Genomic DNA, 56,445 nt, shown 5'->3' on the forward strand with positions numbered 1-56,445 from the left:
CGGAGCGGTTGGCGACTGAAGACATCCTGTCCAACGGTCGAGTGGAACTCGGGGTCGGGCGGGGGAACACGACACTTGCGTTGCGGGCCTTCGAGGTCGACCCAACCGAGAACAAGGCGCAGCTCATCGAAGGCTTGGAGGTGATCCGCCGCGCGCTTCACAATGACGTGTTCTCATACGTCGGCGAGCACTACAAGATTCCGCCACGCAGCCTGGTCCCCAGGGGGATTCAACTGCCGTATCCACCCATCTCTATGGCCGCCGGCAGCCCAGACTCCGTTCGGAAGGCGGCAGAGTTGGGCATCGGAGCCATCGTCGGTGGCTTCTATCTCGGCTTTGACTTCCTAGAGAGCATGTTGCGCATCTATGACGACGCCCTCGATGGCGCGACGCACTCCTATCCGCTACAAGCGGAGAAGCTCGTCGCGGTTGGCGGCGGAATGCACTGTGCCGAGACCCGCGACGAAGCCTTCAAGTGGGCGCGGCATCTCAAGGAGACCGTCGGGCTCTCGACAGACGCGTACGACCGCTTATCCAAGCTGTCTGCCGACTACCAGTACATGGGCGCAGTCAAGAACATCGACTTCGACGATGAGCGATACATGTTCGAGGACTCCTCGGGATTCATCGTCGGAGATCCCGACGACTGTGTGGCGCAGGTGCAGCGGTTCGTAGATCTGGGCGCGGATGCCATCGTCATGCGAATCGATGGGCTTCCCCACAGGGAACTGATGAAATCCATCGAGCTGTTCGGCAAGTACGTCATCCCGAAGTTCAAGAACCCGCGGGCCGTGGTCCGCCCCGCCGATGCTGTCCTGACCGACATCCGTGCTGCGCGACCTGCCCACTACGCGGAACTTGAATCGTTTGAAAAGACGATTACACAAGGGAATTCAGCCATGCAGGTCGCCACAGTAGGAGATGCGCGATGAGCAGGCTGGCCGAGAATGACCTTTTCAGTCGTTACCCGGAGGAAGTGTTGGTCGAACGCAGGCCAAACGGGGTTCTGCTCATCACCATCAACCAACCCGACCGGCTCAACGCCTTGACGATGCCGATGTTCGAGTATCTGTCGGACATCTGGGTGGACGTCGACCGAGACCCCCAAACGCGGGTCGCCGTCATCACGGGTGCCGGTCGTGGCTTCTGCACGGGTATGGACGTGCGCCAGCCGGAACCGACGCTGGACGAAGCGGTGGCACTCATGGAGTGGGAGCGCCGACGGATCGCGGCCATCCTCAACATGGACAAACCCCTCATCTCGGCAATCAACGGTCCCGCCGTGGGCTGGGGGTTGTCGATGGCCCTGCTGGCGGACATCAGCGTGGCCGCGGAGGATGCCCTGCTTCGCGACGGTCATACCCGCGTCGGTGTGGTCGCCGGTGACCACTCCTCCCTCATCTGGCCACTGCTCGTCGGAATGGCCAAGACGAAGTACTACCAGTTGACTTCGGCGAGCTTGACGGGCTTGGAGGCTGAACGAATCGGCTTGGTGAGTCTCACCGAGCCCAGGGAAAGGGTGCTAGATCGCGCTCTGTCCATCGCCGACGACCTAGCTCAAGGTTCTCAACAGGCGATTCGCTGGACGAAGCGTTCCCTGAACACCGGGTGGCTCACCAATGCTCTACCCCAGCACGAGTTGTCTGCCGCGCTGGAGGTCATCGGTTTCGCGAGCGCCGACTATTTTGAGGCCCGGCAGGCCTTCCGCGAAGGCCGACCGCCCGAGTATCCATCTGCTCGGGGCGAAGCCCACTCCGTCCTAGGGCCTCGGCCGGCGAACGCAGCCGGGTGACACATGACAGAACTGCAGCCCGGCCAGTCAGCCACCCTCAGCGCCGCCGACCGCGATGGCGTGCTGGTCGTCACGTTAGACAGGCCGCCCGCAAATGCGCTGAACCGCCAAATCATCCACGACCTAGCCGTGCTGTTCGCCGAACTCACGGAGAGGCGAGACGCACCGCCGATCGTGCTCACCGGCCGGGGCGAGCGGTTCTTCAGCGCTGGTGGCGACATCAAGGAACTCGAAGGGGTACCGGCGGACGCCATTGACGCCCGCATGCGGGAGTTCCATGCGCTGCTGGTCGCCATCGACGGCTACCCTCGACCGGTGGTCAGTGCGATCAACGGCCACTGTGTCGGTGGCGGCATGGAGATAGCGCTCTTCTCGGACGCGGTACTGGCCGTTGGTTCGGCACGGTTCGGCTTTCCGGAGATCAATCATGGGTTGTTACCCGCCGACAAGGGCCTTCAGCGCGCATCCCGGATGCTCGGTATCCGCGCCACCCGGCGGATCGTGTTGTCGGGTGAACTCTTTGATGCGCAGCACGCCTTGGATATTGGCCTCGTCGACGAACTTGCCACAGACCACGAAGCGTTGATCGAATCGGCGGTCGCTACCGCGCGCAGCGCCGGCGCGAAGGCGCCTGTGCTGTACGGCGCTTTGAAGCGCAGCATCAACGATCAAGACGATGCGCGCGACGACATCTCCCTGCAACGCACGCTGATGGCAGCCGCTGAGTACTTCGATGATCCCACTGCCCGCGAATTACGTGAACAGTGGAGTGGTAGAAGAGCGTCCGCGACCAAGGAGAATTCGTGTCCAGCATAGTCGTAGCCCGTGGGTAACTCGAAAGCGTCAACTTCTCCGCCCGGCAGGGACGCCACGGTGCCCGTGCTGACAAGCACGTCGGGATTCGAAGCGGTGAATCGGACCTTCGCCCAGATGTTGTGCGACCGAGCCGAGCGTGAAGGGGGCACCGTCGCGTTTTGTAGCTGGGTCGACGGCGCCGCGCGCCCGACCACCTGGAGTGAATACCTCGAGGAGGTACGGCAGGCAACGCTGGGCCTCTACGCGCTCGGCGCCGAACCCGGCGATCGGGTGGCCATTGTGTCCTCGACCCGCAGGGAATGGGTGGTGGCGGCCCTGTCGATCCTGAGTGTGGGCGGCGTCCCAGTGGGCGTGTATCCCACGAGTTCGGCCTCAGAGATCAAGCACGCACTCGAAACTTCTGAGGCAACGGTCGTCTTCGCAGAGACCGCGGCCGACGTGGCCAAGGTGGTCTCCGTGGCGGCCGACCTCCCGCGGCTGCGTGCGGCGGTCTGCGTCGATGCCGAACCCGAGAACTTTCCGCCAACCGTCCGAGCCGTGAGCTGGGACAAACTGCGCCATATCGGTCGAGCTAGGGCTCTGATTGAACCTGCGCTGTTTGCAAATCTCGTCGAGGCCGGCGACGTCGACCAGCCGGCGGCGCTGTTCTACACCTCGGGATCCACCGGTGCGCCGAAAGGTGTGATTCACACGCACCGCACTCTCCAGTACTCGGTGCTTGCGTTCGCCATGTCCTACCCGGACATCGGCAGGGTCAGGCACGACCTGGTGGCCTTCCTCGGTCTGTCGCATGTGGCCCCGGCTCTGATCGGTGTCTTCGCTCCGATCATGACGAGGCTTGTCGTCACGTATTGCACCATGGATCAACGCCTCGAAGCGCTTGTCGGAGTGCGGCCGACAGCCGCTCTTTGGCCGCCGAGAATGCATGAGAAGCTCGCCAGTGAGCTGCTGCAGCTGTTGTCCGAATCTGGCCTCGTCTTCCGTCTCGAATACTCGATGGCGATGAAGGTCGCCCGCAGGGTCGGCGAAAGGCATTGGCGGGGGCATGAGATCCCTTGGTTACTTGACCGTCTCCACGGCATCTGCGTCAAGCATGTGTTCCTCCCATTTCGTGCACGAGTGGGCATGGACCGCATCAGGGTCACCTGGACTGCCTCGGGCAGCATGTCTGCCGACGTGGCCGCCCTCTGGCAGATGTGGGGACTGGACCTTCGAGAACTGTACGGAACGACGGAGACCTGCGGCTCCGTGATTGCCCAATGGGACCGGGCTTTTCCAGCGCCCGGAACGATCGGCAAGAGCATGCCCGACCCTCGATGGGCCATACGGATTTCTCACGAAGGCGAGCTACAACTCAGCGCCCCTTCTGTGTTCGACGGCTACGTGAACGATCTCGACGCGACTGCGGCGGCGACGGAAGACGGCTGGTATCGCACTGGCGATCTGGTCGAGATTGCCGCTGACGGAGAAGTGAAGATCGTTGGCCGGCTCAAGGACGTTCTGAAGACCAGCGGAGGCAAGACCGTCAGCCCGCAGCCGATCGAGACCCAGCTCATGGCAAGTTCGCTCATCGAGGAGGCCATCGTCGTCGGAGAGGGCCGGAAGTACCTGACCGTGCTCATCGGTCCCAGCGAGAAGGCACGGGGCATGTCTGAGCGGGACCGCGATGCCGCTCTCGCCGCCTGGATCAACGAGGTCAACTCCGGTCTAGCCCGGCCCCTGCAGTTGAAGAAGTTTCGTGTCCTGCCGCGTGCGCTATCAGTCGCGGAAGGAGAGTTGACGCTCAAGGGCACCATCCGGCGCTCCGCTGTCCTTGCCTCATTCAGCGACCTCGCCAACGAAATGTACGACGCGGGCGAACAGGGTGAAATCGCCCGGCAGGCGCGCTTTGACGGCATCTGAGGTAGCTGACGCGATGAACGAGGTCCGGCTCGAGGTCATGACCAGTGCCTGACATTCACTAGAACGGAGAATCGACATGCCGAGTCCTCCAGCGATTTCGCGCCACGTCAGCACTGGCCCGGTGACCAGGCCACTGCCGCAAGGTCCGCGCACGCAAGGCCATATCGAGCTGCGGTGCGCGCCATGACCAAGCTCGATCCGGTGCACTCCGGCGACCCGGACCGGGATTCATCGACGCTGCGCAAACTGTACGGACGTTATCCGACCGGCGTCGCAGCGATATGCGCACTGCGGGAAAGGCATCCAGTCGGAATCGTTGCCACCTCGTTCACACCGGTATCCATGGACCCCCCACTGGTGTCGATCTGTGTGCAGCACACGTCGACGACCTGGCCATCGCTGTCGAGTGGCCGGCACCTCGGAGTCTCGATCCTGGCGTCGACGCACGAGGCCACCTGCCGCCAGATTGCAGCCAAGAATGCCGACCGGTTCGCCGGGGTCTCCTGGTTCGCCACGGAATCCGACGCAGTATTGCTCGCCGACGCCTCGGCCTGGCTCGACTGCGAGATCTCTACGTCCATCCCCGCCGGAGATCACGATGTCGTCCTCCTGGAGGTCAAGGCCGCGGCGGTCAATGGTGAGTCGTCACCGCTTGTATTCCACAACAGTCGCTTTCGCGTGCTTGCGCAGGGTGGTGAATCATGATGGACCAGGGATGCGCGGCTAGAAAAGTGGTCGAACGAGCGGCTGGTGCGCTCGCCAGCGGCAACCCGGTGCTCGTTGTCAGCGGAACTGGCGATCAGGTCGTGGCCGATGCGCTGATCGCGGCTGCTCATGCCACACCGCATTGGACGGCGTGGTTGGTCAGGGTCACTTCTGGACTGCTGTGCGCGGCCCTGCCCGGACGTCGAGCAGACCAACTAGATCTGCCAGCCATGGTACGTAACGATGAGGATGACGATGTATCAGCGTCATTCGCGGTCGCGGTGGACGCGGCGCGCGGAGTCGGTACCGGCATCAGTGCGACCGACCGAGCCCGCACGGCGCGCGTCTTGGCAAGTGCGAGTTCGCGGCCAGAGGATCTGGTGCGGCCTGGTCACCTACTCCCAGTTCGGACAGCTCGATGGGGGGTACTGGAACACCCGGGTAGCGCCGAAGCGGGGGTCGACCTCTGCGGCATTGCCGGGCTCCCGCCGGTGGGGTTGACCGCTGCAGTGCTTGCCGATGACGGCGACCTCCTTCGAGGGCACGAGGTCGATGCCTTCGCTCATGCCAATGGACTGCCGGTGGTGCACGTAGATGACGTCGTTCACTACTGCCTGTACCACGGTGGCGTACGGGGCGACAGGATAAGGCAGACACTGTCGAGAGTGGTCGAAGCCCCCGCACGCGCTATCCGAGCAGTCGACTTCGAAGACCGGCTGACCGGTGGACGGCATACGGTCTACATCGGCATCGCTACCCCCGACGCGAGCCCCAAGGTGTACGTCTTGAACGAATGTCCGCACCGGGACCCACTTCTCGCGTTCGACTGCCAATGCCAACTGACGTTCGACAAGTGCCGTGAGTGCATCACGACCGACGGCGGAGTCATCGTCTATCTGCGGGCCGAACCGCCGTCGGCGACGAAGGTCGCCGTGCGGGAGGCAGAACTCGTGCAGGGACGCATTGTCTCGATGCTCGCTCAGCTTGGTTTTGCAGCGGAGACTCTGCCCAAGTGGACCAGCGGCGACGATCTTGCCGCAACGTGCGATCTGATGGTCGCGTCGCCCTGCGTTACACGCGAACTACGACAACTTGTGACGGCCCTGCTGTGACCCCGCTTACGAGACACTCAGACGCGAGAAAGAGACCATGAGCACCACGTCAAACGGATCGACCTTCGATCTGTTCCAATTGCCGAAGGAACATCAGGACCTGCGTTCAGCAATTCGCGCTCTGGCGGAGAGGCACATCGCACCACACGCTTTCGACGTCGATGAGAACGCGCGCTTCCCGCAGGAGGCCCTCGACGCGCTGAACACCTCGGGCTTCAACGCAGTGCACGTGCCCGAGGAGTACGGCGGTCAGGGCGCAGACTCGGTGGCTGTCTGCATCGTCATCGAAGAGGTGGCGCGCGTCGACGCCTCGGCTTCGCTGATTCCAATAGTCAACAAGCTGGGCACCATGGGCTTGATCCTGCGTGGATCCGAGGAGCTCAAAAAGAGGATATTGGCCGACCTCGTCGATGGGGCGATGGCTTCGTACGCGCTGTCCGAGCGTGAGGCCGGAAGCGACGCCGCCAGCATGAAGACCCGGGCAAAGTCGCACGGCGATGACTGGATCCTCACCGGCTCTAAGGCGTGGATCACCCACGGTGGCAGGTCCTCCTGGTACACGGTGATGGCGGTGACCGACCCCGACGAGGGTGCCAACGGTATTTCGGCGTTCGCCGTTCACATCGACGACGAGGGATTCACCGTTGGGCCCGAGGAGCGCAAGATGGGAATCAAGGGATCGCCGACCACTGAGCTGTACTTCGAGAACTGCCGCATCCCGGGAGACCGGATCATCGGTGCGCGGGGAACGGGATTCAAGACCGCGCTGGCCACGCTGGACCACACCAGGGCCACCATCGGCGCCCAAGCTGTCGGTATCGCCCAGGGAGCGCTTGACGCTGCGATCGCCTACACCAAGGGCCGTCGGCAATTCGGCAGGGCGATCAGCGACTTCCAGGGTGTGCAATTCATGCTCGCGGACATGGCGATGAAGGTCGAGGCAGCGCGGTTGATGGTCTACAGCGCTGCCGCTCGGGCCGAGCGAGGGGAGGGCGATCTGGGGTTCATCTCGTCGGCGAGCAAGTGTTTCGCCTCCGATGTCGCCATGGAGGTCACCACCGATGCCGTGCAGCTGTTCGGCGGTGCCGGCTACACCACTGACTTCCCCGTCGAACGCATGATGCGCGACGCCAAGATCACTCAGATATACGAGGGCACCAACCAGATCCAACGCGTGGTGATGGGTCGTGCGCTCCTTCGCTGACGTCACTCGCGACGACGTCGAGCCTCGGGGCGAGAAACAGTCGACAGTCGAATTTCCAGTGCGCCATCGATTTGTGTCCGGTGAAGCTCGTCGCCGTCCCGTCGGCGCCGCCGACCTGATCACCAACACCCCAAATCGCAAGCGGGTCTATCAGGGTTATCAGGCTCTGCGTGACGACGGCCGTGCTGGAGGTCATAACCTGCTGTAGGAGAGAGGGTTTCAAAGAGTCCGAAGCCCCTCGATCCGCCCCGGGAGTCGACTCTGAGGGCGAAGTGACAGGCGACAAGCGTTCAGGTTGACCGCGTCGCTACTCCTCATCTGGCCCGGACGTGGTGTTCTGCGAAGCAAACGCAACACCGCTGTCCGGATATTCGAGCGGGTGGATGCGCACTACGTATTGGAGGCGCGTCGGGGGCTCGAGCGCGAGGCCGCGCGGGTTGCGCGTGCACGTCGACCTTGCTGAGGCCATTCGGGTCGGCAGCCCGCAGGCCGCTGCCGAGGCAGCAGAGACGCTGCTGGATTGGATAACGCATGCATTGGAAGGCAGTTTCGGTCAGTAGGCTGGCGCCTTAGCGGTGTGGGGTGACACTCGGCCGGTGGGTCACTGGGTGCGGATCGCAGTACCTGGTGGTGTCGGGGTCGACTGCGTCGCAATGTTGCGCAGGTGGCCCTGGTGGTGGGCGAAATCGTCGAGCAGTACGCGCAAGGCCTTGCGTCCGCGGTGTATTCGGGACATGACGGTGCCTATCGGTGTCCCGGTGATGCTGGCGATCTCCTTGTAGGGCAATCCTTCGACGTCGGCGAGATAGACGACGACTCGTTGGTGATCGTGGAGCTGCTGCAAAGCGGCCGTAACTTCGTCGTCGGGCAGTTCCTCGAGGGCGGCGTCCTCCGCCGAACGCGTCCGCGATGAACCGCACCGGGGCTCACGCGCCATCTGGGCGTCGGTGATCATGTCGGTCGGCCATTCGTCGGGGCGACGGGTGCGGATCCGGTAGAGGTTAATCCACGTGTTGATCTGGATGCGGTATAGCCAGGCGCGTATGTTGCTGCCGCTCTGGAAGTTGGCGAAGCCGGCGTATGCCCTGAGCAGCGTCTCCTGCATTAGATCCTCGGCATCGGCGTTGTTGTGGGTCAAGGATCGGGCTTTGCGGCTTAGTTCGTCGGCGAACGGCATGGCCTCGTGCACGAAACGTGCGGATAGCTTTGCAACGTTGGGAGTCTCGTGTTCGCCGTCCAAGCGATGGACGCTCGGATCGGCGTTGGTGATAGTCATGGCCGACTCCTTGGGTGTGCGATGGGGGAGGAAGGCGCGGATCGAGCTGTTCGGCGACAAGGCGGGGGCCGCCTCAGATGGTGTAGGTCCGTGTGGCTCGGGCGGCGAGCACGACTGAGCTGCCTGGCGCGACGAGATACCGCCAAGGAATGCAGGTCGGTCGTGGAGGCTCATGAGGACATACTGCCAAACATGGGATGATTGGGTGATGGGCACATAGTGTGGCGTTCATTACCCTGCGGTGTTCGGCGCGACGCTGGTCGATGCGGACGGGAACCTCGCCACCGCACACGGTTTCGGCGATGTCGCTACGACGCCGGTGGCCTATCTCATCCGGCTCGACGGCTATGTGTCCGACCGGGAGGCGGCGCTAGACGAAGGCAGGCTGCTCGCGACGATCACGATCCGCATCGGCTCCAGACGTCGAAACGGCCCCCGGCGCTGTTGCCGGGGGCCGCTTCTCGTCGGTTCGATCAGGCAGCAGCAGACTTCTCGGAGTCCTTGTCCTTGCTGCCGTCCTTCTTGGCGGTGTCGTGCTTGGCGGTGTCCTTCTTGGCCGTGTCGTGCTTGGCGGTGTCCTTGTCGTCCGCCTTCTTGGCCGTGTCCTTCTTGTCGTCGGCCTTCTTGTCGCCGCTGGAATCCTTGCCGTCCTTGGCCGCCTGATCTTTATCGGCGTCCTTGGCGGGGGTGTCCTTGGTCGTCTCGCCCTTGTTGGGGTCCTTCGCCTCGGTGTCCTTGGCCGGGGCATCCTTGACGGGAGTCCCCTCGGCCGGGGCGTCCTTGGCGGGAGCGTCCTCTGCGGGGGTCTGGACTGCCGCCGGCAGGGTCCCGTCGAACGCGGCGACCTCCGATGCGAAGGCCGAGCGCACCGCATTCTGCAAGGACTCCCAGCTGTGCTTCTCCTTGCCCGCGGCGGCGGCATCGTCGGCAGCGACGCCGTCGGCGGCACCGGACGGCGGCGCCTCGAGCGTGGTCGTCGTCCGCAGTGTCTGCACGGCCGACCTCGCCGTCACCTGTGCCGGCGGGTTGAAGATGCCGCCGATGGTGTCGATGTCGTGCTTGATGATCGTGGCCGGCAGGTTGACGATGTTGCGGACCGCGGTCACCGTGACGTCGATCGCGGCCCGCACCTGGGCGCCGATGGCGTCGACATTCCAGTTGCCGGTGGTCAGCCCGGTGGCGACCAGAGCCATGGCCTTGTTGAGCGGTGTGACGAAGTTGGTCAGCTGTCCGAAGGTCGTCACGACCGTCCACGCGTTCTGCGCGGGCAGGCTCGCCACCTTGAGGAAGTCGTTGATGGGGTTGCTCGCCTGGACGGCCATGACGTTCGGTGCAGCCGCAACCGCCGCGAACGGGGCGAGCCCCGCCTGCGCCGTCGGGTTGAGGACGTCCCTGATGGCCTGGATGTCAGTGTTGATGATCGTGGCCGGCAGGTTGATGATGTTGCGGATGGCCGTGATGGTGACGTCGATGGCGGCCTGCACCTGGGCGGTGATCGCGTCGACGTTCCAGTTGCCGGTGGTCAGACCGGTGGCGACCAGTGCCATGGCCTTGTTGAGCGGCGTGACGAAGTTGGTCAGCTGCCCGAGGGTGGTCAGGACGGTCCACAGGTTCTGCACCGGCAGGCTGGCCAGCGCGAGGACTTCGTTGACGGTGGCGGCGGGTGCCGCAAACGACTGAACCGAGGGTGCGGCGGCACGTCCCAGCGCCATGACGGGTGGAGCGCCCGCCGAACCCAGCGAGAGGCTGGCGAGCAGAAGCGGGCTCGGCAGAGCGGTCAGCTCGTAGCTGCGGGACACCGTCGGTGTGACGGCCGACCCCACGGGCGTCGCGGCGATCGCCTGTGGCGCCATGGTGCCCGACGCGGCGACGATGCACAGCGTGCAGGCCGCGGCAGTCAGCGAAGTGGATGTGCGGAGTTTCAACGTGGCCCCCGGGGCTCGGCAGGAAAGAATGACAGGCAGAAGATAGCTGAGGCGTACCCCCTCGACTAGCCACCAAAGTCCCGGTGGCAGAGGCACTTTAGGGCCGTGGGATCGGCGAGCAGGCAATTGGTGGAGTCGAGAGTCCATTGGTCTCCAAGAATTCACCGGCTGGATGCCGAACGCCCTGCCCGGAGGTGCGACTCGCCGGATGAACCAGGCATTGCCGGTAGCCCAACGGCATCTGTCGGCTGCGGGACTCCGCAAAGTCGGCACACTCTTGACACACGTCAAGTCGACCTAGTTAGACTTCTCGGGCCGCGCCAAGGGCGCTGCGGCAGATCGGAGGATCCCTGGTGAGGCATCTGCTGCCGTACGCCCCGGTGGACGCGTTGCCGAAGGGCAGACCCGTGCTGGTCCGCTCGGCGGACGGCACCCGACTGCACGCCGAGGTCTTCGGACCCGAGGACGGTTATCCGATCGTGCTGGCCCACGGCATCACGTGCGCTATCCGGGTATGGGCCAATCAGATCACCGACCTGTCCCGGGACTACCGCGTCATCGCCTATGACCACCGCGGCCACGGTCGCAGCGGCGTGCCGCCACGCCGGGGTGATCGCAGCAACTACAGCCTGGACTTCCTGGCCGCCGATCTCGACGCGGTCCTGGACGCGACGCTCGCGCCGGGGGAGCGCGCCGTCATCGCGGGCCACTCGATGGGAGGTATCGCGATCACGTCGTGGTCGCAGCGATACCCGGCGCGTGTCCGACACTGCGCCGACGCGGTCGCCCTCATCAACACGACGACCGGTGACCTGCTCCGCGACGTGCAGTTCATTCCGGTGCCGCGGCCGCTGGCGACGAGTCGCGTGGCCGCGGGCGGTCTACTGCTCAAGCGACTCGGTTCCGCACCGCTGCTGCCCGGGTCGGTGCAGCAGAGCCGGCGGTTCGTTGCCGCGCTGGCGGTCGGGCGTGACGCCGACCCGTCGGTCACCGACTTCATCTTTCAGTTGTTCGCCGAGACGCCGCCCGCGGGGCGGGGCGGCTGGGCCCGAGTACTCGTCGATGGGCTTGGCAGCAAGCACATCTCGTTGGCCAACCTCGTCGTGCCGACACTGGTGATCGGCAGCCGCAGGGATCGGCTGCTGCCCATCGGCGCGTCGCGCCGCATCGCCGCCGACGCGCCGAACCTGGCGGCGTTCGTCGAGATGCCCGGCGGGCACTGCTCAATCCTCGAGTGCCCCGACGAGGTCAACGCGCACCTGCGCGGCCTGGTCGACTCGGTGCGCCAGACCCGGCTCAGCTCGTAGTCGACAGATAGCCCTCGACCTCGGAGGCCGCGCGGTGTCCGGAGCGCACCGCGCCGTCGAGGAATCCGGTCCAGGTGTCGGCCGTCTCGGTACCAGCCCAGAAGATGCCGTCGACCGGTGCGCGCAGCCAGCGCCCGTACCGCGTCCAGGAACCCGGGGGCACTGCCGCGGTCGGCCCGCCGGGTGAGAACTCCTCGGTTCCCCACCGGTGATCGACGTAGTCGATGGGGTGGCGGGCCTGCTCGCCGAACAGCGTTGCGAAGCACGCCAGCGCCTGCTCGCGGCGTTGATCGGCGGGCAGCGGGTCGAACGTGCGCGCGTCGGTGAAGCCGAGCAGGATGCCGGGACCGTCACGGCCGGGGCTGACGTCGAATGTGATGAACACCGGCCCCTCGTCGGAGAGGGCCTCCCCAGACCGTCCGTCATTGCGCCAGAACGGTTTATCGTATGCGGCGTACGCCTTGCTCAGATTGCCCTGCGGCCAGTTCTTCGCCAGCAGGGCGTACTCGTCGGGCAGCGCCGGATCGAAGTCGATCGCACCGCGGTGCTGCGGCGGGATTGCGACCACGACGGCCCGCGCCGTCGTCACGCCGCCGTCGTAGTGCACGACGACGCCGTCGGGGGTGCGCTCGATACGCCGCACAGGTGTGCCCAGATGCACACGCTCACCAAGGGCCTCGGCCATGCGTGTGGCGATCTGCTGCGTGCCCTCGGGAAACCGGTCCTGCTGTGCGCCGCTCTCGACGTCGAGCATCGGGCCGATGCCCCCGGCGGCCTTGACGTAGCGCACGGCGTGCAGCATCGACACCTGATCGGGCTCGCACCCCCATGTCACCCTGGACATGACCGCCATCAGGTCGCGGGTCGCGGCGCTGGCGTGCACCGAGCGCAGCCAATCCTCCAGCGTCCCGTCGTCCAGTCGGCTCGCGATCGGCGACGTCCATGGATCCGCCAACGGCACCTGTCGGCTGAGCCGCTCGAACCGCCATTGGATGCGTGAGACATCAAGCAGCTCAAGGATGGACAGTTTCGGGATGGTGCTGCGGTAGGAGCGCACCCGGCCTCGCCAGCGGATCAGGTTCTTGCCCTGGCTGTAGGTGGGCACCGTCTGGCATCCCAGCTCGGCGGCCAGTGTCGTGACGGCGTCCTGCGTCGGTCCGACGAAAGTGGCGCCCAGGTCAACCGGAACACCGGCGACGGTCGTCGTGTGTGCCCTGCCGCCAACCCGGTCGCGGCCCTCGAGCACCAGCACGTCGTGACCTCGCCGGTCCAGTGCGCGCGCCGCCGACAATCCGGCGAAACCCGCGCCCACCACGACCACCTCTGCCCTGGCTGGGATGTTCACCTCACTAGGCTCTCATGGTGTGAAGGTGATGACAGCGTTGTTCGGCCCGACCGATGCCATCGAGAGGGCCCGGGTGCTGCGCGACGCGGGTGCGAGCGGGGTGTTCACCTTCGAGGGGCCGCACGACGTGTTCGCGCCGTTGACCCTGGCGTCGACGGTCGGCGGGCTGGACCTGATGACCAATGTGGCGATCGCCTTTCCCCGCAACCCGATTCATCTCGCCCATCAGGCCATCGACCACCAGCTGCTCTCCGGGGGCCGCTTCACCTTGGGGCTGGGCACCCAGATCCGCACGCAGATCGAGAAGCGCTTCGGCGCCGAGTTCGACCGACCGGTGCACCGCATGACCGAACTCGTCGGTGCCCTGCGGGCCATCTTCGCGGCGTGGAGTACCGGCGAGCCGCTGAACTTCCAGGGCGAGTACTACCGCCACACCCTGATGACACCCACGTTCGCGCCACGGACCATGCCCGAGAAGCTGCCGCCGATCTACCTGGGCGCGCTGGGGCCCCGGCTGACGCGGGCCACCGCCGCGGTGGCCGACGGGCTGCTGGTCATGCCGTTCGGGTCGAAGCGATTCCTGCACGAGGTGACGATGCTCGGTGTGGACGACGGGCTGAGTGCGGCGGGGCGGTCTCGCGAGGATCTGGCCATCGTTCCCGAGGTCATCGTGTCGGTCGTCAGCGACGAGAACCCGGACCACGCCTCGACCCGCCAGCTGCTGGCCTTCTACGGCTCGACGCCGGCCTACAAGCCAGTCCTGGACGTGCACGGCTGGGGTGACCTGCAGCCCGAACTGCGTGCGCTGTCGAAGCAGGGCCGCTGGCAGGAGATGGGCACCCTGATCGACGACGACGTGCTGCACACCATCGCCGCCTGCGGCACGCCCAAGGAGGTGGCGGCGCACATCGTCGATCGCATCGACGGTGTCGCCGATCAGGTGTGCATCTACCAGCCAGGGCCCATCGAGGCCGACTCGTTGGCGCAGATCGTTGACGCCCTCGCGGGCTGACGCCCTATCGTGGGGTGGTACGGCGCGGGACCACGATGAGGAGGTTCGCCATGGACGCCACTGAGCGACGGGATGCCGAGGCCACTGAGGCAGCGGAGACGGTGGACGTGTTGATCATCGGTGCCGGTATCTCGGGTATCGGGGCTGCGTACCGAATTCACGAGAAGAACCCGAGGCTGCGCTACGCCATCCTGGAGCGCCGCGCGCGCGTCGGCGGCACGTGGGACCTGTTCCGCTACCCGGGCATCCGGTCGGACAGCGACATCTTCACGCTGAGCTATGCGTATGAGCCGTGGAAGCGGCGCGAGAACATGGCCGACGGTGCCGATATCCGCGAGTACCTGGCCGGTACGGCGCGCAAGTACGGCATCGACGATCACATCCGGTTCGAGACCCACGTCAAGTCCGCGGACTGGGACTCAACCACCGACACCTGGACCGTTCGCACCATCCAGGGTGGCCCAGACGGTTCAACCGAGAAGGTCTACCGCGGCCGCTTCCTGTTCTTCGGCACCGGCTACTACAACTACGACGAGCCCTACGCGCCCGAGTTCCCCGGTATCGAGCAGTTCCGCGGCGACGTCGTGCATCCGCAGTTCTGGCCCGAGTCACTGGATTACACCGACAAGAGCATCGTCGTCATCGGCAGTGGGGCCACGGCGATCAGCATGATCCCCTCGCTTGCCGAGAAGGCCGCACACGTCACGATGCTGCAGCGCTCACCCACCTACATGTTGTCCATGTCGCGGATCAATCCGGTCCTCGATTTCATCCGAAGGGTGCTGCCGCGCAGCGTCTCTCACGCGATTGCCCGTTTCCTGTTCTCAGTGATCACCGTGCTGAACTTCGTCGTCGCGCGCAAGGCGCCGGAGACCTTCACCGACCTGGTTCGGCGCACCGCGTTGCGCTACCTGCCCGCGGGCTATGACATCGATACCCACTTCAAGCCGCGTTACAAGCCGTGGGACCAGCGCTTGTGCGTCATCCTCGACGGCGATCTGTACAAGGGGATTGCCGAGGGCCGCGTCGAGGTGGTGACCGACCACGTGGACCACATCGACGCCTCGGGCATAGTCCTGAAGTCGGGGAACCGCATCGATGCCGATGTGATCGTCACCGCGACGGGCCTGCAGCTTCAGGCGCTCGGCGGCATCTCACTGAGCATGGACGGTGCCGAGATCAAGCCGACCGATCGCTTCGTCTACAAGGAGTACCTGCTCGAGGACGTGCCGAACATGGCATGGTGCATCGGCTACACCAATGCGTCCTGGACGCTGCGCGCCGACATGACCGCCCGCGCGGTCGCCAAGCTGTTGGCCTATATGGGCGAACACGGCTACACCCACGCCTATCCGCACCTCGGCAATGTGCCGATGAAGGAGAAGCCGACGTTCGACCTCGACGCCGGCTACATCAAGCGTGCCCCGCACGCGCTTCCCAGGTCGGGCACCAAGCGGCCGTGGCACGTCCGGCACAACTACGTGCTCGACCTCATCGATCACCGGTTCGACCGGATCGAGGAGTCGATGGTGTTCGGTCGCGTGGCGGCCAGGGTCGCCCCGCCCGCTGCGGTGGAGAGCGAGATTCAGACCGCGTAGGTGCGGACGGTCACCCCGGTGCCCAGCAGCTGTGTGGCGGTCAGGCCGAACGTGGACTTGAAGCGGTCGGAGAGATGCGACGGGCTGGCGAAGCCCGCGCTCGCGGCGGCGGCGGTCAGGTTGTCGCCCCGTGCGATCGCCGAGCCGGCGTGTACCAGGCGAACCCACATCCGATACGCCGCACGCTGGTTCCGACCTCCTGCCGAAACAGGTGCAGGAACCGGGATTCGGACAGCGCCGCGTGGGCTGCCAGCTCCAGGGTGCTCACCGCCGCGGCGGGATCCTCGCGAATCAGCTTGCACGCAGCGGCGATTCGTGGATCCACGGTGCCGCCGCCCGCCGGTGCGGCGAGTTCACGCCACCGCTGCGCCGAGGCGTCGTCGGTCGGCGGCACGACGAGGCCGGTCTCCTCGATGTGGTCGACCGCGAGCGGCCCCACACCGTCGGTGAACGAGTCTCGCGCGCACCGCGATCCGTGCTCGAAGTAGAGCGACACGATGCGGCCGTCGGAGGCGAGGTGATGGGTGAGTCGGGGCGGGATCAGCACGCTGCGCGAGACCGCACGTGCGCCGTCGTCGAGGGTCACTGTCAGCGGAGCGTCGACCCCGACCGCGAGGCACCACACCGAGCCCGAGTGGGCCGACAGATTCAGTCCCGGCCCGGCGTACAGCGCCTCCCCGGGGCGTAACCACACCGTGGGGCAGCAGGTTTGTGGAAGCGTCGCGCCTGATTCGCTTGGCATGCTGGCCTCCTGCCATTTCTCAAGGAGGCTATCGTGACCGGCACCATCGTCGTAGTGGTCGTCGCTGTGTTGTTCCTCGGCATGGGTCTGTACGGATTGGCCGCGCCGGCGGCGTTGGTGCGGCCGTTCGGCACGGTACTGCCCGGACCCGCGTCACGGGCTGAGGTCCGCGCCGTCTACGGCGGCTTCGGGCTCGCCATCGCGGCGATCCTGACGCTGGCCGCGACACTCACGGGTGACGTGCGCGTGGGCATCGTGATCACCGTCGCCGCCGCGCTGGCCGGGATGGCGTTCGGGCGCATCGTGTCCGTGCTTCTCGGCGACCGGACGTCGTTCTATCCCAACTGGTTCTACTTCCTCGTCGAGGCGGTCGGCGCAGCGGTACTGGCGCTGACCGTGGCGTGAGGATTACCCCCGGCGCGGTTGATTCCTGCCAGCCGTCGGTCAATTGCTGCCAACGGAAATGGATCCCTTGACCTGCTAGTTCTACGTGTCAGACAACCGCAGAAGCAGTCAAGGAAGAGGGATCATCATGAAGAAGTTCGGATTCGCCAGCATCATTGCCACCGGTTTCGCCGCCGCTCTGTTGGGCTTGGCCGGCCCCGCCGCCGCCGACTCGACCCACCACGGCTGGATCCAGGACATCCAGCAGCAGGCCACCGTCGGTGCCGTCACCTCGACCGTCGGCAACGGACGCTGACCCACACGACAGAAGGGGCACCCGCGCCGCGCGGGTGCCCCTTCTGTCGTGTGAGCTACTCCGCGACGGTGAGCCAGTCGGCGAAGCCGGAGGGATCGTGACGGCCCAATGCGCCGTGCTCGAACAGACCCCATCCCTCGACGGGTGCCGCGGTGCCCTCGGTGCAGACGGCACGGCCGACGTGGTCGATCACGCCGAACGCGGTCCTGCCGATGACTGCCGGATCGGTCATGTCGTAGGTGAGCCGTTCGGTGAACTTCTCGCCCTTCCATACGCCGTGGATCCAGTCGGCGTCGCCGCCATAACCGCCGCCGACGTGGATCGGCACGGGCAGTTTGGATTCCACGTCGAACCGGACGGGGGTGCCGTCGAGGGCGGTGGCGTCGATGGTGGCGCCGGTCGGGATGCGAGTGCCGGATCGGTAGTGGATCTTGATCCTGGGCCAGCCGAGCTGCTCGACGCGGCCGTCCTTCCAGATCCGCGAGCAGTCGTTCAGTGAGCGGAAGCCGTTGGGCTCCTCCTGGATGATGAGGACCAGCGCGAAGTCGTCGAATGCCATCGGCACGTACAGCCACCACATGCCTTCGAACGGCGGGTCGGCGGGCCGGCCTGCCGGTTCGGCCTCACCGATCGGCCGGATGCCCCAGGACCGGTCGCGGGAGCCGACCCAGGTGGCAGGATCGACGTCGATACGCTCGCCGTCGATCTCCAGATAGCCACTCCAGGAACCCAATTGAGCGAACCGCTGGGCGTCTAGGGTCACCCGGGTGCCCTGACGCATCAGGTGTGGCTGCTCCTGCACCACGTCGAACAGTCCGTCCCAGGTGAGATCCGCTGCGACGCCCTCGGTTTCGTCGAGCACGATGCGCAGCTTCTTGAGCGGCTCGGTGACCTCGACCCGATAACCACCGACGTGCTGGTTGAGCCGGTCCTGATCGATCGCGTCGGACAGATGCACGGCCGTCTGCTCATTCCCGCGTCGTACCAGGAAGTACGCGTCCTTTACCCCGAGGTTGGGGTAGTAGCCGAGGCCGGTGATGACGAAGATGTCGCCGGTGCGGTCATGGGCGTTGAAATACGAGCGGTCGTAGAAGTTGCGGTCCGAGGATCCCGGCCAGGCGATCGGCTGCGGAAGCTGGTGGACGGGGAATTCGTCCATGGGGCCGAGCATCAGCTGTCCTCCTCGATCAGTCGCTTAAGCAGCGACACGTGATAGAACGCCGACTCCACATCCTCGGGTTTGTCCATCTCGCCGAACCGCACCCGGCGGGCGGTGGTGCGCATGAACACGCAACACCAGATCACGCCGGAGTAGATGTAGAACCAGCGCAGGTCGCCCAGCGTGGCGCCGGTCAACTTCTCATATGTCGCCCGGACGTCCTCCTCGCGCATGACATCAGGCAGGCCCGGCAGGCCGGCCAGCCCCGCGAGTTCCTGGAACACCATGTGCGCGAAGATGATCCATGAGACGTCAAGCTCGCGCGGTCCGACGGTCGCCATCTCCCAGTCGAGCACGGCGACGGGCCGGAAGTCTTCGTAGAGCACGTTGCCGATCCGTGAGTCGCCCCAGACCAGGACCGACGGCGAGGCAGCCACATCGGTGGGGAAGTTGTCCTCCAGCCAGGCCAGGGCGCGTTCCACGGTCGGTGAGCTGCCGATATCGGGCACCGCGAACTCGTACCAGTCCTTGAGCCAGCCGAAGTGCCGACGCAGCGCGGTGTCACCGGGCGGATCGACCTCGGACAGGAAGGCGAACGTCTGCTCGGCATTGGGGATCGAGTGGAGTTTGGCCAGCACCTCGACGGTCGAGTCCTGCAGCTCGCGGCGCTTCTCGGCGGGAGCGTCGGCGAACCAGTTGTCGCCGAATGTGTAGGGCATGACATCGGGCGGCACGACACCCGAGACCTTGTCCATGAGGAAGAACGGGGTGCCCAGGACCGCACCCTCGTCGTCGATCCAGCGGACGCGGGGGACCGGCACGTCGGTGAGCTCGCCGACGAGCCTGATCACCTCGAACTGATGGTCCATCCGGTAACTCGGGAAGACGGGGACGTCCTCGGTGGTGGGCGCGACTCGCGCCACCCAGTGCTCCTCAACTGGTTTGCCGTCCGCCTCCCACCGTCCGGTCAGGAGAATTGTCTCCGACGACATCCCGTTGGACTCGACGCCGCTCTCGATGGTCACGTCAGGTGTCACCTCGCCGGGAATGCAGGTGGACAGCCATTGCGACAGCACCGACGGGAGCACGCTGACGTCCCGGGATGAGCGATGCAAGCGGCTGACGTCTTCGACGGCCGGTTCATTGACCACAGTGTCGCCCTCTCAGAAATTACGATACGGTGAGTAGCGTTATGAAAGCAGACGCACCTGCGGATGACAAGACCCGCGGCCGCGATGAGCAGAGGCAAATCCCGACTGCGGGCCGCCCACGCGACCCTCGGATCGACGCTGCCATAGTTGCCGCCACGACGGACCTTCTCGTCGAAATCGGTTATGCCAACCTCACGATGGCCGCGGTCGCCGAGCGGGCCGGAACCACCAAGACCGCGCTCTACCGTCGGTGGTCGAGCAAGGCCGAACTGGTGCACGAGGCGGCCTTCCCGATCGCGCCGTCGGCACTGGCAATGCCCGAGGGTGACATCGCCGGCGATGTGCGAGCCATGATCTCCGCCGCCCGCGACGTGTTCATCAGCCCCGTGGTGCGCGCGGCGCTACCGGGTCTGATCGCCGACATGGCGGCCGACTCCGATCTCAACGCCCGTGTCATGAGCCGCTTCGTCGGCCTGTTCGAGGTCGTGCGGGATCGCCTGCGCCACGCCGTGGAGCGCGGGGAGGTGCACGCCGACGTCGACCCCGAGCGGCTCATCGAGATCATTGGCGGCGCGACGATGCTGCGGCTTCTGTTGCAGCCCGACCGTGCACTCGACGAGGCTTGGGTCGATCAGACCACGGCCATCGTCATCCATGGAGTACTCGCATGAGCCTGCAGCCATTTCCCTCCGACTGGCACTCCGCGTTGGTCCTCGTTCCGCACCCCGACGATCCCGAGTACGGCACCGGTGCCGCCGTCGCGAAGTGGACCGCGCAGGGCCGCACGGTCACCTACGCCCTGGCCACCAGGGGTGAGCGGGGTATCGAGGGCATGCCGCCCGAGCAGGCGGGCCCGTTGCGTGAGGGTGAGCAGATCCGATCGGCCGCCGTCGTCGGCGTCGACGACGTGCGGTTCTGGGACTTCCCCGACAGCGACGTCCGCAATACCGCCGCACTGCGTGCCCGCATCACCGAGACCATCACCGAGTGCGTGCCCGACGTCGTGATCACCATCTACAGCGGGCCGCAGTGGGCGCCGGGATTACCGAATCAGCGCGATCACATCGAGTTCGCCAACGCCGTCGTCGACGCGTACGACGCCATCGGCGCCGAGCAGCCGGCCAAGCCGCGGTGGCTGTTCGAGCACGGTCCGGATGGCACCCACGGTGAGACGGTCGACGGCTTCGTCGAGGTCGCGGTCGCATCGCTGACCGCGCATGAGACCTACCTGACGGTGCTGGACCCCGACACGCCGGTCGTCGAGCAGGCACGCGTCCAGGTCGATATGTCCACGGCGCCGCACCCGGACTTCGGTGGCCGACCGACGGTGGAGTTCATCCTGCGGCGCCAGGCCTAAGTCGCGTCGTCGCTTGACGCCGTATCGAGCTGCGAGCTCGACGCCGCGGTGAGCTGCGACTTGTTGCGTGCCGAGACCTCGCCGAAGCGATCACCCAGACCTGCGAGGTCGTGTTCCTGGGACCCTGCGATATCGCGCTCGGCGGCGAGTGCCGGATCGACAGCCGCCGACGTGCCACGTACGTAGATCTCCTTGAGGCCCAACATGATCGGGCCGGGAACCTCCGCGACGTGACCCGCTAGTTCGATGGCCCGCGTTATCAGGTCAGCGTGGGCGACCACCTCGGTGACCAGCCCGATGCGCTCGGCGTGCGCGGCGCTGACCACCTCGCCGGTCATCGACAGGCGACGTGCCATCGCCGCGCCGACGACCTGCGGCAGCCGCGCGGTCATCCCGCCACCGGGCAGGATTCCGACCCGGGCGTGGGTGTCGGCGAATACCGCACGCTCCGAGGCGATCAGGAAGTCACAACCCAGCGCCAGCTCCAGACCTCCCGTGAACGTCGCCCCATTGATGGCGCCGATGATGGGCGTGCGCATCTCGGCGACGGCGGTAATGCAGCTGCGCGACTTGAACTCCTCGAAGTACTTCATCCCGTCGCGGGCCGCCTCCTTGAGGTCGACACCCGCACAGAACGCGGGGTCGGTACCCGTGAGCACGACGGCGCACACCGATTCGTCGGCGTCGGCCTCCTTGAGCGCGGCATACAGGGCGCGGATCAGGTCGCGGTTGAGCGCATTTCGCGCGTCCGGCCGGTTCAGGGTCAGCGTGCGCACCGGTCCGTGGTCGGTGCGGATAACCGAATCGCTCATGTCCGGACGCTAGCGGACGAACTCGGCGGCGCTGTTGGCCAGGTCCAGCAGCGGCTGGGGCAGCGCGCCGAGGGCCAGCGTGATGGCCGCGGACAACGTCACCGTCGCCATACTCAACGCACTCGGCACCACCACGGTGGGCGGATCCTCGGGCGGCTCGGTGAAGAACATCAGCACGATGACGCGCACGTAGAAGTAGGCGGCCACCGCGCTGGCACAGACACCGACGATCACCAGCGGCACCGCACCGCCCTCGGCGGCGGCCTTGAACACCGCGAACTTGCTGACGAAACCACTTGTCAGTGGGATGCCGGCGAAGGCCAGCAGGAACAGCGAGAACACCACGCCCACCAGCGGATGACGCCGCCCGAGACCGGCCCAGCGCAACATGTCGGTCTCCTCCTCGTCGTGGGAGTTGCGCACGAGGCTGACGACCGCGAACGCGCCGAGCGTGCTGAAGCCGTAGGCCGCGAGGTAGAAGAGGGTGGCCGACAATCCGCTGTCGTTCAAGGCGATGACGCCGGTCAAGACGAATCCGGCATGCGACACCGATGAGTACGCCAGCATCCGCTTGACGTTGTTCTGGGACACGGCGGCCACGGTGCCCACCACCATGGTGAGGATCGCGATGGCCCACATCAGGGGCCGCCAGTCGTCCTCCAGCCCGGGCAGCGCGACGTAGAAGATCCGCAGCATCGCACCGAATGCGGCAATCTTCGTGGCGGCGGCCATGAACGCGGTGACGGGTGTGGGCGCACCCTGATAGACATCGGGAATCCACGAATGGAACGGGACGGCACCGACTTTGAACAGCACACCGACCGAGAGCAAGCCCACGCCGACCAGCGCGAGGGCGGTGTTGTCGGGGTTCGTCGCGACCGCGTCGTTGATACCGCGCAGGCTCAACCCACCGGAGTAGCCGTACAGCAGCGCTATGCCGTAGAGGAAGAACGCCGAGGAGAACGCACCCAGCAGGAAGTACTTGAGTGCGGCCTCCTGAGACAGGAGTCGGCGTCGTCGCGCCATCCCGCACAGCAGGTACAGCGGCAACGAGAAGACCTCAAGCGCGATGAACATCGTGAGGAGGTCCTCGCAGGCGCCGAACAGCATCATGCCGCTCAGCGCGAACATCGTCAGCGGGAAGACCTCAGTCTGTGCCACACCGGCTTTGGTGGCGAGCTTCTCGGCGACGCTGCCCGGCACGGTCGATGCCTGCGGGGTGAACGCGTCCAGGCCCGTCGCCCCGTCATCCGCATCGACCTCGGAGGCGATCCTGCGTTCGGCGATCAGCAGCGTGCCGAGGATGCCAACCGCCAGCAGGGTGCCCTGCAGGAACAGTGTCGGCTTGTCGATGGCGACGGCGCCCATGACCGTTGTCTGGCCGGCAGAGGCGCCGAGGTCGATCCACTCCTTGCCCACGGCGATCAGCGCGGCAATCTGTGCGCCGACGGCGACCACGAGTTGCACCGGGTAGCGCATGCGGCGGGGCAGGAACGCCTCGACCAGCACGCCGACGATGGCCGCGCCGAGCACGATGAGCATCGGCGAGACCAGACCGTACTCGACCGTCGGTGGGGTCAGGGTCATTCCGCTGCTCCTTCCCTGAGTCCGCCATCCGCCACGCGTGGCACGGGGTCCTGCTGATCGATCGTGGTCAACGTGTGGTTCACCGCCGGGTTGATCACGTCAAGCGCGAGCTTCGGATAGATCCCGAGCACCAGCAGAATCGCGATCAGCGGGGTGACCACCAGCAGCTCGCGGGGGACCAGGTCATGCAGCTTCTCGTTGCCGTCGGTGACGGGCCCGGTCATCATCCGCTGATACGCCCACAGGATGTAGATGGCCGACAGCACCAGCGCCAATGCCGCGAACACCGCGAAGGCGGGATAGGCGGTGAATGTGCCGATCAGCACCAGGAACTCGCTGATGAACGGCGCCAGGCCCGGTAGTGACAGCGTGGCCAGGCCGGCGACGAGGAACGTGCCAGCCAGCACTGGCGCCACTCTCTGGACGCCGCCGTAGGCGGCGATGGCTCGGGTTCCCCTGCGCGACACCAGGAATCCCGCGATGAGGAACAGCGCGGCGGTCGATATGCCGTGGTTGACCATGTACAACGTCGAGCCGGACTGGCCCTGGCTGTTCATCACGAAGATGCCGAGGATGATGAACCCGAAGTGCGATATCGACGTGTAGGCGATCAGTCGCATCACATCGGTCTGGCCGATCGCGACGACGGCACCGTAGATGATGCCGATCACCGCGAGCGTGATGATCAGGGGCCGGAACGTCATCGATGCGTCGGGGAACAGCTGCAGGCAGTACCGCAGCATGCCGAACGTGCCGACCTTGTCGACCACCGCCATCATCAGCACGGCGGTCGCGGGTGTGGACTCCACCGCCGCGTCGGGCAACCAGCGGTGGAACGGCCACAGCGGTGCCTTGACGGCGAAGGCGAACATGAAGCCGAGGAAGAGCGCGTTGAGCACGGTGGGGCTGATGCCGAGTTCACCACTGGAGACGGCGGCCACGATGGCGCGGAAGTCGAACGTGCCCGCGTCGAACGCACCGCTGGTCGCGGTCGCCACGTACAACCCGATGACCGCGGCCAGCATGATCAGGCCGCCGAAGAGGTTGTACAGCAGGAACTTCACCGCTGCCCTCGATCGGCCCTGTGCGGCCCCGGCGCCGAATCCGCCGATGAGGAAGTACAGCGGGATGAGCATCGCCTCGAAGAACACGTAGAACAGCAGCACGTCCAACGCTGTCAGCGAGATCAGCACCATGCCCTCGACGGCCAGCGTCAACGCCATGTACGTGTGCGCCGAACGGGGCTGATCACCGCTGTCGTTCCAGCCCGCGATGATGAGCAGCGGCACCAGCACCGCGGTCAACACGACCAGTGCCAGAGCGATCCCGTCCAGGCCCAGGATGTAACCCGTGCCGAACGAGGGGATCCACTCGTGGTCCTCGACGAACTGGTACTGCGCGCCCGCGGGGTCGAACTCGACCGCCAGCAGCGCGGCGACGACGAGGACCACCAGCGAGAAGCCCAGCGCCGCGTACTTCGCGAGATGCCGTGCGGCCGAGGGCAACAGCATCACCACGGCCGCGCCGATCATCGGCACAGCCCACAACACGGTCAGCCACGGCATGCCGGTCACCAGACCCTCACCGCCAGAATCGCGGCCACCACGACGGCGGCGCCGGCGAACATCGACAGGGCGTAGGAGCGGGCGTAACCGGTCTGCAGCAGACCCAACCGGCGCGAGGCGCCGCCCACCACCGCGCCGAGGCCCCGCGAGACACCGTCGATGGCGTCATCGTCGATCTCGACGAGCCCCGCGGTGACGTGCTGGCCAGGGCGCATCAACACGTCCTCGTTGAACGCGTCACCGTAGAGATCGTTGCGCGCGGCGACGGTGAGCGCGGAGACGTCCTCGGGCGCGGTCTCGGGGATCGGGCGGGTGGCGTACATGCGGTAGGCGATGCCGACGCCGATCGCGACCACCGACAGCGTGATGATCGTCATCACCCACACCGGGACCGCGTGGTGTACCTCCTGGCTGCCCACGACGGGTTCCAGCCAGTGCTCGAGGGTTCCGCCGATGGCCAGCAGTGCACCCGCCCCCACCGAGCCGATGGCCAAGACCACCATGGGGCCCGTCATCACGCCCGGTGACTCGTGCGGATGCACGGTGGGGTCCTTCCAGCGCCTCTCCCCGAAGAACGTCATCAGCATCACCCGCGTCATGTAGAAGGCCGTGATGCCCGCGCCCAGCAGGGCGGCGCCACCGAGCAGCAGGCCCCGGACTCCGCCTGCGGCGAAGGCGGTTTCGATGATGGCGTCCTTGGAGAAGAACCCGGCGAACGGCGGCACACCGATGATGGCGAGGTAGCCGAGCCCGAATGTCACGAACGTTATCGGCATGAACGTGCGCAGCCCGCCGTACCGGCGCATGTCGGTCTCGTCGTTCGTACCGTGCATCACCGAACCCGCACCGAGGAACAATCCGGCCTTGAAGAAGCCGTGGGTCAGCAGGTGCATGATCGCGATCGCGTAGCCCGCGGGCCCGAGGCCTGCCGCCATCACCATGTAGCCGATCTGGCTCATGGTCGAGGCGGCAAGCGCCTTCTTGATGTCGTCCTTGGCGCACCCGATGATCGCGCCGAACAGCAGCGTCACCGCGCCCACGATCACCACGCCCGTGCGTGCGTCGGGCGCCAGGTCGTAGATCGGTCCCGACCGCACGATCAGATACACACCGGCGGTGACCATCGTGGCCGCGTGGATCAGCGCCGACACCGGGGTCGGGCCCTCCATGGCGTCGCCGAGCCACGACTGCAGCGGCACCTGCGCCGACTTCCCGCACGCCGCCAACAGCAGGAGCAGGCCGATCGCGGTGAGCGTGCCCTGGCTCATCTCATTCGCGGCGCCGAACACGCCCTCGTACGAGACACTTCCGACCTCGGTGAACATCACCATAAGCGCCAACGCGAGGCCGATGTCTCCGACGCGGTTGACGACGAACGCCTTCTTCGCGGCCGCCGCGGCCGACGGCTTGAACGACCAGAACCCGATCAGCAGATACGACGCCAGGCCGACGCCCTCCCAGCCGACGTAGAGGCCGAGGAAGTTGTCGGCGAGCACCAGCAGCAGCATCGCGGCCACGAACAGGTTGAGGTAGCCGAAGAACCGCCGGCGTTCGGCGTCCTCCTTCATGTAGCCGACCGAGTACACGTGGATCAGCGAGCCGACACCGGTGATCAGCAGCACGAAGCACACCGAGAGTTGATCGAGTTGCAGGCCGAAGTCCACTTGTAGTTGCGCGACCGGAACCCAGGAGAACAGCGTCTCGTGCAGCACCCGGTCGTCTGCGCCGCGGTTGAGCAGATCGATGAACAGCACGACACCCACGGCGAACGACGCGATCACGGTGAGGCAGCCGAGTATGTGTCCCCACGCGTTGGTGGCCCGCCCACCGAGTAACAGGACCGCCGCACCGGCCAGTGGGAGCGCGATCAGAAGCCACACGGGAAGTGTCATGCCCTAGTTCCTCAGGAGGTTCGCCGCGTCGACCGAGGCTGACCGCCTCGCCCGGAAGATGGACATGATGATCGCCAGACCCACCACCACCTCGCACGCGGCAACCACCATCGTGAAGAACGCCACCACCTGCCCGTCGAGGTGACCGTGCATGCGGGAGAACGTGACGAACGCCAGGTTGCACGCATTCAGCATCAGCTCGACGCACATGAACATGACGATCGCATTGCGCCGCAACAGCACTCCCGCGCCGCCGATGGTGAACAACAGCGCCGAGAGATACAGGTAGTTCGCTGGATTCATTCTGCTCCTCGCGTCCGCGGATTCACCGCGTCCCGCTCCTCGGCTCCAGGATCGCGCTCACCGACAACTCAGAGTCCGACCCGTCGGGCAGTCGGGCGGCGACGTCGACGGCGTTGTGTCGGGCGTAGACACCGGGATTGGGCATGGGTGTGGGGTGGCCGCCCTCGGCGAAGCGCTCGATGGACATCTCGCGTTGCGTCTTGCGGCGCTCGATCCGCTCGCGGTGGGCCAGGACCATCGCGCCGAGTGCAGCGGTGATCAGCAGTGCGCTGGTCAACTCGAACGCCCACAGGTACCGCACGAAGATCAGCGCGGCCAGGCCCTCCACGTTGCCGCCCGCATTCGCCTGGGCCAGGCCCGTGAATCCAGCGGTGCTGACGTTGCCGATGCCGGCGATCAGCAGCAGGCCGAACGCGATCCCCACCGCGATGCCGGCAAGACGTTGGCCGCGAATGGTTTCCACCAGCGAGTCAGACGAGTCGACGCCGATCAGCATGAGCACGAAGAGAAACAGCATCATCACCGCACCGGTGTAGACGACGATCTGGACGACGCCGAGGAACACCGCATCCTGCGCGATATAGAGCACGGCCAGGATGATCATCGTCGACGCCAGGAAGATCGCTGAGTACACGGCCTTCGGCGCGGCAACCATGGCGATCGCACCGACCACGGCGAGCGTACCCAGCGTCCAGAACAGCACGGCCTCGCCGGTGGAGGTGCGGTAGGCCGCATCGGCGGCCATGGCGACGAGTTCGGTTGTCACCGAATCGGTTCCTTCGGTGCGATCTTCAGACCATCCGATGTGACGTTTCCGCGGTAATAGTCCTCATCGGTGCTGCCCTCGGCCATCGCGTGGGGCGGTGGCGTCATCTCGGGTTGCAGCGGGGCGAGCAGTTTGTCCTTGCCGTAGATCAGGTCGGCCCGGTTGTCGTCGGCCATTTCGTAGTCGTTGGTCATGGTGAGCGCCCGTGTCGGGCACGCCTCGATGCACAACCCGCAGCCGATACAGCGCAGGTAGTTGATCTGGTACACCCGGCCGTAACGCTCACCCGGCGAGAACCGTTGCTCATCGGTGTTGTCGGCGCCCTCGACGAATATCGCGTCGGCCGGACACGCCCAGGCGCACAGTTCACAGCCGATGCACTTCTCCAGGCCGTCCTCATACCGGTTCAGCTGGTGGCGTCCGTGATAGTTCGCCGCGGTCGCGCCCGGTTTCTCCGGATACTGCTCGGTGATCGGTTTGTGGAACATCGTCTTGAAGGTGACGCCGAAACCGGCGAGCGCATCGACGAAGTTGGGCTTGTCAACCGGCATGGGTGACCTCCTTGGTGGGGAGCGGGGGTGTCGGGAACGCGCCGGTGTCAGCCGCCGGGCCCGGGTCATGGTGGGTCTGTCTGCGGCGCAGGACCTTCGACAGGTAGGCCAACAGGCCAACACCAACCACCGCGCTGGCGATGACGAGGGCGACCGCCCACCCGTCGTAGCCCTCGACGCGCAGCGTCCGGACGATCGCCACTGTCATGATCCACGCCAGCGAGATGGGAATCAGGACCTTCCATCCCATGTTCATGAACTGGTCGTAGCGCATGCGTGGCAGCGTCGCGCGCAGCCACATGAAGATGAACATGAACACCCACACCTTGCCGACGAACCACAGCAGTGGCCACCAGCCACTGTTGGCGCCGTCGATCATGCTCAGCGGCCACGGTGCCTGCCAGCCGCCGAGGAACAGCGTGGCGGCCAGCGCCGAGACGGTGGTCATGTTGACGTACTCGGCGAGCATGAACATCGCGAACTTCAGTGACGAGTACTCGGTGTGGAAGCCGCCGACGAGTTCGCCCTCGGCCTCGGGAAGGTCGAACGGCGCCCGGTTCGTCTCGCCGACCATCGACGTGACGTAGATGAGGAACGAGGGCAGCAGCAGGAACACGTACCAGAGGCCCTGCTGGCTGGCGACGATCTCCGAGGTGGACATGGTGCCGGAGTAGAGGAACACCGCGGCGAAGGACAGCGCCATCGCGATCTCATAGGAGATCACCTGCGCCGTCGAGCGCAGGCCGCCCAACAGCGGATACGTCGACCCTGATGCCCAGCCCGCCAGAATGATTCCGTAGACGCCGATCGAGGTCACCGCCAACACGTAGAGGACGGCGACTGGAAGGTCGGTCAACTGCAGCGGGGTCTGGTGGCCGAAAACGCTGACCATGCCGCCCATCGGAATGACGGCGAAGGCCATGATCGCGGGGATCACCGCGATCACCGGTGCCATCAGATAGATCGGCTTGTCGACACCCGCGGGGATCAGACCCTCTTTGAGGGCCAGCTTGACGCCGTCGGCCAGGCTCTGCAGCAACCCGAACGGGCCGACGCGGTTGGGGCCGTACCGCATCTGCATGCGGCCCAGCACCTTCCGTTCGACGAGGATCGCCACCAGGACTGTCAGCAGGCAGAACACGAAGATGCCAAGAGCCTTCGCCAGCACCAACCACCAGGGGTCGTGGCCGAACGAACTCAGGTCGGGATACGTCACGCCGATCCACCTCCGCGTGCGATCCCCACGACGGAACCGGTGGGCGAGTCCAACGCACCCAGCGGAAGCCAGACAACTCGGTCGGGCATATCAGGGGTGATGGCCAGCGGCAGTGTTGCCGCTTCGCCGACGGTCACCAGATCACCGTCGACAGCGCCGACCTCGGCTGCGGTGGCCGAGGACAGGTGCACCAGCGCCGGCCGTGCGGTTCCGGCGAGATGAGGCTCGCCGTCCTGCAGCCTGCCCCGACGGGGGCCGGGGTCCAACAACATCCGCCAGCCCGCCAGTACCGCGGTGCCCGCGGCGGGGCGCGCAGGCTCGGGTGCGGGCACCTGCGGTGCCGTGGCGGGTGCGCCCTGCCACGGTCCGAGGCGCGCGAGCTCGTCGCGCACCGCGGCGGCGTCGCGCAGGCCGAGGTCGACTCCCACCTCGTCGGCGAGTGCGGCCAGCACCCGCATGTCCGCGGTGGCGTTCGGGGGCAGCGCGGGCTCGAACGTGCGGGGCCGGCCCTCCCAGTTGACGAACGCGCCCGCCTTCTCCGTCACGGGGGCGACGGGGAACACGACGTCGGCGCGATCGGTGACCGCACTCCTGCGCAGTTCGAGACTGACCACGAACGGCGCGGCGTCGACTGCCGCGACGGCGGCATCCCGATCGGGGAGGTCGTCGAGGTCGACACCCCCAACCAGCAGTGCCTGCAACGTCCCGGCAGAGGCGGCAGCGAGGATGCCCGCGGTGTCGCGTCCGTCCGCGTCGGGCAGGCTCGCCACGTTCCAGCCAGTGGCCGTCTCGGCGCGTGCGAGGGGGTCGGCCAGGGGCCTGCCGCCCGGTAGAAGGTTGGGCGCGGCACCGGCTTCCAGCGCACCGCGGTCACCGGCGCGCCTCGGCACCCAGCCCAGCCGGGCACCCGTCGCGTCGGCGAGACGAAGGGCCGCCGAGTATGCGCCGGGCGCGGATGCCAGTCGCTCGCCGACCAGGATTATCGTGCCCGGTACGAGTTCCTCGCCGAGTGCGTCCAGGGCGTCCGCCTCACCGCCGGGCGGCGTCGCGATCAGACGACCGCCCATCTTCTCCAGGCCGCGCGTGCGGAACGGCGCGATCGCCGACACCGGCAGTCCGCGCTTGCGGTGCGCCTTGCGCAACCGCAGGAAGACGATCGGCGACTCCTCCTCCGGCTCGAGGCCAGCCAGCAGGACGGCGGGCGCGGACTCGAGGTCGGCGTAGGTGACCGCCATCGGCCGGCCCGCGACCGCGGCGGCCAGGAACTGCGCCTCCTCCTCGGAGTGCGCGCGGATGCGGAAGTCGATGTCGTTGGTGCCGAGCACGATACGGGCGAACTTGGCGTAGGCGTAGGCGTCCTCGACGGTGCTGCGCCCACCAACCAGGACACCGGTTCTCGCGCCGGCCGCCATCAGACCGCGGACCGCGACCGCGACGGCCTCCGACCACGAGGCCGGACGCTGGCTGCCGTCGGCGTCGCGGATCAGGGGAGTGGCGATCCGGTCACCCTGCGTGGCATAGGTGAACGCCCAGCGGCCCTTGTCGCAGTTCCACTCCTCGTTCACCTCGGGGTCGTCACCGGCGAGCCGGCGCAACACCTTTCCGCGGCGATGGTCGGTGCGCTGTGCACAGCCGGACGCGCAGTGCTCGCACACACTCGGCGAGGACACCAGGTCGAACGGCCGGGCGCGGAATCGGTAGGCGGTACCGGTCAGCGCGCCGACCGGACAGATCTGCACCGTGTTGCCGGAGAAGTACGAGTCGAACGGGGTGTCTGAGGCGATGCCGACCTGTTGTAGCGCACCACGTTCCAGAAGTTCGATGAACGGGTCGCCGGCGATTTGGTTCGAGAATCGGGTACACCGCGCGCAGAGCACACAGCGCTCGCGGTCCAGCAGCACCTGCGCCGAGAGATTGATGGGCTTGGGGAACGTGCGTTTGACGTCGGTGAACCTCGAGTCGGCCTGCCCGTTGGACATGGCCTGGTTCTGCAGTGGGCACTCGCCGCCCTTGTCGCAGACCGGGCAGTCCAGCGGATGGTTGATGAGCAGCAGTTCCATCACACCGTGTTGAGCCTTGTCCGCCGCCTCCGACGTCAGCTGCGTGCGCACCACCATGTCGGGGGTGACGGTGATGGTGCACGACGCCATGGGCTTGCGCTGACCCTCCACCTCCACCAGACACTGGCGGCAGGCTCCGACGGGGTCGAGCAGGGGGTGGTCACAGAAGCGCGGGATCTGGATGCCCATCAACTCGGCGGCCCGAATCACCAACGTGCCCTTGGGCACGCTGATCGGATGGTCATCGATGGTGAGCGACACCATCTCCTCGCTGACCTTGCCGGTCGTCGCCTCGGCCTTGTTCTCCGCGGTTGTCACACCCCAGCTCCTTCCGGCACTTCGAGCATCGACGCGTATGGGTCGAACGGGCACCCACCGTCGAGATGGGCGAGGTACTCGTCGCGGAAGTGCTTGACCGACGACAGGATCGGGCTGGCCGCACCGTCACCGAGCGCGCAGAACGACTTGCCGTTGATCGCGTCGGAGATGTCGAGGAGCTTGTCGATATCGGCCTGCCCGCCGGACCCCTCCTCAAGCCGCGCATAGATCTGAGCCAGCCAGTAGGTGCCCTCGCGGCACGGTGTGCACTTACCGCACGACTCGTGGGCGTAGAACTGGGTCCAGCGCCGGACAGCACGCACCACGCAGGTGGTCTCGTCGAAGATCTGCAGCGCCTTGGTGCCCAGCATCGACCCGGCCTTGGCCACGTTCTCGTAATCGAGTGGCACGTCGAGATGTTCGGCGGTCAGCAGCGGTGTGGACGACCCCCCGGGGGTCCAGAACTTCAGTTCGTGCCCGGCCCGGATACCGCCCGCACAGTCCAGCAGCTCGCGCAGTGTGACACCCAGCGGCGCCTCGTACTGGCCGGGCCGGGTGACGTGGCCCGACAGCGAGTACAGCGTGAACCCCGGCGACTTCTCCGACCCCATCGACTTGAACCAGTCGACGCCGCCGCGCACGACGGCGGGCACGCTGGCGATGGACTCGACGTTGTTGACCACCGTCGGGCAGGCGTAGAGGCCCGCGACGGCGGGAAATGGTGGCCGCAGCCGTGGCTGGCCCCGCCTGCCCTCCAGTGAGTCGAGCAGTGCGGTCTCCTCACCGCAGATGTAGGCGCCCGCACCGGCGTGCACGATGAGGTCGACGTCGAAGCCCGACCCGCCTACGTTCTTGCCGAGGTACCCGGCGTCGTATGCCTCGGCGACGGCGACCTGCAACCGTCGCAGCACCGGAACCACCTCGCCGCGAACGTAGATGAACGCGTGCCGTGCCCGGATCGCGTAGGCGGCGATGATCGCGCCCTCGATCAGCACGTGCGGTGTCGCCATCATCAGTGGCATGTCCTTGCACGTCCCGGGCTCGGACTCATCGGCATTGATCACCAGGTAGTGCGGCTTGGCCCCGGCGCCCTCATCACCCTGTGCCTTCTGGTCGCTCCGCGGGCTCCGCTCCTGCGGGATGAAGGACCACTTCTGCCCGGTCGGAAAGCCTGCGCCGCCGCGGCCGCGCAGACCGGAGTCCTTCACCAGGACGATGACGTCATCGGGTGCCATCGACAGTGCCTTGTCGAGCGCCTGGTAACCATCGTGGCGCCGGTAGGTGTCCAGCGTCCAAGACGATGGCTGATCCCAGTAACTGCTGAGGACGGGGGTCAGGGTCACTACGACTGTCCGTTCGTCGGGGGCACGTTGGCCGACGGCGCGGGTGCCGGCTCATTGCGAAGCGTCTCCCGTGTGATCCGCTCGTCATCGGGACCGGCTGCGACGGCGCCGGTTTCGCCGATGGCCGGGGCCGACATGTCGCGCTGCCGTGCCACCTCAAGGCCCGCCAACGTGGCCGCACCCGGCGCACCGTCATTGGCGCCCGGCCGCTCGTCGGGGAACCCGGCCAGAATCCTTGCCGTCTGACGGAACGTGCACAGTGGCGCACCCCGGGTCGGCCGCACCGGGGTGTCCGAGCGCAGATCGTCGACGAGATCCCGTGCCGACGAAGGTGTCTGGTTGTCGAAGAACTCCCAGTTGACCATCACCACCGGGGCGTAGTCGCACGCGGCGTTGCACTCGATGTGCTCCAGGGTGACCTTGCCGTCCGCGGTGGTCTGGCCGGCATGTACGCCCAGGTGATACTCGAGGACCTCCAGTATCGCGTCACCGCCCATCACGGCGCACAGCGTGTTGGTGCACACTCCGACCAGATACTCGCCGGTGGGGGTACGCCGGTACATCGAGTAGAACGTCGCGACGGCGGTGACCTCCGCGGCGCTGAGATCCAATTGTGCAGCACAGAAGGTGATTCCGGCGGGGGTGAGGTAGCCGTCCTCGGACTGGACCAGGTGCAGTAGCGGTAGCAGGGCTGATCGGTCCTCGGGGTAGCGGGCGATGATCTGCGCCGCGTCCGCAGCCAGCCGCGCCGCGACGTCGGCCGGATAGGCCTGCGTGCCACCACCGATCGGCGGTCCGGCCTCGTCGGGTCGTTGCCCAAGCCGAAGTTCCACTGCGGTCATGGCCGTCTCCTCTTCGCGCAAGCGCTCATCAGCGGTCCACCCCGCCCATCACCGGGTCTATCGACGCCACGGCCGCGATGGCGTCGGCGACCATGCCGCCCTCGCACATCGCCGCCACCGCCTGCAGATTCGTGAACGAGGGATCGCGGTAGTGCACCCGGTAGGGACGGGTGCCGCCATCGCTGACCATGTGCACTCCGAGCTCGCCGCGCGGGGACTCGACGGCGACGTACACCTGGCCTGCCGGTACGCGAATGCCCTCGGTGACGAGTTTGAAGTGGTGTATCAGTGCCTCCATCGAGGAGCCCATGATCTTGGCGATGTGATCGGGGGAGTTGCCCAATCCGTCGGGGCCCAGTTTCAGATCGGCGGGCCAGGCCAGCTTCTTGTCGGTGATCATCACTGGCCCCGGCGTGAGCCGGTCCATGCACTGCTCGACAATCTTGATCGACTCGCGCATCTCGCGGACCCGGATCATGTACCGGCCGTAGGAGTCGCACTCGTCGGTGGTGATGACGTCGAACTCGTAGTTCTCGTAGCCGCAGTAGGGCTGGGCGCGGCGCAGATCGTGCGGCAACCCCGTGGAGCGCAGCACGGGTCCGGTGATGCCCAGCGCCATGCACCCCGTCAGGTCGAGGTAGCCGATGCCGACGGTGCGGGCCTTCCAGATGTAGTTCTCGTTGAGCAGGTTCTCCATGTCCCGCAGACGTTTCGGCAACAACACCATCAGTTCCCGCAGCTGCGGGATCGCCTCGTCGGGTAGGTCCGAGGCCAGGCCGCCGGGCCTGATGTAGGCGTGGTTCATCCGCAGTCCGGTGATGGTCTCGAAGACCGATAGCACCAACTCGCGTTCACGGAACCCGAAGAACATCGCCGACATCGAGCCGAGTTCCATACCACCGGTGGCCAGTGCCACCAGGTGACTGGATATCCGATTGAGTTCCATGAGTAGGACGCGGATGACGTTGGCACGCTCGGGGATGTCGTCGGTCACGCCCAGCAGCTTCTCGACGCCGAGGCAGTAGGCCGTCTCGTTGAAGAACGGCGACAGATAGTCCATCCGCGTCACGAACGTCACGCCCTGGGTCCAGTTCCGGTATTCGAGGTTCTTTTCGATCCCGGTGTGTAGGTAACCGATTCCGCACCGGGCCTCGGTGATGGTCTCGCCCTCGATCTCCAGGATCAGTCGCAGCACGCCATGGGTGGACGGGTGCTGCGGACCCATGTTGACCACGATGCGCTCACCGGCCACCGAGGCTTCCCGGGCTGCGGCGACAACGTCCTGCCAGTCCTCTCCGCCGACCGTGACGACTGTCTCGCCGCGGTCTGTGTCGTGTGTGGTCATCAGTTGTAGGCCCTCCGCTCGTCGGGCGGGGGTATCTCGGCGCCGTGGTACTCCACCGGGATTCCGCCCAACGGATAGTCCTTGCGTTGCGGGTGTCCGACCCAGTCGTCGGGCATCTCGATTCGGGTCAGCGCCGGGTGGCCGTCGAAGACGATGCCGAAGAAGTCGTAGGTCTCTCGTTCGTGCCAATCGGTGGTGGGGTACACCGAGTACAGCGACGGAATGTGCGGGTCCGAGTCGGGCGCGGCCACCTCGATGCGGATCCGGCGGTTGTGCGTGATGGACATCAACGGGTACACCGCGTGGAGTTCGCGATCGGTGTCACTCGGGTAGTGCACGCCCGAAACGCCGAGGCATAGTTCGAATCTCAGTGCGGGATCGTTGCGCAGTGTGCGCGCGACGGCGACGAGGTGCTCGCGCCGCACCTCGAGGGTGAGTTCGTCGCGGAACACGACAACCCGCTCGACGGCAGCCGCGAAGGTGTCGCCACCGAGCGCTGCAGCGAGCCCGTCAACCACCTCGTCGAAGTAGCCGCCGTAGGGCCGAGGGGAACTGCCGGGCAGTGAGATCTCCCTGACGAGCCTGCCGTAGCCCGACGTGTCACCGCTGCCGCTCACGCCGAACATGCCTCGGCGCGTGTCGATCACCTCGCGCCCCGCGGCGTCGCGGCTGCCGGTGCCAGTGCCGTTGGTAGTGCCGTTCGACTCGGTCATGGCCGCAGCAACCCCGTGAACTCGATGGTCGGCCGGGAGGCGAGCGCGGCCTGCTCTGCGGCCGCGATGGCCTCGGCCCGGTTGACGCCCAGCGGCATCTCGGCGATCTTGGCGTGCAGCATGAGGATGGCGTTCATCAGCATCTCCGGGCGTGGTGGGCAGCCCGGCAGGTAGATGTCGACCGGCACCACGTGGTCGACGCCCTGCACGACGGCGTAGTTGTTGAACATGCCGCCTGATGATGCGCAGACACCCATCGCGAGAACCCATTTGGGCTCGGCCATCTGGTCGTACACCTGCCGCAGCACCGGCGCCATCTTCTGGCTGACACGGCCCGCGACGATCATGAGGTCGGCTTGGCGGGGGGTGGCGGAGAAGCGCTCCATACCGAACCGTGCGATGTCGAATCTGGGCCCCGCGGTGGCCATCATCTCGATGGCGCAGCACGCCAGGCCGAAGGTGGCGGGCCATAGTGACCCCTTGCGTACGTAGCCGGCGACCTTCTCGACGGTCGACAGCAGGATCCCGCCCGGCAGGCGTTCTTCGAGTCCCATCCAGATCAATCCCAGCTCAGTCCGCCGCGGCGCCAGACGTAGGCGTACGCGACGAAGACGGTCAGCATGAACAGCAGCATCTCGATGACGGCGAACAGTCCGAGGGAGTCGAAGGACACCGCCCACGGGTAGAGGAAGACGATCTCGATATCGAAGACGATGAACAACATCGCGGTCAGGTAGTACTTCACCGGGAACCGTTGACCGGTGGCCTCGCTGTTGGGCGAACCCGGTTCGATGGGTTCGATACCGCACTCGTAGGCCTCGAGTTTGGCGCGGTTGTAGCGCCTCGGGCCGATGAGGACCGCGATGCCGACCGAGCCGACCGCGAACGCGGCCGCGATGGCACCGAGTACCAGGATGGGTATGTATGAGTTCATACCGCCGTGTCGCTCCCTCGTTGGGCTGTCGATGTGAGCTACGACACAGCTTAGTCTCGTTAACGGATGGCCCGACGCATTTTGGATAGGATCGGAAGTGTCACTGCGGGGCTGGATCCCTCAACGCGACGAACGCGAAGAGTGAACGGCCGCAGAGTGTTTCGTGCTGGTTAATTGACCAGTGTGCGGAGCAGTGCGGCGACCGCCTCACCGAGTCGGATCGGGTCGATCGGATGCGAGACCGCAGCCTCCGCCCGGGACCAGGAAGCCAGCCACGCGTCGTCGGGTCGGCCCGTCAGCAGCAGGATCGGCGGGCAGTCGGCTACCTCGTCCTTGAGCTGTTTGGCCAGTCCCATACCGCCCGCCGGAGCGGCCTCACCGTCGAGGATCGCCAGGTCGATGCCGCCCTCGCCGATCGTGGACACGACCACGGGCGCGGTCGCCACGTCGAGGTACGTCAATTCCGGTAGGTCCGGGTGTACCCGCTTGCCCAGGGCGGAGCGCACCTGGTCACGGGTCCGGGCGTTGTCGCTGTAGACAAGAATCCGGATGCTGCCTGCAGGGTCTGCGGCTGGGTCCACTCCGGAGGGCACGACAACGATGCTACGGCTGCTTGACGAACACCGCGGCCGCTTCGACCTTCGTGATGTCGCCCATCATGCCGATCAGATTCCCGTTCACGCCGAACTCGCTGCGGTCGAGCTCCGCCCGCGCCACCACGCGCAACGCACCGTCGGGGAGTTCCTCGATGTCGACCTGCAGGTCGACTGGCCGCTCGATACCCCTGATGGTCATCCCGGCGTGCAGTTCGACGGTGTTCGTTCTGGTCGCGCCGTCGGCGTGAACCACCACGTCGATGGTCGGGTGTTCGGCCACGTCGAAGAAGTCGGCCGACCGCAGATGCTCGTCGCGCTTGCGAATGCCGGTGCGCACAGATGCCGCGTGTATGCGGAGGCGTCCGTCGACCGCACCGGGTGCCGTTACCCTCCCGGTGCCGTCGACCTCGGTGAACGTGCCCTTGACCTTGGACAGGCCCCACATCGTGGGGCTGCGGAAGGTGACCTCCGACCTCTGCGGGTCCAGCTGCCAGCTACCCGCCCAGTCGCTCATCGCCATGATCCGCTCCTCACCGATTCATCAGGGGGGCCATATCGGCCGGGTCGAAGTACTCGTCGATACGGGTGATCAGGCCGTCGGCTCCCACCTTGATCACGATGCATACCCGCAAATCGATCGATTCACCGTTGGTCCCGTCCGCGTGGAGCAGGTGCTGCTGCACGAATCCGCCGTCAAAGTGCTGGCGGTCGAGAATCTCGTAGCGCCGCGCTGTCGTCACGTTGATGAACCAGCGGATCACCTTGAGCGCCCTGACGCGGTCGTTGTCGGCGGTGCCGCCGCTGTGCCAGACCAGGACGTCGTCGGCCCACATGCCCGCGACCGTCTCGTAGTCGCCGGCCTCGATCGCGCTGAAGAGCTTGACCGCCATGCTCATGTGTTCCCCTCGTTGGTTGACCTCAAGTTTGGTTGAGGAAGCAGACTGGCGTCATGACCACACCAGCAAAGGACAGGTTCAGCGAGGCCTACGAGACACGGACGGCACCCTGGGTCATTGGCGAGCCCCAACCCGCGATCGTCGCGCTCGAACACACCGGCCGGATCAGCGGGAGGATCCTCGACGCCGGCTGTGGCCTCGGCGAGCACACGATCCTGCTGACCGGACTGGGCTACGACGTGCTCGGCATCGACTACGTCGCCAGCGCAGTCGAGCAGGCGCGTGCGAACGCCGCGGCCAAGAACGTCGAGGCGCGTTTCGACGTGGGTGACGCGATGAACCTCCCCGCCGACGGCGGTTACGACACGATCCTGGACAGCGCACTGTTTCACATCTTCGGCGACGACGACCGGGCTCGCTACGTCGCGAGCCTGCACGGCGCGCTCAAGCCGGGCGGTCACGCTCACGTGCTCGCGCTGTCGGATGCGGGACGCGGCTTTGGACCTCGGGTCAGCGAGGCGCAGATTCGCACTGCGTTCGCACACGGCTGGGACTTGGAGGCGCTCGACACCACGACCTATCGCGGTGTCGTCGGCCAGGCCCACACCGAGGCGATAGGGCTTCCCGTCGGCGCACTCGTTGACGAGCCCGCCTGGTTGGCGCGGGCCCGGCGTCTGTGAGTCGTTACTCGTTCTCATATCCGGGGTGAGACACCGCGAGCCGATAGAGCACCAGTTCGCGCAGTGCGGGTGCGACCTCCGCGCTGCGCTCGTCGAGGTCACCACGTCGGATCGCGGCGGCCAGCGCGGCCTCGTCGGGGAAGCCGAGTAGGTCCGGCGTCGCACTGTCGTCGAGCAGTTCGCGCTCGACCGTGCGCAGCACATTGGCGGCGACCCGGGCATGGAAGTTGACGGCTCCGGCGTCGGCGAGCGGACCATCGGGCCCAGTGGCCTGACGGACCTCGCCCTCCAGGAAGTCGGCGACTGCGGCGACCAGCTCGGCGGCGGTGGGCCGGTTGTGCAGTCCCGTCATGACACCTCCAGCAGGGTCAGCAGATCGAACTCGGTCTCGCACACCCGGCGGCCTATCGCGGCGAGTTCGACCGACGGTGTCTGGCCCAAGAGGTGGCGCTGCGCCTGATATCGGCAGATGACGCCCCATCGCAATGTGGACAGCACCATCCACCAGTGCATGGCCGCGCGGTCCAGTGTGCTGCCCGACGCCGCCTCGTAGGCGCGTAGCAGGTTCTCGATGCTGCCGAGACCACCCGCGCCGAGGCTGCGCGGGGCGCCGAATCGCCAGGCCCTGATGCAGAACCACGCGAGATCCTCGTAGACCTCGCCGGAGTGTGTGAGTTCCCAGTCCAGCACCGCCGCGAGCCGGGCGGGTCGGGCATCGGTGTCGATGATGAGGTTGCCCATCCGGAAGTCGCCGTGCACCAGTACCTTCGGGGACGCCGGCGGACGGTTGGCGGCGAGCCAGCGGAAGGCCCATTCGAATGTGGCCGTGGTGTCGCCCATCTCGTCGAGTTGAGCGTGCCACTCCTGGAGCGGGTCGGCGGCAGTCAGGCCGATCCCGTTGGGGTCCGCCCGGTGGATGGCTGCCAGTGCGTCGGCGCACTGCGTGAGCAGGCTGTCGCGGGATGCGTCGTCGATCGCTCGCTGGATCCGTCTGACGATTGTCTCGCCGCCGATGAAGTCGCAGACCAGGAATGGATTACCCAGCGCGGCATCGGAATTGGATGCGACCAGCACGGTCGGTACCGGTGCACCTTCGGCGCCTGCCCTGGTCAGCGCCGCGGCTTCGAGTTCCATACCCGCGTGGAGCTCGTCGGGTGGCCCGATGCGCAGGATCAGCGGACGCGAACCGGAACCCGTCGCTGCGTCGAACGCCCACGTCGCCCGGCTGGCGCCACCCGTGAGCACCCTCAGATTGTCCACCCGGGCCTCACCGAGGGAGGGAGCCAGCACCGCGGCCAGCGTGCGAGCGAGTTCCTCGGGACTCACTTGCGCGAGCCGAACTTGAACATCCGCTGCGCGACACGTCGGATCTGGATCTCCTCGGCTCCCTCGGTGATCCGGTAGCGGCGGTGGTGGCGGTAGATGTGCTCGAACGGCTCATGCCGGCTGTAGCCGAGGCCGCCGTGCACCTGCATGGCCCGGTCGGCGGCCTCGCACACCAGACGGTTGGCGCGGTAATTGGCCATCGACACCTTGTCCGACACCTCCATGTGGTGGTCGCGGTCCAGGTGCCATGCGGCATAGCGGACCAGAAGGCGCACCATCTGCGCCTCGGTCTGCAGTTCCACCAGCGGCCACTGCACGGCCTGGTTCACGGCGAGGGGTTTGCCGAACACCACGCGTTCGGAGGCGTACTGGGCGGCCCGGTCGATGCAGTACTGGGCGGCACCCAGGCTGCTGGCCGCCTGCCGAATCCTGTTCTCATGCAGGAAGGTCTGGCCGACTTCGAGACCGTGATCCACCTCGCCGAGCACGGCGTCAGCCGGCACCCGGACGTCGGAGAGCACGACCTCGGCATGGTCGGTGGGCATGTTGAACGTCCACCAGTAGAACGGCACGGTGAAACCCGGTGAGTCGCAGGGCACCAGGAACGCCGTGATGCCGGTGGCCTGCCCCGCCTCACCCGATGTGCGGGCGAAGACCAGGTCATGGGTGGCGCGGTGCACACCGGTGTTCCAGCGCTTGGTCCCGTTGATCACCCAGCCGTCGCCATCGGCGACGGCGGTGGTCTCCAGCCACGTCGCATCCGAACCGTGGGCGGGTTCGGAGAGCCCGAACGCCATCGATCGTTCGCCGGTGAGCAGCGCTTCGCCCCACTCACGCTTCTGCTCGTCGGTGCCGAACCGGTCCATCATGATGACCTGCGGGAAGTTACCGACGATCGACGACTCGTCCTGCAGGTCGTTGTGCAGGCCGAGCCCCTTGTGCGCCAGGTGCTCCCGGATCACGGCCATGTCGAGGTTGGTGCCATCGCGTCCGCCGAAGCGCGACGGCAGGCCATAGCGCAGCCAGCCCGCCGCGTCGGCGCGACGGCGCATCTCGTCGAGCAGATCCTCCCACGCCCGCTGCGGAATGCCGCCGTTCTCCCAGTCGGTTCGCGCGTACTCCCGGCGCTGGTCGAAGTACTGCATGTGCTCGGCTTCTAGAGGTTTGATCTCCGCCTCGATGAAGGCGTCCATCTCGGCGAGCAGAGCAGGGAGATGTTCGGGCAGAGCGAAATCCACAGTGATTCTCCTTAGAAGCCGTAGAGGGTTTTCTTCCAGATGGTGGAGAGCGTCTTGATGGCGTCGGCGTCGGTGGTCTGAACCCCCAACGTCGGCGCGTCTGACCGGAGGTAGACGGTGGTGAACCGCTCGAAGAGCAACGAGATCGCCAGCGCGGTGTGCTCGGGGTCGAGGTCGGTGCCGTAACCCTGCTCCTGTGCCCGCAGGACAGAGGCGCGCACGATGTCGATGCCGAACCTGCGGAACTCGTTCTGCAGGGCGGAGAACCGCTCCTGAGCGGAGGCGAGCTGATCGACGGCGACCATGATGCCGATGTTCTGCTTGAACATGTTCCAGTAACCCGTCACCACCGAGACGAAGAAGTCGGTGTCCTCGGGGGAGTCCGGCAGATGCACCTGCGAGCCGAGGGGCGCAACGACGTCACGCAGGAAGGACTCGGCCAGCACCGCCAACAGGTCCTCCTTGTCGTCGTAGTACCGGTAGAACGCCGCTGGTGACCTGCCCGCCGCCGACGTGATGTCTGCCAGGGTCGTGCCATGGAAACCGCGTTCGGCGAACAGTTTTCGCGCCGCGAGTTCAATGGCATCACGGGTCTGGCGGCCCTTCGGGGTGAGCGTGTCCGGCGCCACGGTCGGTCAGCCCCTGATACGATCGCCGGCGCGCAGCAGCGCGCTGGGAAGGTCGTGCCCGACGACGCGCTGGGCGACGGCGGCGGCATCGATCGCGGCCACGAGGTCGACGTCGACACCGATCCCGCTGTCACGCAACATGTAGACGAGGTCCTCGGTGGCGATGTTGCCGCTGGCCCCGGGGGCGAACGGACAGCCGCCCAGGCCGCCGACCGAGGAGTCCAGCCGGGTGATCCCGGCCGTGACGGCGGCGTACGCGCTGGCGAGGCCCGCTCCGCGGGTGTTGTGGAAGTGCGCCCCCAGTGGCAGGTCGCCGACGATGGGGCGGATGGTCTCGATCAGCGTGCTCACCCGCCGCGGTGTCGTCGTTCCGATGGTGTCGGCGATGGCGATCCGGTCGGCGCCGATCTCAACCGCGGCGGTGACGATGTCGAGCACGCGCTGCGGATCGGTGGGGCCGTCGAACGGGCAGTCCCATGCCGTCGCGATGATCACCTCGATGGTGGCGTCGTTCTCGTGGGCGATGCGGGTGATGTCGGCGATGAGGTGAGTGGAGTCCGATGTCGACCGTCCGACATTGGCCTGACTGTGGCCGTCGGCGGCCGACACGACGTATTCGATCGATGCGATGCCCGCCGCCACGGCGCGTCCGGCGCCCCCGGGACCGGCGACCAACGCGGAGAACTCGACGTCGTGGGACTGCCGGAAGCGGTCGAGTTCGGCGGCCAGCGCCGCAGCGTCCGCCAGCGCAGGCACCTTCGACGGCGACACGAAGGCCGTCGCCTCGATCTCGCGGACACCGGTGGCGACCACGGCCTCGAGCAGCTCGATCTTGGCCGACAACGGGATCGGGTCCTCGATCTGCAGCCCGTCCCGCAGGCAGACCTCGCGGATCGTCACGTGATCGGGCAGCGGCGGGCCGCTCATTGAACCCAGCGTATTCACAGCACTCCCTCCGCCCGCAACGCATCGAGTTCCTCGGCCGACCTCCCGAGTAGATCGCCGTAGACCTCGTCGTTGTGCTGGCCCGGCCGTGCCGACCCGGCGCGGCGGATGGTGCCCGGTGTCTGCGACAGAACGGGAATCACACCGGGACCCTTCACATTTCGTCCGATGCGTTCGTCCCAGTGATCGGCAATCATGCCGCGGGCCTGCATCTGTGGATCGGTGACGACCTCGGCGACGGTGTTGATGGGTCCACTGATCACACCGGCCTCCGACAGCGTCGAGATGACGTCGGCAGGCTGCCGCTGCGCCGCCCAGTCGCCGATGATCTTGTCCAGCTCGTCCTGGTTGCGGCCGCGCGCGACGTGGTTGGCGAAACGATCGTCGGTGGCGAGTTCGGGCTGGCCCATGGCGCCGCAGAGCCTGCGGAACACGGTGTCCTGGTTGGCGGCGATGACCACCCAGCTGCCGTCGGCGGTTGGGTAGATGTTGGACGGGGCGATGCCCTCGAGCCGGGTGCCGGACGGCCCCCGCACCACGCCGCCGATGTCGTAGTCGGGGATGGTCGACTCCTGCACCGCCAGACAGGCCTCGGTCAGCGCGGCATCGACGATCTGCCCTTCGCCGGTGACGGTGCGCCGGTACAGCGCCGCCAGTGCGCCCTGCGCGGCGAACATGCCAGCCAGGCTGTCGCCCAGGGACAGCGCCAGGCGTGGGGGAGGCCCACCGGGGAAGCCGTTCATGTGGCGCAGCCCGCTGGCTGCCTCGGCCACCGATGCGTAACCCGCCTTGTGCGCGTCCGGCCCGGTCTGCCCGTAACCGGAGACGCGCACCAGGATGATGCCGCGGTTGCGCTCGCGCAGAACGTCATAGCCGAGATTCCACTTCTCCAGGGTGCCCGGCCGGAAGTTCTCCACGATGATGTCGCTGCGCTCAACGAGGTCGAGGAAGAGTTCACGACCCCTGGCCTCACGCAGGTTGAGCGTGACGGCCTTCTTGTTACGGGCGTGCACGGTCCAGAAGAAGTGGTGCCCATCGAGTTCGGCCTGTCCCCACGTCCGCAGCGGGTCGGGCGCACCGGGCGGCTCGATCTTGACCACCTCGGCGCCCATGTCACCCAGGAGCCGGCCGGCGAACGGTCCCGAGATCAGCGTGCCGACCTCGATGACGCGGATGCCGTCCAGCGGACCGGTCACATTCCCACTCATCGGCTCAACCCGTGCCGGTGCAGCCAATCAGTGACGACGCCGACGGCCTGGCGCAGCGTGTCCCGTTGGTCGGGGCCCGCGTAGTAGTGATTCGCGCCGGGGATCTCGTGCATCTCCTTGTCAGGATGCCCTATCGCCTCGAACAGCCGCCGGGTGTGGCTGGGAGTACAGGCGTCATCGGCCAGGTTGCCGATGACCAGTGTGGGCACGGCGATATCGGGGCCCGCCTTGACGGCGTCCCCGTTGGCGTCGTCGTAGCTCCACTGCGACAGCCAGCTGCGCAGCGTGCAGAACCGGGCCAGCCCGACGGGGCTGTTGTTCACCACCTGCGGGTCACCCAGGTAGCAGGTGCCCGGGGCGCGGTCGTTGGGATCCACGGTCGGGTCGAGCCAACGGGGATCGGCCATGGTGCCGTGCACGACGAACGCGAACTCGTCATCGGGCCGCCCCGAGTTCCTGAGTTCGGCCAGTTTGTCCTTGACCCAGGCCGTGATTCGACGGTTTCGCGCGATCTGTGCCGCGTGGTAGCGGTCCAGGAACTCACGCGTGTAGGGCGGCTGGTTGGGGTTGGCTGGGTTGTACAGATCGAGTTCTGGATCTCGTTTTCCCGGGTCGGACTCGTCGAGTATCGACGCGTCCATCCACTCGGTCATGGTGCCGTGACGGCTGATGTGCGCGGCCAGCAACATGATCGCGTCGGCGGGTATCAGCCCCAGCTTCGTCAGGTCGGGGCCGTCACCGGACGGGCTCGCGGTGACGGTGGGGTTCTGCGCCTGCTGCTGGTAGAACACCGACAGCGAGCCGCCGCCGCTCCAGCCGGCCAGTACCACCTTGGAGTAGCCCAAGCGGTTCTTGGCGTCCTTGATGCACTCACCCAGATCCTCGACGACCTTCTCCATGAGCAGGGCGGAGTCGGTGCCGCGGAAGCGGCTGTTGCAGTAGATGACGTGGTGTCCCGCGCGCGCCAGTCCGTTGATCATCGGCAGGTAGGCGCCACCACCGATGGGGTGCATGAACACCAGCACGGTGTCTGACGGCTTGTCCTTCGGTTTCAGCAGGTAGCTCTCCAGCACCACCAGCTCGGCGACCCCGCCGTACACGTCGCGAACACCCGAGGTGTTCTGGTAGGCAACGAGATACGGAATGCGCTCGTAGTCGTGCTTCACCGGCTTCTCTGTCGTGGTCACTAGTGCTGCCCCAGATCGTTGGCCAGAACCTCTTCGGATGGGATGAGTCGACGCCTCGTGTCGATCGCGATCACCGACCAGTCCACTCGGTCGTAGTCGTCGAACTTGCGGCGAGCTCGTTCACGTGCCTTCTCGGGTGCGCCGTGGTGAACCCCCTGTGGCGCATGCGAAACCAGTCCGGGTGGCATCGGGATGCCGTATAGCGAGCCGGAGTGGAAGAACGCGATCTCGTCGTAGTCGACATTGCGGTGGTACCAGGGGGTGCGCTCGGTTCCCGCGACGCCCTCGGCGGGCTTGGGCAGGAAGTTCATGATGTAGACGCCGGTCGCCTCCATGAACAGGTGCACGGTCGGCGGTAGGTGGACACTGTCGGAGGTGATGACGTTGTAGTCGTCGATGTTGAAGGTGAAGGGAAAGTTGTCTCCACGCCACCCCTCGACGTCGAGCGGATGATGTTGGTAGTACAGCGTTGTCGGGCCGCCGTCATGAATCAGCCGGACCTCGTACTCGCCGTCGACCTGCGGACCGACGCCGTCGTCGATGGGCGCGGGATCGGGAATGACGGCCTGCGACGGATCGAACGGAAAGTGCCTGCCCAGGTAGCCGGCCGGCGGGACCCGGAACTCGTCGGTCGCCTGGATCATCAGCCAGGTGCTCTCCTGGTCGGGGATCTGGCGCCATGTGCACGCCTTGGGGATGTAGACCCAGTCGCCCGCGCGGTAGCGCAGGGGGCCGAACTCGGTCTCCAGCAAGCCGGCACCCGTGTGCACGAAGGCCAACACATCACCGTCGACGTAGCGCACGAAGAACGGCATCTCCTGGCTGCGGCGAGACAGCAGCACGAGGCAGTCGGCGTTGGAGAACATCAGCAGCGGACCGCCGTGTGCATCGGTGGCGTCGCCGGGTTTGAGCTCACTGGACAACACGTCGAGCGGGCGCAACGGACCGACCGACCGATAGGCGGTTGGGTCGTTGCGCCGGAACATGTTTGCGGTGCGGCCGGTGAACCCGGCGCGGCCGAGTTCGTCATCCTTCAGGCCGTTGAGGTCCGCATGCAGTCGCCGCGGGGTGTTGCCCTTGCGCAGGTGCACGAACGATTCCATCGTCACTCCTCATGAAGCGGTAACTAAAAGTGACTTTAGTTTTACTTATGTGACGGTGTCAATGGTTTGATCCTGACGTCGCCGTGCCGCCCGGAGGTGTCGGAGCCCAGCACAGAAAATCTCCCTTGGCTGGGGTAGACATTCGGATCTGGGCCAGTTAAGTTATGTCTCGTAACCAAGAGAGTGTGATGGCGCGGGAGATGAACTACCCGCGGAGCGCATGACAAGGTGACGGTCCTCGCGCCCAAGACATGTGGGGCGTTGTCGTCGGACCGTCTGTAGGTGCAGTACACGCAGTACTAGCAAGTGAAGTACCAGCAGTACAAGCAAGTGCAGTACCGGCTAGTGCAGTACAAGTTGGAAGAAGGGAGGAGTCGCATACCTGCTGTATCGCCCGTGATCGTTTGAGTGTGTTGGGTCGATGCAGCACTTTCATCAGCAGAACAGATGGATGGTAGTAATCACTCCTCAGGGCCGGCGGCCCCGGTGCGTTTGTTGCCCCGGGCCGCCGGCCCTTCACTTTTTGAGGGGTGCCGGGGTATTGAAGGTGTTGTGGGAGAAACGAAAGACAGCTCGACTGAAGGTAGCGCCGACGAGAGGTTCGATGACGAGAGCTACCCGGCTTACAGCATGGGTAGCGCCGCTCAGATTCTCGGCACGACGCCAGGATTTCTGAGAAGCCTCGATGAGGCGAAATTGATCACACCGCAACGTTCGGAGGGCGGGCACCGCCGTTACTCCCGTCAGCAACTCAGGATCGCGGCGAGGGTCCGCGAACTGGTGGACCATGGCACGGGCCTCGAGGCGGCGTGTCGCATCGTCGTCTTGGAAGACCAACTCGCGGACGCTCAGGCCGACAACGCTGAGCTTCACCGCACCATCGACGATCGTCGTGCTGACACCAAGGCCGACGAAAACGCCTGAAACTGCCGAGATCGACCTGACCTAGCTGTCGAGGTCGACGCGCACGGTCAGTAGATTCGTCCCGAACGTGCGGACACCGAAGCTGTTGAACTGCGGTAGTTCTCGAAGCCGCGCATGCGGGTCGTCATCGGGCACCAGATGCGCTGTGCCGCTGTGCCACCGACCGCGCAGGCGCACGCGCACACGCGGGTTGGCCGCGATGTTGCGCACGTACTGGGATTGCTCGCCGAACTCCGACACGAACCAGAACTGCTTGTCGATCCGCTTGCCTCCCAGTGGAGTGCGGCGGGGCTCGCCGGACTTGCGGCCGACGGTCTCGAGCAGCGTCTGCGTCGGGATGTGTCGCATCACGGGGTTGGCGATCCGCTTCTGGAAGAACTGGGTCACGGCGGCGCTTGGCATGTCTCCCATTCCACTACGTCCGAGGGTCACACCATCGCCGTTCGCGGAATCTTCATGCCCAGGCTCAGCGCGCCGGCCAGTTCGCGGCTGGTGTCGTAGTCGAACACCACGTGGCCCGAGAGGACGTCAACGTCGCGCTTGAATCGCTGCAGGGGACTGTCCAGGAAGTGCACGCTGGCCCCAGAGGCCTCGAAGAGCATCGCGATCACGGCGCGTGACTCGTGCACGATGTGGGCGGCGGCCATCCGGGCGTCGCCGCGCACCGGCTGGGGCACCTCATCGCCGCTGGCGACGATTGTCTCTATCTGGCCGACGGTGTCATCGAGCAGGCCGTGCAGAGCGCGCAGCCGCACCTTGGCCTCGGCGAGGCGGGCCTGGGCGATGGGCTTGTCCCTCTGCATCACGCCCTCGTAGGCCAGGACGCGCTGCGCGACCCGTTCGGCGTACAGCTCGGTGACACGCTCGGCGCTACCCAACGCGGGCATCGCCGCCAGAAGGGCCAGCGCGGGCACCATGGGCCAGCGGTAGGTCGCCGAGTCGTGCAGGCCCGCACCGGGTGCGGTGCCGCGGTAGATGTCGATGACGCGCACCAGGCGGTGCTCGGGCACGAAGACGTCGTTGATGACCGCGTCGTTGGATCCGGTGGCACACATCCCGTCGGTGTGCCAGACGTCCTCGACGACGATCTCCGAGATGGGCACCAGAGCCATGGCGGGATAGATGCCGGCTGGCTCATCGGGGGCGTCGCACAGGCAGCCCACCATGATCCAGTTGCCGTGCATCACGCCGGTGGCCCATGACCACTTGCCCGTGAGTCGGATGCCGCCATCGACGGGGACGCCGCGGCCCGTCGGGGCCAGGGGAGCGGGGGCCAGGAACGGACGGTCGGAGAACGCCTCCTGCTGAGCCTGCTCGCCGAACAGGGCCAGCATCCAGTTGTGCAGGGCGTAGAAGCCGATCGTCCAGGCGCTGGAGGTGCAGCCGTGCGCCATACGCCGGACGGGATCGAGGATCTCCGGGAAGGCCGCCTGCTCGCCGCCGAACCGCTTGGGGACCAGAAGTTCGGTGAAACCCGATGCGGCCAGATCGGTCAGAGTGTCGTCCGGGAGTCTGCGGATGTCCTCGGCGTGGCGGGCGCGTTCGGCCAGCCGTTCGACGAACTCATCGGTGATGGCGCTGTCCATGCGCCGAAAGTACCATACTTTTTAGTATGGAAGCTGTGAGCGGCTGGCTCTCAGCGCGCGAGCATCAGCTCGACGAATCGCTCGCGGCGAACGGCATCCATCGCGCCGGGCGTCGCCCCGGACAGATGCAGAAAGCCGATTCCGGCCGCGAAGACCACGTTGGCGCGCAGGTCGGCCTCCTCGGCGTCGAAGCCGTACTCCAGGAACGTCCGGCGCACCGCCTCCACGACCCGGCGGTCAGATGAGCGCACGCTGGTCGCGACCGCCTCATCCGACCGTGCCCATTCGCGCATGGCGCGCTCCAGGGTCCAGTGCCGAGGGCTGACCAGCGACGCCATCATCTGGGAGAGCCGGTCGGCGGGTGTGAGGTCATCCATGTCGTCGAACGTGCGCCGATCTTCGTCGCGCAGCTGGCCCCACGACTCGACGAGAGCGGCGCGATAACTGGGCATGCCGTCGAAATGCCAGTAGAAGCTGCCCTTGGTGACTCCGAGACGCGCGCAGAGCCGGTCGATCTTGAGCGCCTTGATCCCGTCCTCGGCGAGAATCACAAAACCCGCCTGGACCCAGTCGTCGATGCTGAGCCGGCTCGCCGCCTTGCTGCCGGAAACGCCGCGAGAAGTCGCCACGAGCAGCAGCCTACGGGTCGAATGTGCACGTCAACTGACGCTCGCGTCACCGAGTGATAGCCGTTACGAATGGGCGGCGCGCACCTTCCCTAACTTTCAGGAGGTACGTCCGACGTGTTTTACTGCCCAGTACAACTGAATTCTTCTGGTCCGCTCTCCCACCACTATGGTTGGGTGGAGCGGGCGCTGCCGCGGGAGTAACAAAAGCGGCGGGGTGCGCGATCAAACCGATCATAGAATGCACGGGTTACCACGTAACCGGGACTGAATGGGAATTTGATAGATGTTCGTTGACAGAATTGGCGGCCGTTGGGCCCGCCGCTTGTTGGTTGCGACCATGGCAGCGCTGGTGCTGCCAGGACTGGTCGGGCTGACGGCAGGCAGCGCGACCGCAGGGGCGTTCTCGCGTCCCGGTCTGCCGGTCGAGTATCTGATGGTGCCGTCGGCCGGTATGGGCCGCGATATCAAGGTGCAGTTCCAGAGCGGTGGCGAGAACTCGCCCGCGGTGTACCTGCTCGATGGCCTCCGTGCCCGTGATGACTTCAATGGCTGGGACATCGAGACCGCCGCGTTCGAGTGGTACGTCGACTCGGGCCTGTCGGTCGTGATGCCCGTCGGTGGTCAGTCGAGCTTCTACGCCGACTGGTACGCCCCGGCGCGCAACAAGGCGGGCCCGCCCGTCACCTACAAGTGGGAGACGTTCCTGACTCAGGAGCTGCCGGCCTACCTGCAGGCAAACCACGCGGTGAAGCCCACCGGCAGCGCGGCGATCGGTCTGTCCATGGCCGGCTCGGCCGCACTGACCCTGGCGATCTGGCACCCGGAGCAGTTCATCTACGCGGGCTCGATGTCCGGCTTCCTCAACCCCTCCGAGGGCTGGTGGCCCTTCCTGATCAACGTCTCCATGGGTGATGCGGGCGGCTTCAAGTCCGAGGACATGTGGGGCAAGACGGAAGACCCGAACAGCGGCTGGAAGCGCAACGACCCGATGGTCAACATGGACCGGCTCGTCGCCAACAACACCCGGATCTGGATCTACTGCGGTAACGGCCAGCCCAACGAGCTGGGCGGCGCTGACGTGCCCGCCAAGTTCCTCGAGGGTCTGACCATCCGCACCAACCGGACCTTCCAGGAGAACTACATCGCCGCGGGCGGCCGCAACGGTGTGTTCAACTTCCCGGCAGCCGGCACGCACACCTGGTCGTACTGGGGACAGCAGCTTCAGCAGATGAAGCCTGACCTCCAGCGCGTCCTGATCGGCTAGTCAGCTCGTAAAACGGCTTAGCTCGTAAAACGGCTTAGCTCGTAAAACGGCTTAGCTCGTAAAACGGCTTAGCTCGTAAAACGGCACCGATGCATGACACCTCCGGGTGTCGGCATCGGTGCCGTTTTCGTTGGCGTGACGCGTCGTTCGGCGTGGGCGGGTCAGAAGCCGCCGGCCACCCGCACGACGGCCCGACCAGAGTGGCGGCCCGCGCGGACGTCATCGATCACCGGAACCACATCCTTGACGTCGACGATGTGGGACACCTCCGCGAGGTGACGTGGCCGCAGCGCGGCGCCAAGTCGGCGCCACAGCTCCCGGCGCGGTTCGATGGGTAGCTGCACCGAGTCGATACCGAGAAGGGCGACACCGCGCAGGATGAACGGCATCACGGTGGTGTTCAGTGCGGGGCCACCGGTCAGGCCGCTGGCGGCCACGGCGCCGCCATAGGAGATCGTGCTCAGCACGTCGGCCAGGGTCGCACCGCCCACGCAGTCCACCGCCGCGGCCCACTTCGTCCGGCCAAGGGGTCGCGGCGTGGCGTCGGGATCCTCGGGCAGGCGCCCGATCACCGCGGACGCGCCGAGCTGCTTCAGATGGTCGGTGGCGTCGGGCTTGCCGGTGGACGCGACGACGGTGTAGCCGGTGGCTGCGAGGAGGTCAATGGCCACCGAGCCGACACCGCCAGTGGCGCCGGTGACCAGGATGGGACCGTCGCCCGGGGTGATACCGCGCGCGATGAGGGCCTGCACGCTCATTGCCGCAGTGAATCCGGCCGTGCCGATCGCCATGGCGTCCTGTGCGCTCAGAGCGCCCAGACGGACCACCTGGTCGGCCGGGACCCGGGCGATCTCGGCGTACCCGCCGTGGCGGCCCGTGCCGATGTCGTAGCCGTGGGCCAGCACCTGATCGCCGGGGGCGAACTCCTGCGACTGGGACTCGATCACCTCACCGGCCAGGTCGATGCCCGGGACGATCGGGTACTCCCGCACCACACCACCCTTGGGCGTGACGGCCAGTGCGTCCTTGAAGTTCACGCTGGAGTACGCCACCCGGATGGTGACGTCGCCCGGGGGTAGGTCGGCGGGCTCCAATGTCTCGACTGCCGTGACGATCTGATCGCCGTCCTGGCGCGCTAGGAGTGCGTGGAAGGAGTTCATTTCACCGACGCTAGCGCGTCGGGCTTGTGAGGTCTCCTACTTCAGTTCGGCCGATGACAGCCCCAGCAGCCGGCGGGCAATCACGAGCTGCTGGATCTGTTGAGTGCCCTCGAAGATGTCGAGGATCTTGCTGTCGCGGGCCCACTTCTCGAGCAGCGTCTCCTCGGAGTAGCCCGCGGTGCCCGCCAGCTCGACGGTCTTCAGCGTGATGTCACTGGCGACGCGGGCGGACTTGGCCTTGCCCATCGACGCCTCCTTGGAGTTCGGAATCCTGTTGTCCGCCTGCCACGCCGACTTCATGGTCAGCAGGTATCCGGCCTCCCAGTCGGCCTCCATTCGCAGGAACTCCGCGGCCGCGGCGTTCTGGGAGTGAGCGGGCTTGTCGTAGGAGATCTCGACGCCTGCGTCGGTCAGGATCTTCCGCAGCTCCTCCAGGGCGGCACGTGCGATGCCGACGGCCATGGCGGCCACGATCGGACGGGTGTTGTCGAACGTCTCCATGACGCCGGCAAAACCCTTGTCCACGTGGATCTCCGGGTCTCCCAGGAGGTTCTCCCTTGGGATGCGGGCATTGTCGAAGCGAATGACGGCGGTGTCGGAGGCCTTGATACCGAGCTTGTGCTCGAGGCGCTCGACCGTGACCCCTGGGTGCTCACGCGGCACGATGAATGACTTGATCGCAGCCCTGCCCTTGGACTTGTCCAACGTGGCCCAGACGACGATGTGGGAGGCGCGCGAACCGGCGGTGACGAAGATCTTCTCGCCGTTGATGACGTACTCGTCACCATCGAGCTTGGCCGTCGTGGACACCGCTGCCGAGTCCGAGCCGAAGCTCGGCTCGGTGATGGCCATCGCGGCCCACACCTTGCCGAGGCGTTCGAGCTGCTCGTCGGTCGCCACGCCGGAGATCGCCGCGTTGCCGAGGCCCTGGTAGGGCACGGACAGCATCAGAGCGACGTCGCCCCAACTGACCTCGATCACGTTGAGCACTGCGGACATGTTGCCGCCGTTGATGTTTCCCTGTGGTCCGTCGGTCGCCCGGAACGCCTCCGCTCCGGCGAACGAGATGGTCTTGGCCTCCGACATGCCCTCGAAGAGGTCGGCCAGCGTGTCCAACTCGACGGGGTAGGCGTGCTCGGCGAGGTCGTACTTACGCGAGATCGGGCGCAGCATCTCGGCGGCTCCGGCGTGGCCCTTGTCGATGACGGCCTGGAGCTTCTTCGGCATTTCCAGATTGATTGCCATGTCGATTATCCGTTCTTCTTCTCACGCACCGTTAGAGGACTACGACGCCCTCGGCGACGCCAAGCACGCGAAGGTCGCGATACCAGCGTTCGACGGGATGTTCCTTTGTGAAGCCGTGGCCACCGAGCAACTGAACGCCATCGAGGCCGATCTGCATGGCCTTGTCGGCACCGAACTTCTTGGCCAGGGCGGCTTCTCGCGCGAACGATAGGCCCTGCTCGGCGCGGGCGGCGCCGCGCCAGGTGATCAGGCGCAGGCCGTCGAGTTCGATCGCGATGTTGGCGCACATGAACGCCACCGACTGGCGGTGGGCCACCGGCTCACCGAAGGCTTCGCGCTCCTTGACGTAGGGCACCACGTAGTCGAGTACGGCGTGCGATGTGCCGACCGCCAGTGCGGCCCAGCCCAGGCGGGCCAGCGCGATCGCCTCGGAGTAGTCGGAGTCGGATGCGTCGTCCTCGCCGAGGCGGTTGTGCAGCGGCACGGCGACGTTGTCGAGTTCGATCCGGCCCAGCGCTGCGGCGCGCACGCCCATGCTCGGGTCGGCCTTGACGGTCAGGCCCTGCGAGGCGGACTCGACGATGAAAAGGGTTGGCTTACCGTTGAGTTGGGCTCCGATGATGAAGATCTCGGCGTCGGCGGCGGCGGGCACCAGCGACTTCACGCCCGACAAGCGGTAACCGCTGGGGGTGCGCACAGCGGTGGTCTTCAGCGCGGTGGGATCGAACAGTGCATGCGGCTCGGCGATGGCCACGCACGCTTGCGGGACGTCCTCGCCCGAGAACTCCTTCAGGTAGGTGGCCTGCTGATTGGCGCTGCCCCAGTGCGTCAGCGCCGACGCCACACCGCCCGGAGCGAGAATCGGCAGCGCCAGACCCATATCGCCGTAGGCGAGCGCCTCGGCCACCAGCGCGTTGGTCACCGTGCTGCGGTGTTCGGCGATGCCGTCGAATTCCTCCGGGACGTGGAACGCCGTGATGCCGAGTTCGGCGGCCTTGACGATCAGGTCCGTCGGGTAGGTGGCGGCCTCGTCGGCGTCGTGGGCCGCTGGCCGCAGGATCTCGGCCGCGAAATCGTCGACGGTCTCGACGATCATCTTCTGATCGTCGTCGGGGGTGAGGTCGAAGTAGTCGGCGCCACTGGGCCGCAGCCGGGTCGCCGGCTTGCCAAGGCCCTGTACCCGCTTGAACTGCCGGGTCGAGGCGCCCACTGCGGAGAAGCTGGTCTTCACGCCGAAGCGCAGGCCACGGTTCAGCGGCGCGCGCAGGTTGTAGCGGTCCAGGAAGCTAAGGCCCAACAGGGGTGTGAGTAGCGCCAGCCCGATGTCGGTCGGCGTCCTCTTGTGCTGGCGGACGCCGACGGCGCTCTCCGGACCGGAGCGGCGCGGCCGCTGCTTGGTGCCGGACTTGGACGGCAGGGTGTTGGTCATGTCGCAGCCTCGCGTCGTTGGGGCAGTGCAATATGACCCTATCTTACTCCGGAGTAAGATAAGTGGACTGTTAGGCAGCTCACATGGGTTACAGGCGCCCCAGCACCTGCTCGTGCAGAAGGCCGTTGGTGGCCACCGCACTGCCGCCGTGCGGTCCGGGTGCGCCGTCGAGATTGGTGAACGTGCCGCCCGCCTCGCGGATCAGGATGTCCAGCGGGGCAAGGTCCCACAGCTTCACCTCGGGCTCCGCGACGATGTCGACCGCGCCCTCGGCGAGTAGGCAGTACGACCAGAAGTCGCCGTACCCGCGCACCCGCCACGCGGCGTCGGCGAGGTCGAGGAAGCGCGCCCGCCGATCGCCCCAGCCGATCAGGTCCGAGTAGGACAGGCTTGCGGACTCGATGTCGGCGACGGCGGACACCGAGATCTGACGGGTGGTGCCGCGGAACGACGTGAACGCGCCCTGGCCCGCGCCGGCCCACCACCGGCGGTGCAGCGCGGGCGCGCTCACCACGCCGACAGTGGGGACACCGTCCTCGAGCAGCGCGATGAGCGTCGACCAGACGGGAACTCCGCGGACGAAGTTCTTGGTGCCGTCGATCGGGTCGAGCACCCACTGCCGGCCCTCGAAGACCGCGGTGCCGCCGTACTCCTCGCCGAACAGCGCATCCCCGGGCCGACTCGCGGTGAGCAGTTCGCGCAGTGTCTCCTCGGCCGACCGGTCGGCGTCTGTGACCGGCGTCAGATCGGGTTTGGTCTCGATCCGCAGGTCTTGGGCGCCGAAGCGATCCAGGGTCAGGGTGTCGGCCTTGTCGGCCAATCGCAGTGCCAGTTCGACGTCATCCGCAACGGTGCTCATGGCAAGCAGTCCTACCATGGCGGTGTGTTGGAATTTATGGCGCTGGTGATCCTGGTCGGTGTGATCGCGATGATTGTGATTCCCCGGATCCGGAAGGGGGGACCCCGCGGTGAGGTCGCGCACGGCACGCTGCTGGTCACGGGCGTGAGTCCTCGACCCGACGCCGAGGGGGAGCAGTTCGTCACGATCAG

General features: G+C 66.3%; 58 protein-coding genes (2 of these 58 running past the window's edge). 18 read left to right on the plus strand and 40 right to left on the minus strand.

The window, feature by feature from the left end:
• The 7 genes from ABIA65_RS17625 to ABIA65_RS17655 form a co-directional block, all read left to right on the plus strand.
• Positions 1-932: the 3' portion of an LLM class flavin-dependent oxidoreductase gene (locus ABIA65_RS17625; RefSeq protein WP_354524367.1), read on the plus strand. It extends 322 nt beyond the left edge of the window; 932 of the gene's 1,254 nt are visible here — the last part of the coding sequence; its start codon lies off the left edge, out of view; the stop codon is at positions 930-932.
• Entirely contained in the window at positions 929-1,792 is an 864-nt protein-coding gene (locus ABIA65_RS17630; protein ID WP_241400295.1) for an enoyl-CoA hydratase-related protein, read from the plus strand. The genes ABIA65_RS17625 and ABIA65_RS17630 overlap by 4 nt, the downstream gene beginning before the upstream one ends.
• 3 nt (positions 1,793-1,795) lie before the next feature.
• The gene (locus tag ABIA65_RS17635) at positions 1,796-2,608 is read left to right on the plus strand and encodes an enoyl-CoA hydratase/isomerase family protein (protein WP_241400294.1); all 813 of its coding nucleotides are present in this window, start codon (positions 1,796-1,798) and stop codon (positions 2,606-2,608) included.
• A gap of 57 nt (positions 2,609-2,665) precedes the next feature.
• The gene (locus ABIA65_RS17640) at positions 2,666-4,510 is read left to right on the plus strand and encodes an AMP-dependent synthetase/ligase (RefSeq protein ID WP_354524368.1); all 1,845 of its coding nucleotides are present in this window, start codon (positions 2,666-2,668) and stop codon (positions 4,508-4,510) included.
• 183 nt (positions 4,511-4,693) lie between these two features.
• Positions 4,694-5,215, plus strand: coding sequence for a flavin reductase family protein (locus tag ABIA65_RS17645; protein WP_241400293.1), 522 nt, complete (start codon positions 4,694-4,696; stop codon positions 5,213-5,215).
• Between the two features lie 26 nt (positions 5,216-5,241).
• On the plus strand, positions 5,242-6,327 hold the full coding sequence (locus ABIA65_RS17650; protein WP_354524369.1) for a 3,4-dihydroxy-2-butanone-4-phosphate synthase: 1,086 nt from the start codon (positions 5,242-5,244) through the stop codon (positions 6,325-6,327).
• Between the two features lie 37 nt (positions 6,328-6,364).
• The gene (locus ABIA65_RS17655) at positions 6,365-7,531 is read left to right on the plus strand and encodes an acyl-CoA dehydrogenase family protein (protein WP_354524370.1); all 1,167 of its coding nucleotides are present in this window, start codon (positions 6,365-6,367) and stop codon (positions 7,529-7,531) included.
• 601 nt (positions 7,532-8,132) lie between these two features.
• Here the strand turns inward: ABIA65_RS17655 and ABIA65_RS17660 are convergent.
• Together ABIA65_RS17660 and ABIA65_RS17665 are read right to left on the minus strand one after the other, a co-directional pair.
• The gene (locus ABIA65_RS17660) at positions 8,133-8,807 is read right to left on the minus strand and encodes a sigma-70 family RNA polymerase sigma factor (protein ID WP_354524371.1); all 675 of its coding nucleotides are present in this window, start codon (positions 8,805-8,807) and stop codon (positions 8,133-8,135) included.
• Between the two features lie 473 nt (positions 8,808-9,280).
• The gene (locus tag ABIA65_RS17665; RefSeq protein ID WP_354524372.1) at positions 9,281-10,732 is read right to left on the minus strand and encodes a hypothetical protein; all 1,452 of its coding nucleotides are present in this window, start codon (positions 10,730-10,732) and stop codon (positions 9,281-9,283) included.
• 353 nt (positions 10,733-11,085) lie between these two features.
• Here ABIA65_RS17665 and ABIA65_RS17670 point away from each other — a divergent pair, with 353 nt between their 5' ends.
• Positions 11,086-12,039 (plus strand): alpha/beta fold hydrolase, encoded by a 954-nt coding sequence (locus ABIA65_RS17670; RefSeq protein WP_241400288.1) that lies wholly within the window; start codon positions 11,086-11,088, stop codon positions 12,037-12,039.
• Here ABIA65_RS17670 and ABIA65_RS17675 read toward each other — a convergent pair.
• Complete coding sequence (locus tag ABIA65_RS17675; protein WP_354524373.1) at positions 12,029-13,384, minus strand: flavin monoamine oxidase family protein; 1,356 nt, start codon at positions 13,382-13,384, stop codon at positions 12,029-12,031. The genes ABIA65_RS17670 and ABIA65_RS17675 overlap by 11 nt on opposite strands.
• Here ABIA65_RS17675 and ABIA65_RS17680 point away from each other — a divergent pair.
• Together ABIA65_RS17680 and ABIA65_RS17685 are read left to right on the plus strand one after the other, a co-directional pair.
• Positions 13,377-14,396 (plus strand): TIGR03617 family F420-dependent LLM class oxidoreductase, encoded by a 1,020-nt coding sequence (locus ABIA65_RS17680; protein ID WP_354524374.1) that lies wholly within the window; start codon positions 13,377-13,379, stop codon positions 14,394-14,396. The genes ABIA65_RS17675 and ABIA65_RS17680 overlap by 8 nt on opposite strands.
• A gap of 50 nt (positions 14,397-14,446) precedes the next feature.
• Positions 14,447-15,994 carry a flavin-containing monooxygenase gene (locus ABIA65_RS17685; RefSeq protein WP_354524375.1) on the plus strand — a complete coding sequence of 516 codons (1,548 nt, stop codon included), beginning with the start codon at positions 14,447-14,449 and terminating at the stop codon, positions 15,992-15,994.
• Here ABIA65_RS17685 and ABIA65_RS17690 read toward each other — a convergent pair.
• On the minus strand, positions 15,982-16,164 hold the full coding sequence (locus ABIA65_RS17690) for a helix-turn-helix domain-containing protein (protein WP_354524376.1): 183 nt from the start codon (positions 16,162-16,164) through the stop codon (positions 15,982-15,984). The two genes, ABIA65_RS17685 and ABIA65_RS17690, sit on opposite strands and share 13 nt — an antisense overlap.
• A complete protein-coding gene (locus ABIA65_RS17695; protein ID WP_354524377.1) occupies positions 16,110-16,736 on the minus strand; it encodes a helix-turn-helix domain-containing protein in 627 nt (208 codons plus the stop codon). Before ABIA65_RS17695 ends, ABIA65_RS17690 begins: the two co-directional genes overlap by 55 nt.
• A gap of 33 nt (positions 16,737-16,769) precedes the next feature.
• On the opposite strand from ABIA65_RS17695, the gene ABIA65_RS17700 reads away from it, so the two are divergent.
• Together ABIA65_RS17700 and ABIA65_RS17705 are read left to right on the plus strand one after the other, a co-directional pair.
• Entirely contained in the window at positions 16,770-17,141 is a 372-nt protein-coding gene (locus tag ABIA65_RS17700) for a DUF4345 family protein (protein ID WP_354524378.1), read from the plus strand.
• Positions 17,142-17,268: 127 nt separating this feature from the next.
• A complete protein-coding gene (locus ABIA65_RS17705; RefSeq protein ID WP_241400284.1) occupies positions 17,269-17,436 on the plus strand; it encodes a hypothetical protein in 168 nt (55 codons plus the stop codon).
• Between the two features lie 55 nt (positions 17,437-17,491).
• Here the strand turns inward: ABIA65_RS17705 and ABIA65_RS17710 are convergent, their stop codons facing one another.
• Positions 17,492-18,607: an Rv3169 family protein gene (locus tag ABIA65_RS17710; protein WP_241400283.1), complete on the minus strand. Its 1,116-nt coding sequence runs from the start codon at positions 18,605-18,607 to the stop codon at positions 17,492-17,494.
• A complete protein-coding gene (locus tag ABIA65_RS17715) occupies positions 18,607-19,746 on the minus strand; it encodes a phosphotransferase family protein (protein WP_354524379.1) in 1,140 nt (379 codons plus the stop codon). Before ABIA65_RS17715 ends, ABIA65_RS17710 begins: the two co-directional genes overlap by 1 nt.
• A gap of 41 nt (positions 19,747-19,787) precedes the next feature.
• Between ABIA65_RS17715 and ABIA65_RS17720 the strand changes: the two genes are divergently transcribed.
• Complete coding sequence (locus tag ABIA65_RS17720; protein WP_354524380.1) at positions 19,788-20,417, plus strand: TetR/AcrR family transcriptional regulator; 630 nt, start codon at positions 19,788-19,790, stop codon at positions 20,415-20,417.
• Positions 20,414-21,103: a PIG-L deacetylase family protein gene (locus ABIA65_RS17725; RefSeq protein ID WP_354524381.1), complete on the plus strand. Its 690-nt coding sequence runs from the start codon at positions 20,414-20,416 to the stop codon at positions 21,101-21,103. The genes ABIA65_RS17720 and ABIA65_RS17725 overlap by 4 nt, the downstream gene beginning before the upstream one ends.
• Here the strand turns inward: ABIA65_RS17725 and ABIA65_RS17730 are convergent.
• The 18 genes from ABIA65_RS17730 to ABIA65_RS17815 all read right to left on the minus strand — a co-directional run bounded on the left by ABIA65_RS17730 (position 21,100) and on the right by ABIA65_RS17815 (position 38,842).
• On the minus strand, positions 21,100-21,915 hold the full coding sequence (locus ABIA65_RS17730) for an enoyl-CoA hydratase (protein WP_354524382.1): 816 nt from the start codon (positions 21,913-21,915) through the stop codon (positions 21,100-21,102). The two genes, ABIA65_RS17725 and ABIA65_RS17730, sit on opposite strands and share 4 nt — an antisense overlap.
• 9 nt (positions 21,916-21,924) lie before the next feature.
• Positions 21,925-23,502 (minus strand): NADH-quinone oxidoreductase subunit NuoN, encoded by a 1,578-nt coding sequence (gene nuoN / locus ABIA65_RS17735; protein WP_354524383.1) that lies wholly within the window; start codon positions 23,500-23,502, stop codon positions 21,925-21,927.
• The gene (locus tag ABIA65_RS17740; protein ID WP_354524635.1) at positions 23,499-25,067 is read right to left on the minus strand and encodes an NADH-quinone oxidoreductase subunit M; all 1,569 of its coding nucleotides are present in this window, start codon (positions 25,065-25,067) and stop codon (positions 23,499-23,501) included. Before ABIA65_RS17740 ends, nuoN begins: the two co-directional genes overlap by 4 nt.
• 5 nt (positions 25,068-25,072) lie before the next feature.
• Positions 25,073-26,959: an NADH-quinone oxidoreductase subunit L gene (nuoL, locus tag ABIA65_RS17745; RefSeq protein WP_354524384.1), complete on the minus strand. Its 1,887-nt coding sequence runs from the start codon at positions 26,957-26,959 to the stop codon at positions 25,073-25,075.
• Between the two features lie 3 nt (positions 26,960-26,962).
• On the minus strand, positions 26,963-27,262 hold the full coding sequence (gene nuoK / locus ABIA65_RS17750) for an NADH-quinone oxidoreductase subunit NuoK (protein ID WP_241400276.1): 300 nt from the start codon (positions 27,260-27,262) through the stop codon (positions 26,963-26,965).
• Positions 27,263-27,284: 22 nt separating this feature from the next.
• The gene (locus ABIA65_RS17755; protein ID WP_371747132.1) at positions 27,285-28,007 is read right to left on the minus strand and encodes an NADH-quinone oxidoreductase subunit J; all 723 of its coding nucleotides are present in this window, start codon (positions 28,005-28,007) and stop codon (positions 27,285-27,287) included.
• Between the two features lie 17 nt (positions 28,008-28,024).
• The gene (gene nuoI, locus ABIA65_RS17760) at positions 28,025-28,579 is read right to left on the minus strand and encodes an NADH-quinone oxidoreductase subunit NuoI (RefSeq protein WP_241400274.1); all 555 of its coding nucleotides are present in this window, start codon (positions 28,577-28,579) and stop codon (positions 28,025-28,027) included.
• Positions 28,569-29,795, minus strand: coding sequence for an NADH-quinone oxidoreductase subunit NuoH (gene nuoH / locus ABIA65_RS17765; RefSeq protein WP_241400273.1), 1,227 nt, complete (start codon positions 29,793-29,795; stop codon positions 28,569-28,571). The genes nuoI and nuoH overlap by 11 nt, the downstream gene beginning before the upstream one ends.
• Entirely contained in the window at positions 29,792-32,173 is a 2,382-nt protein-coding gene (locus tag ABIA65_RS17770; RefSeq protein ID WP_354524385.1) for an NADH-quinone oxidoreductase subunit G, read from the minus strand. Before ABIA65_RS17770 ends, nuoH begins: the two co-directional genes overlap by 4 nt.
• On the minus strand, positions 32,170-33,516 hold the full coding sequence (nuoF, locus tag ABIA65_RS17775; protein ID WP_354524386.1) for an NADH-quinone oxidoreductase subunit NuoF: 1,347 nt from the start codon (positions 33,514-33,516) through the stop codon (positions 32,170-32,172). The genes ABIA65_RS17770 and nuoF overlap by 4 nt, the downstream gene beginning before the upstream one ends.
• The gene (nuoE, locus tag ABIA65_RS17780) at positions 33,516-34,358 is read right to left on the minus strand and encodes an NADH-quinone oxidoreductase subunit NuoE (protein ID WP_354524387.1); all 843 of its coding nucleotides are present in this window, start codon (positions 34,356-34,358) and stop codon (positions 33,516-33,518) included. Before nuoE ends, nuoF begins: the two co-directional genes overlap by 1 nt.
• Positions 34,359-34,386: 28 nt before the next feature.
• A complete protein-coding gene (gene nuoD, locus ABIA65_RS17785; protein WP_241400270.1) occupies positions 34,387-35,703 on the minus strand; it encodes an NADH dehydrogenase (quinone) subunit D in 1,317 nt (438 codons plus the stop codon).
• Positions 35,703-36,416, minus strand: a complete 714-nt coding sequence (locus ABIA65_RS17790; protein ID WP_354524388.1) for an NADH-quinone oxidoreductase subunit C — start codon at positions 36,414-36,416, stop codon at positions 35,703-35,705. Before ABIA65_RS17790 ends, nuoD begins: the two co-directional genes overlap by 1 nt.
• On the minus strand, positions 36,413-36,970 hold the full coding sequence (locus tag ABIA65_RS17795) for a NuoB/complex I 20 kDa subunit family protein (protein ID WP_241400268.1): 558 nt from the start codon (positions 36,968-36,970) through the stop codon (positions 36,413-36,415). The genes ABIA65_RS17790 and ABIA65_RS17795 overlap by 4 nt, the downstream gene beginning before the upstream one ends.
• A 5-nt stretch (positions 36,971-36,975) precedes the next feature.
• Entirely contained in the window at positions 36,976-37,350 is a 375-nt protein-coding gene (locus ABIA65_RS17800; protein ID WP_241400267.1) for an NADH-quinone oxidoreductase subunit A, read from the minus strand.
• A 170-nt stretch (positions 37,351-37,520) separates the two neighbouring features.
• Entirely contained in the window at positions 37,521-37,943 is a 423-nt protein-coding gene (locus tag ABIA65_RS17805) for an Rv3143 family two-component system response regulator (RefSeq protein ID WP_241400241.1), read from the minus strand.
• 10 nt (positions 37,944-37,953) lie between these two features.
• Positions 37,954-38,466 (minus strand): YceI family protein, encoded by a 513-nt coding sequence (locus ABIA65_RS17810; protein ID WP_354524389.1) that lies wholly within the window; start codon positions 38,464-38,466, stop codon positions 37,954-37,956.
• Between the two features lie 10 nt (positions 38,467-38,476).
• Positions 38,477-38,842 carry a nuclear transport factor 2 family protein gene (locus ABIA65_RS17815; RefSeq protein WP_354524390.1) on the minus strand — a complete coding sequence of 122 codons (366 nt, stop codon included), beginning with the start codon at positions 38,840-38,842 and terminating at the stop codon, positions 38,477-38,479.
• Between the two features lie 53 nt (positions 38,843-38,895).
• Between ABIA65_RS17815 and ABIA65_RS17820 the strand changes: the two genes are divergently transcribed.
• Positions 38,896-39,522, plus strand: a complete 627-nt coding sequence (locus ABIA65_RS17820) for a class I SAM-dependent methyltransferase (protein ID WP_354524391.1) — start codon at positions 38,896-38,898, stop codon at positions 39,520-39,522.
• A gap of 4 nt (positions 39,523-39,526) precedes the next feature.
• Here ABIA65_RS17820 and ABIA65_RS17825 read toward each other — a convergent pair whose 3' ends face one another.
• Genes ABIA65_RS17825 through ABIA65_RS17860 form a run of 8 tightly spaced genes read right to left on the minus strand, consistent with a single transcriptional unit; the run spans position 39,527 to position 47,158 of the window.
• On the minus strand, positions 39,527-39,874 hold the full coding sequence (locus ABIA65_RS17825) for a DUF6285 domain-containing protein (RefSeq protein ID WP_354524392.1): 348 nt from the start codon (positions 39,872-39,874) through the stop codon (positions 39,527-39,529).
• On the minus strand, positions 39,871-40,848 hold the full coding sequence (locus ABIA65_RS17830) for a phosphotransferase family protein (protein WP_354524393.1): 978 nt from the start codon (positions 40,846-40,848) through the stop codon (positions 39,871-39,873). The genes ABIA65_RS17825 and ABIA65_RS17830 overlap by 4 nt, the downstream gene beginning before the upstream one ends.
• The gene (locus tag ABIA65_RS17835; RefSeq protein WP_241400235.1) at positions 40,845-42,086 is read right to left on the minus strand and encodes an acyl-CoA dehydrogenase family protein; all 1,242 of its coding nucleotides are present in this window, start codon (positions 42,084-42,086) and stop codon (positions 40,845-40,847) included. Before ABIA65_RS17835 ends, ABIA65_RS17830 begins: the two co-directional genes overlap by 4 nt.
• 11 nt (positions 42,087-42,097) lie before the next feature.
• Positions 42,098-42,715 (minus strand): TetR/AcrR family transcriptional regulator, encoded by a 618-nt coding sequence (locus tag ABIA65_RS17840; protein WP_354524394.1) that lies wholly within the window; start codon positions 42,713-42,715, stop codon positions 42,098-42,100.
• Between the two features lie 6 nt (positions 42,716-42,721).
• Complete coding sequence (locus tag ABIA65_RS17845) at positions 42,722-43,642, minus strand: hydroxymethylglutaryl-CoA lyase (protein ID WP_241400233.1); 921 nt, start codon at positions 43,640-43,642, stop codon at positions 42,722-42,724.
• Positions 43,643-43,656: 14 nt separating this feature from the next.
• On the minus strand, positions 43,657-44,868 hold the full coding sequence (locus tag ABIA65_RS17850; RefSeq protein ID WP_241400232.1) for a CaiB/BaiF CoA transferase family protein: 1,212 nt from the start codon (positions 44,866-44,868) through the stop codon (positions 43,657-43,659).
• Positions 44,865-46,055, minus strand: a complete 1,191-nt coding sequence (locus ABIA65_RS17855; protein WP_354524395.1) for an alpha/beta hydrolase family protein — start codon at positions 46,053-46,055, stop codon at positions 44,865-44,867. Before ABIA65_RS17855 ends, ABIA65_RS17850 begins: the two co-directional genes overlap by 4 nt.
• A complete protein-coding gene (locus tag ABIA65_RS17860) occupies positions 46,055-47,158 on the minus strand; it encodes a homogentisate 1,2-dioxygenase (protein WP_354524396.1) in 1,104 nt (367 codons plus the stop codon). The genes ABIA65_RS17855 and ABIA65_RS17860 overlap by 1 nt, the downstream gene beginning before the upstream one ends.
• 540 nt (positions 47,159-47,698) lie before the next feature.
• Between ABIA65_RS17860 and ABIA65_RS17865 the strand changes: the two genes are divergently transcribed.
• Positions 47,699-48,082 (plus strand): MerR family transcriptional regulator, encoded by a 384-nt coding sequence (locus tag ABIA65_RS17865; protein ID WP_371747131.1) that lies wholly within the window; start codon positions 47,699-47,701, stop codon positions 48,080-48,082.
• Between the two features lie 21 nt (positions 48,083-48,103).
• Here ABIA65_RS17865 and ABIA65_RS17870 read toward each other — a convergent pair whose 3' ends face one another.
• Genes ABIA65_RS17870 through ABIA65_RS17880 form a run of 3 tightly spaced genes read right to left on the minus strand, consistent with a single transcriptional unit; the run spans position 48,104 to position 50,297 of the window.
• Positions 48,104-48,493, minus strand: a complete 390-nt coding sequence (locus ABIA65_RS17870) for a nitroreductase/quinone reductase family protein (RefSeq protein WP_502919579.1) — start codon at positions 48,491-48,493, stop codon at positions 48,104-48,106.
• 17 nt (positions 48,494-48,510) lie between these two features.
• The gene (locus tag ABIA65_RS17875; protein ID WP_241400228.1) at positions 48,511-49,668 is read right to left on the minus strand and encodes an acyl-CoA dehydrogenase family protein; all 1,158 of its coding nucleotides are present in this window, start codon (positions 49,666-49,668) and stop codon (positions 48,511-48,513) included.
• A gap of 50 nt (positions 49,669-49,718) precedes the next feature.
• Positions 49,719-50,297, minus strand: a complete 579-nt coding sequence (locus tag ABIA65_RS17880) for a TetR/AcrR family transcriptional regulator (protein ID WP_354524398.1) — start codon at positions 50,295-50,297, stop codon at positions 49,719-49,721.
• 283 nt (positions 50,298-50,580) lie between these two features.
• Between ABIA65_RS17880 and ABIA65_RS17885 the strand changes: the two genes are divergently transcribed.
• Positions 50,581-51,561: an esterase family protein gene (locus ABIA65_RS17885; protein WP_241400226.1), complete on the plus strand. Its 981-nt coding sequence runs from the start codon at positions 50,581-50,583 to the stop codon at positions 51,559-51,561.
• 161 nt (positions 51,562-51,722) lie between these two features.
• Here ABIA65_RS17885 and ABIA65_RS17890 read toward each other — a convergent pair whose 3' ends face one another.
• From ABIA65_RS17890 to hisN, 4 genes are all read right to left on the minus strand, one after another.
• Positions 51,723-52,721, minus strand: a complete 999-nt coding sequence (locus ABIA65_RS17890) for an oxidoreductase (RefSeq protein WP_241400225.1) — start codon at positions 52,719-52,721, stop codon at positions 51,723-51,725.
• Between the two features lie 36 nt (positions 52,722-52,757).
• Positions 52,758-53,966 (minus strand): acyl-CoA dehydrogenase family protein, encoded by a 1,209-nt coding sequence (locus ABIA65_RS17895; protein ID WP_241400224.1) that lies wholly within the window; start codon positions 53,964-53,966, stop codon positions 52,758-52,760.
• A gap of 31 nt (positions 53,967-53,997) precedes the next feature.
• Entirely contained in the window at positions 53,998-55,395 is a 1,398-nt protein-coding gene (locus tag ABIA65_RS17900; RefSeq protein ID WP_354524399.1) for an acyl-CoA dehydrogenase family protein, read from the minus strand.
• A gap of 88 nt (positions 55,396-55,483) precedes the next feature.
• Positions 55,484-56,254 (minus strand): histidinol-phosphatase, encoded by a 771-nt coding sequence (gene hisN / locus ABIA65_RS17905; protein WP_354524400.1) that lies wholly within the window; start codon positions 56,252-56,254, stop codon positions 55,484-55,486.
• A gap of 24 nt (positions 56,255-56,278) precedes the next feature.
• Here hisN and ABIA65_RS17910 point away from each other — a divergent pair, with 24 nt between their 5' ends.
• Positions 56,279-56,445: the 5' end (the start) of a hypothetical protein gene (locus tag ABIA65_RS17910; RefSeq protein WP_241400221.1), read on the plus strand. The gene runs 184 nt beyond the window's last position; only the first 167 of its 351 coding nucleotides appear in the window; its start codon is at positions 56,279-56,281; the stop codon falls past the right edge of the window.

Origin of the sequence: Mycolicibacterium sp. 624, from assembly GCF_040548615.1 — a bacterium.
Lineage (GTDB): Bacteria > Actinomycetota > Actinomycetes > Mycobacteriales > Mycobacteriaceae > Mycobacterium.

Coding starts and splice junctions, on each gene's coding strand:
- ABIA65_RS17630 (WP_241400295.1), top strand. CDS start 929: ATGAGCAGGCTGGCCGAGAATGACCTTTTCAGTCGTTACCCGGAGGAA.
- ABIA65_RS17635 (WP_241400294.1), top strand. CDS start 1,796: ATGACAGAACTGCAGCCCGGCCAGTCAGCCACCCTCAGCGCCGCCGAC.
- ABIA65_RS17645 (WP_241400293.1), top strand. CDS start 4,694: ATGACCAAGCTCGATCCGGTGCACTCCGGCGACCCGGACCGGGATTCA.
- ABIA65_RS17655 (WP_354524370.1), top strand. CDS start 6,365: ATGAGCACCACGTCAAACGGATCGACCTTCGATCTGTTCCAATTGCCG.
- ABIA65_RS17660 (WP_354524371.1), bottom strand. CDS start 8,807: ATGACTATCACCAACGCCGATCCGAGCGTCCATCGCTTGGACGGCGAA.
- ABIA65_RS17680 (WP_354524374.1), top strand. CDS start 13,377: ATGTTCACCTCACTAGGCTCTCATGGTGTGAAGGTGATGACAGCGTTG.
- ABIA65_RS17685 (WP_354524375.1), top strand. CDS start 14,447: ATGGACGCCACTGAGCGACGGGATGCCGAGGCCACTGAGGCAGCGGAG.
- ABIA65_RS17690 (WP_354524376.1), bottom strand. CDS start 16,164: ATGTGGGTTCGCCTGGTACACGCCGGCTCGGCGATCGCACGGGGCGAC.
- ABIA65_RS17695 (WP_354524377.1), bottom strand. CDS start 16,736: ATGCCAAGCGAATCAGGCGCGACGCTTCCACAAACCTGCTGCCCCACG.
- ABIA65_RS17705 (WP_241400284.1), top strand. CDS start 17,269: ATGAAGAAGTTCGGATTCGCCAGCATCATTGCCACCGGTTTCGCCGCC.
- ABIA65_RS17710 (WP_241400283.1), bottom strand. CDS start 18,607: ATGCTCGGCCCCATGGACGAATTCCCCGTCCACCAGCTTCCGCAGCCG.
- ABIA65_RS17720 (WP_354524380.1), top strand. CDS start 19,788: ATGAAAGCAGACGCACCTGCGGATGACAAGACCCGCGGCCGCGATGAG.
- ABIA65_RS17725 (WP_354524381.1), top strand. CDS start 20,414: ATGAGCCTGCAGCCATTTCCCTCCGACTGGCACTCCGCGTTGGTCCTC.
- ABIA65_RS17730 (WP_354524382.1), bottom strand. CDS start 21,915: ATGAGCGATTCGGTTATCCGCACCGACCACGGACCGGTGCGCACGCTG.
- nuoN (WP_354524383.1), bottom strand. CDS start 23,502: ATGACCCTGACCCCACCGACGGTCGAGTACGGTCTGGTCTCGCCGATG.
- ABIA65_RS17740 (WP_354524635.1), bottom strand. CDS start 25,067: ATGCCGTGGCTGACCGTGTTGTGGGCTGTGCCGATGATCGGCGCGGCC.
- nuoL (WP_354524384.1), bottom strand. CDS start 26,959: ATGACACTTCCCGTGTGGCTTCTGATCGCGCTCCCACTGGCCGGTGCG.
- nuoK (WP_241400276.1), bottom strand. CDS start 27,262: ATGAATCCAGCGAACTACCTGTATCTCTCGGCGCTGTTGTTCACCATC.
- ABIA65_RS17755 (WP_371747132.1), bottom strand. CDS start 28,007: ATGGCCGCCGATGCGGCCTACCGCACCTCCACCGGCGAGGCCGTGCTG.
- nuoI (WP_241400274.1), bottom strand. CDS start 28,579: ATGCCGGTTGACAAGCCCAACTTCGTCGATGCGCTCGCCGGTTTCGGC.
- nuoE (WP_354524387.1), bottom strand. CDS start 34,358: ATGACCGCAGTGGAACTTCGGCTTGGGCAACGACCCGACGAGGCCGGA.
- nuoD (WP_241400270.1), bottom strand. CDS start 35,703: ATGACCACACACGACACAGACCGCGGCGAGACAGTCGTCACGGTCGGC.
- ABIA65_RS17790 (WP_354524388.1), bottom strand. CDS start 36,416: ATGACCGAGTCGAACGGCACTACCAACGGCACTGGCACCGGCAGCCGC.
- ABIA65_RS17795 (WP_241400268.1), bottom strand. CDS start 36,970: ATGGGACTCGAAGAACGCCTGCCGGGCGGGATCCTGCTGTCGACCGTC.
- ABIA65_RS17800 (WP_241400267.1), bottom strand. CDS start 37,350: ATGAACTCATACATACCCATCCTGGTACTCGGTGCCATCGCGGCCGCG.
- ABIA65_RS17810 (WP_354524389.1), bottom strand. CDS start 38,466: ATGGCGATGAGCGACTGGGCGGGTAGCTGGCAGCTGGACCCGCAGAGG.
- ABIA65_RS17815 (WP_354524390.1), bottom strand. CDS start 38,842: ATGAGCATGGCGGTCAAGCTCTTCAGCGCGATCGAGGCCGGCGACTAC.
- ABIA65_RS17820 (WP_354524391.1), top strand. CDS start 38,896: ATGACCACACCAGCAAAGGACAGGTTCAGCGAGGCCTACGAGACACGG.
- ABIA65_RS17825 (WP_354524392.1), bottom strand. CDS start 39,874: ATGACGGGACTGCACAACCGGCCCACCGCCGCCGAGCTGGTCGCCGCA.
- ABIA65_RS17845 (WP_241400233.1), bottom strand. CDS start 43,642: ATGAGCGGCCCGCCGCTGCCCGATCACGTGACGATCCGCGAGGTCTGC.
- ABIA65_RS17850 (WP_241400232.1), bottom strand. CDS start 44,868: ATGAGTGGGAATGTGACCGGTCCGCTGGACGGCATCCGCGTCATCGAG.
- ABIA65_RS17860 (WP_354524396.1), bottom strand. CDS start 47,158: ATGGAATCGTTCGTGCACCTGCGCAAGGGCAACACCCCGCGGCGACTG.
- ABIA65_RS17870 (WP_502919579.1), bottom strand. CDS start 48,493: ATGGGAGACATGCCAAGCGCCGCCGTGACCCAGTTCTTCCAGAAGCGG.
- ABIA65_RS17875 (WP_241400228.1), bottom strand. CDS start 49,668: ATGGACAGCGCCATCACCGATGAGTTCGTCGAACGGCTGGCCGAACGC.
- ABIA65_RS17885 (WP_241400226.1), top strand. CDS start 50,581: ATGTTCGTTGACAGAATTGGCGGCCGTTGGGCCCGCCGCTTGTTGGTT.
- ABIA65_RS17890 (WP_241400225.1), bottom strand. CDS start 52,721: ATGAACTCCTTCCACGCACTCCTAGCGCGCCAGGACGGCGATCAGATC.
- ABIA65_RS17895 (WP_241400224.1), bottom strand. CDS start 53,966: ATGGCAATCAATCTGGAAATGCCGAAGAAGCTCCAGGCCGTCATCGAC.
- ABIA65_RS17900 (WP_354524399.1), bottom strand. CDS start 55,395: ATGACCAACACCCTGCCGTCCAAGTCCGGCACCAAGCAGCGGCCGCGC.
- hisN (WP_354524400.1), bottom strand. CDS start 56,254: ATGAGCACCGTTGCGGATGACGTCGAACTGGCACTGCGATTGGCCGAC.